Source organism: Vibrio sp. 1874, from assembly GCF_033344395.1.
GTDB lineage: Bacteria > Pseudomonadota > Gammaproteobacteria > Enterobacterales > Vibrionaceae > Vibrio > Vibrio alginolyticus.
The window spans coordinates 53,526-107,447 of the sequence record NZ_JAWPOR010000013.1 but is presented as its reverse complement, the minus strand read 5'-3'; the positions used below and the strand labels follow the sequence as shown (position 1 = coordinate 107,447).

The window sequence follows — 53,922 nt, the reverse complement described above, 5'->3', positions numbered from 1 at the left end:
ACACTAGCTCAGTTGGTAGAGCGCAACCTTGCCAAGGTTGAGGTCACGAGTTCGAACCTCGTGTGTCGCTCCAAATTATTCAGATATGGCCATGGCGGTATCTCGATGCCAAGTGCATCAACTTAAAACCAGCGAAAGCTGGTTTTTTTGTATCTGAAGACTGATAAATTCACACCATCTCTTTTTCATTACCTGTGAGCTTAGCAACCCCATCTCTGTCACGAGTTTCTGATATTAAGTGTGACCCGATGTTTCGCACCTCAGCCAATTTCAGTTTACAATACGGGCTTCCAAAGGATTTGACGAAGACGCATGAGAAATACCGACGATTACATCATTTTTTATCACTTGATCGAGCAAGGTTCATTCAGTGCTGCCGCGAGACATATGTCACTGACCAAATCGGTCGTCAGTAAACGGATTGCCAAGCTTGAACAAGAGCTTGGTGTACAGCTTCTCTACCGAACAACGCGAACGCTAACGTTGACTGAAGCAGGACGAGCGTTTTTTACTCATGCAAAAGCGGTTTATCAAGCGGTGGCAACGGCGGAAGAATCCATTGTGGGTTTAGGTAAAAACTTATCTGGAAACATTAAAATTTCGGTGCCTACTATCTCTGGTGAATTAATTCTTCCTCAAGTGATTAATGAATTTAATCAGAAATACCCAGACATCAATATCGATATGGATCTAGATAATCGTTTCGTCGATATCGTGAATGAACGTTTTGATTTGGCAATTAGAACGGGTGTGTTGCCAGATTCTAGTCTGATTGCAAGAAAGCTGGTGGATGCAAATTGGATCATTTGCGCGTCACCCCAATACCTAGCTAAACATGGCATACCTAAACAACCTCAAGCCTTGGCTAAACACAATTGTTTAGTCTATTCCTACCAAGAAACCGGAGCGCATGAGTGGGCGTTTAAAGATGGAGACGAGGTATATCAAATCACCGTCGACGGTAACCTCTGTACTAACAATTCTTCTGTATTGAGAAATGTGGCGCTGTTAGGGCAGGGAATCATCTATGTGCCGCGTGTATTGGTTTATGAAGACTTAAAGCAAGGCAGTCTGATTCAGTTATTTAAAGACGAAACAGCCAAATGTTTGGGTATTTATGCGGTGTACCCTTACACTCGTCAGCAACCAGAAAAAATTAAGATCTTTATCGATCATCTATACACAAGCTTTCAAAGTCAAAACCATCGATTTTAAGCCAATAACTCAACACCGATCGTTATGTTGGTGTTGAGCTTATGTTTCCATCTTCATTTCTAAGAGTCCTCTTAAATTTAGGAGCTTACGCTTCTCCTCGTTTTCTTCACTAATATTGATAACAAGATACCCCGCACAACTGTTAACAAATGGTTTTGCTATTGTTTCTTTTAAGAAACGGTCTGTTTCTTACGTTAAATTTCTCAAATGTGAAAGATAAGTAACAGAAAAATAAAGAATTATTTTGTTTGTTGTTTATTGATTACGTATTGTTCGTCCGCCTGACATAGACGCAGAGAAATGGACTGCTTATAGTGGCTCAAACGCCATGCCTGCCGCTAAGCGGTGTTGTGAGCGAAGTACAATAACTAGAGATACGGATATGAAACAAAAGCAGCTGATTGAAGAATTTAAAACCATCGTGGGGGAAGAAAATGTTCTAACCGACGAGGTTAAAACGAAATATTACCGCTCGGGGTTTCGTTCGGGTAGTGGTAATGCGCTTGCTATCGTGTTTCCTAACACTCTTCTAGAACAATGGAAGATTATTAAACAGTGTGTTGAAGCAAACTGCATCATTATCATGCAGGCGGCTAAAACAGGTTTAACAGAGGGCTCAGCTCCGAGTGGTAATGATTATGATCGCGATGTGGTTGTGATCAATATTACCAAAATCAAGAAGATTCACTTATTAGATGGTGGTAAGCAGGCGGTTTGCTTGCCTGGTGCGAGCTTACACTCTTTGGAGAAAGAGTTGAAGGCAGTAAACCGAGCACCGCATTCTATCATCGGCTCTTCATCGCTAGGTGCCACTGTGGTCGGTGGTATCGCCAATAACTCAGGCGGTGCGCTAGTTAAGCGTGGTCCTGCTTATACGGAACTGGCGATCTATGCGCAGGTGGATAAGCAAGGCCAGTTACATTTGGTGAACCACCTTGGTATTGAAGGATTAGGTGAAACGCCAGAAGAAATTCTAACAAACCTGCAAGAAGGGAACTTTGACCCAGCGAAGATCATTCATGATGAGCGAATGGCGTCAGACAAAGAATACGATGAACGTGTTCGAGACGTGACTTCTGACATTCCTTCTCGCTTTAATGCCGATGAACGCCGATTATTTGAAGCCAGTGGCTGCGCTGGTAAGTTGGGAGTTTTTGCCGTTCGGGTTGACAGCTACCCAGTACCCGAAAAAGAGCAGGTTTTTTACCTTGGCACCAATGACCCTGCGAAACTAACGAAGTTGCGAAAAGACTTCTTATCTACGTTTGATGACTTGCCTGAGATGGGAGAATACTTGCATCGAGATATCTTCAACATGGCAGAGAAGTACGGCAAGGATGTGTTCTTATCAATCGATTTGTTAGGCACAGATAAGCTGCCAAAAATGTTCGCACTTAAAGCTAAGGTAGAAAACTTCTTAGAGCGCATCCCGTTTGTCAGTAAATATCTGCCAGACACCATTTTGTACTACGCGAGCAAGTTGTTCCCACAACATTTACCAGAGCGAATGCTGGATTTCCGTGACAAGTATGAGCATCACCTGGTATTGAAAATGAGTGATGGTGGTATTGCTGAAGCACAAAAATACCTCAAAGAAGTTTGGGCTGTTGAAGACGACTGTGATTTCTTCGAGTGTACGCCGGAAGAAGGTAAAAAAGCTTATTTACATCGCTTTGCAGCAGCAGGTGCAGCAATTCGTTACGAGACGATTCACCGAAAAGACGTAGAAGACATCGTTGCACTTGATATTGCATTGCGACGTAATGATGAAGAGTGGCTAGAAACTTTGCCTGAAGAGGTGAGTAAGAACCTTGTTCAAGCGCTCTATTATGGTCACTTTATGTGTTACGTCTTCCATCAAGATTACATTTTCAAAAAAGGGACTGACACGAAGTTGATGAAAAAGCTGATGCTAGAGCACCTCAATAGCCGTGGTGCCAAATACCCAGCAGAACATAACGTGGGTCACTTGTATGAAGCCGAAAACTCGTTGCAGAAGTTTTACCACGAATTAGACCCAACCAATACCTTTAACCCTGGTATTGGTAAAATGGACAAATATAAGCGCAATTGTAACTGCTGTGCGTGATGTGCTGTCTCACCATGATTAATAATCGTTGTTCATCGTTAAAATGATGAGCATAAGATAAGCCCTGATGACACTCGTGACATCAGGGCTTTGTGTTTTGGGTCTTTTATTGATGATTGGTATCGGCGTTGAAACAACGACTAAAGAGCACGTACCGCGGCGGCGGCGATGATGCCTGCTGCAATTGCGGGTAGAGGCTTTTTCACGATGAACATGACAACAGCAGTAGAAAACAGTGCTGCTCTAGCACCGTTATCACCCTCTACTGCTAGCGGAGCTAAAAGCGCAACCAATACAGAGCCCGACATCGCAGTAATGAAACGTTGAACCCGTTCGCTAATTGGAATGAATGACATAACATACACTCCGCCCCAGCGGGTTATGAGCGTGACTAACGCCATAGCGATGATGATAAGCAGTGTGCCACCTAAGGTTGTTTCGATGTTCATGCTTTCTTCTCCTTCCAACAAGCACCCAATACTCCGCCAGTAATGGCGCCAACCACTACGTGGCTATTCTCTGGCAAATACCAATACGCCAACATTGAAGAGGCTGCTGCTATGGCCCAAATCGCAAAGATTCTTAAGTCTTTCGGCCCGGCCACCACCATAGACAGCAGGAAGCATCCCATAACCATATCGAGCCCTAGGCCCACCGGATCTTTGATTGCGCTACCAAAATAAATGCCGATCCAGGTGCCCACAATCCAAAAAGACCACATCGCTAACCCGCCACCAACAAGCAAGCCAAAGCCTGGTTCTTTTCTACCAAATGCATTGAGTGCCATTGCCCAGTTAGCGTCTGATGCTACCAGCATTACACCGTAACGTTTTGTTGGTGAGAGTTGTCGTAACCATGGATAAAGTGTGGCTCCCATCAAGAGGTGACGAGCATTAATAGCAAATACAGTAATAAGAACTGGAATGAGAGGGACTTCTGCTCCCCACATTTCTAACGTGGCAAATTGTGAAGCACCGGCGAAGACCAGTGTGCTCATCAACATAGTGGGAAATACATCTAGTCCAGTCTGTACGGCAGCAACACCGAAAGCGAGGCCAAATATGACCACGAACATAGAGAGAGGTAAAAGTTGGGTGAAGCCGTTCCAGACGTCAAGCCGATTAAATTCGTGCAACTCAGTGGAGGAGCGTTGAAGATGTTGAGTATTTTCTGTCATAGAGATACCTAGCTAGCAGGCAAAGGGGCAGTGCCATACGAGTGTGTTTGTTATTCTTTTGTAAACTTCATGTTTAACATCAATTGGAGGGGCTTTCAAACACTAAGTGCTATATAAAATTGAGCCATCCAAGCGGCTTTAAGAAACAGAGTGTAGAGAGTCGCACTTGGTAGTGCTAAAGGAGAATAAAACAGCAGAAATAGTAAGCTCTGTTTAATTGATAACATCACGAGCTAGTACAAATTAGTAAATAAGAAAGAAAGCGAGCACGAGGCTCGCTTTTTCGCTCTGTTACGAATAACTGAGTAGGTTTATTTTACGTAGACACGAGGGTTCGCGCTTCCCCAAACCGTGTATAGTTCAGGGAAGATGACTTCTGCGTGTTTTTCCATCTCAGCAGCTGAAATCGTTTTGCCTTGTTGGGAGCCAAACAAAACAACTTCAGAACCAGGCTCAACATCTTTGATACCTGTAACATCTACCATTGTAGTGTTCATTGAAGCAACGCCCGCAACTTTTGCTCGTTGACCATTGATCAGAACTTCTGCCGCATTCCCCATTTTTCGTGGATAGCCATCAGAGTAACCAACAGGAATGTTCGCCATTAAGCTTTCTTTGCTTGTTGTGTAGCTGCTGTCGTAACCGACTGTGCTATTTTTTGGCAGGTGGTGAACGGATGCCACGCGTGTTTTGAAAGACACGATAGAAGAGTACTCAGGGTTAGTCGGTAGGTCTCCATATAAAACTCCACCAGGACGAACCATATCAAGCTGCGCTTCAGGAACATTAAGCGCGGTGTAAGAGTTTGCTACGTGCAGTAAAATGTTGTCGCGTTTTAGATTCGCTTCTTTAATCAGCCATGCAGAACTGTCTTTGAATGAAGCTAACTTTTGGCGCACGTCGTCTGCATTGTAGTTGGGGAAATGAGTCATGATACCAACAATATTAACGCCAGCTTGTTGAGCGATTTCTAGCGCTTCTTTCTTGCCCGCTTCTGTCGTCATATCAACACCATTACGTCCCATACCACCGTCGTTCAGAGCAAGGTGAACTTTGATTTCTTTACCAGCTTTCTCGGCTAGTTTAGACAGTGCTTTAGCTTGCTCTGCTGTGCCTATCAACTCTTCGACATTTAGGTCGATTGCGGCTTCAATCTCGCCAATATTCGCTGAGCGTACACGCATAAGTTGGCCTTTAAAGCCACTGTCGCGAACAGTTTGTGCTTCGGCGTTACTTGCAACGGCAACGCAAGGAATTTGTTGCTCGATAATAGTCGGCATCAGGCCTGCGATACCATTGCCGTATGCGTCGGCTTTCATCACGGCACAAATTTTCGTTTTGCCATCCATGTGCGATTTAAACTGCTCAATATTATCGCGGAACTGACCTAAGTTTATTTCTAGCCAAGCGTTAGCACCTTGAACTTGCTCTGCTTTTGCTGCTGTATTGCTAATTTGAAGAGGAGCAGCAGTAGCTTGCATTACAGGAACCGCGATTGCAGCAGCGATTGTCAGTGATAGTAAGGTTTTATTTAAGCGCATAAAGTCTCCGTACGCGTTTTTTGTATTGGTTATGTTATTGAGTACTTGGGGAAAGTACCTGACGAAGTAAAACGCTCCAAGTGGTGCTTTGGAGCGTTTGTTAAGATAGTGATTTAATATATACCTAAATATACCTCAGTGATGACATTCTATTTAAGCAAATCGGGATTGATTTGGTATCTACTAAGGTATCCACTGAGTTTAACTCAGTTTAAAGCGGCTCATTACATCTTTAAGAGAAATGGATAGCTGGCTTAGTTCGCGGCACGCCTGTGCGGTTTGCTCCGAACCTTGCGAGACCTCTTGAGATGCCAAATGTATGTTTTCAATGCTGCGGTTAAGCTCTTCCGCAACAGAGTCTTGCTGGTTACAAGCCGTGGCGATTTGGGTACCCATGTCTGAGATGTCCGAAATCGAATGCTCAATGTCGCTCATCAGCTGTTTTGATTGAATGCCTTGTTCTGCACATTCTGAGATACTGGTTCTAGAAAGTTCAGTGGCTGATTTTGCGTCTTTTGCAAGTGATTGTAGCTGCTCAATGATCGAAGTGATTTCACTCGTTGAATCTTGCGTACGGCCGGCAAGAGTTCGAACTTCGTCTGCAACGACGGCAAAGCCACGACCAGACTCACCAGCACGCGCCGCTTCAATGGCTGCATTAAGTGCAAGTAGGTTGGTTTGATCGGCGATGTCGCGGATAACATCCACGATCACGTTAATTTTATTCGATTGCTGTTCAAGCTCTGCTACGGTATCGCCTGCAGCGCCAATTACGTTTGAAACTTCTTGAATCGCGTCAACCATACCTTGGGTTTCACGAACACCGTGTTGTGTGCGGCGGTTTGCTTCGTTAGCTTGGTTCGCTGAGTCTTCAGTGTTACGAGCAACATCGGCTACGGCCGCTTTCATTTCTGTCATTGCTGTTGCGATGTGCGTAATTTGCAGCTGTTGATCTTTCATACCAGACGCAGAAATATCGGAGATTTGGTTCATCTCTTCGACAGCGCTGCTTAACTGAGTAACTGCAGCAATCACGTTATCGATAACTTGGCGTAAGTCATCTTGCATCTTAGTGGTCGCGTCTGCCAGTTCACCAAGCTCGTCATTGCCGATTGCTTTACGGTCAATGTCACTTGATAGATCACCTGTTGCGATGGCATTTGCTTGCTCAACAACAAGTTTAAGTGGGCCACAAATTAGGCGAGTCAGCACGTATGTCATGCCTACCATGATCAGTAGAATAATCACGTTACTTGCAATTGAAGAATTACTCAATCCATTTACAGAGGACAGGATATGAGTTTTGTTGCTGTCCATAGCTTCTTTAAGGAGACGGATTAGTTCGCCTAACTCTGAGTCAACCGCTTCGAAAGCAGACAAAGAGTTCGCCAAAATAGGGTGGGCCTTGCTTTTGTCGTTAGCTAGCATCGCTTCATTGTACTGGTCCATAGTATCCAAATACTTTTTCCACTGACGCATAAGACGCTGGTAAGTTTGCTGCTCTTCGCCAGGCCAGATAGTTTCACCGTAAGCGTTGAGCTCTCTAGTGATCTTTTCGCGTTCTCTAATATTGTTAGAAATTTTAGTTTTGACTTGGTCTGCGTCTTCATAAGTGTACGCAGCAAATTGAGCTCGGCGCCAGCGAGACAAGTGATCTCGAATCGAATCGACCCTTTCCATTGCAGGAAGCGTATCGTCGGTATAGTTTAAAAGCTCAGATTTGATGCTTTTGAGCTCTGTAGATAAAAACACGCCAAATGCAATGTTGACGATGGCAATGAGTAAAAACGATAGCGATATCTTTTTCGCTATAGAAAGATTCTTGATAGACATTAGTGATATACCTTGTTTTTCTTATGTTGTGTCGCCAAAGTAAACCACATCCTTATATGTGATATATGTCCATTAAATTACTGCAACTCGTGTAACGTACCATTATTTATTGATATTTTCGATAATGAATTGAGCTTTGTTTGAAAATAAAAAAAGTCAATGATTTTATAAAGGTACGACCACATTCGATATAAAGTTATCGGTAACAAAATATGATGTTCTGTACGCAGTCGTGCCAAGAGCAGGGAATCAAATTGTTACAGATGTTACAGCGGTGAAAAGATCAGCGTTCATAACGTGATAGTCGCGTGTTTACCTCGAAGCAGTTACGGGCACTAGTATGCGTATGACTTAATAGCCAATGAAAGGGAACGGGTGCTTATTGGTCTAATTGAATGCCAAATGTACTAGGCAGATCGCTTTTTAAGCACTTAAATCAAAAAGATAAAATTTATTGTTGACCAGATAAATTAATCCGTTAAAGTACGCCTCGTTCTCACGGCAAAGGTCGCTGAGACAGATGGTGTCTAACCCATCGCATGATTGCGTTGCCCTGGTGGTGGAATTGGTAGACACAAGGGATTTAAAATCCCTCGGCGTTCGCGCTGTGCCGGTTCAAGTCCGGCCCGGGGCACCATCAAAATCTTTGGTGACAGAGATATAAAATCAGAAAGGCGCCTTGGCAGAGTGGCTATGCAGCGGATTGCAAATCCGTGGACCTCGGTTCGACTCCGGGAGGCGCCTCCACTATTTCGAAAGCCAGTCTTAAATGACTGGCTTTTTTCGTTTTTAGTCCGCCTTTTCGTAACCCTCGCGCTTTCCTAAAGCCTCCCATGTTTTGATCACCATTCAATATTTTTAATGCGCTAATCATTGACTTTATAAATGTTAGACAACTCAATAATTGTATAGTGTGATTGGTGATAGTTTCTCTTCGATTGTAATCCGAACTTTTTGTATTACAGGCAGCAACCTAGCTAGCGTCATAGTTAGTATCGCTTGGTGCGTATATGCAGAAAGGAGGATTCTAGTCCTTAACGTGAGAGAAAAATAATGAAAACATTCAACCTTAAACCTACACTTTTACCCTTAACTTTGCTGCTCAGTTCGCCTGTAATGGCGGCACAAAATGGCACCATGATGCAGTATTTCCATTGGTATGTGCCAAATGACGGTGCGCTCTGGACACAAGTTGAAAACAACGCTTCGGCACTATCTGGCAACGGCTTTACTGCGTTATGGTTACCGCCCGCCTATAAAGGTGCTGGTGGTAGCAACGACGTCGGTTATGGCGTTTATGATATGTATGATTTGGGAGAGTTTGATCAAAAAGGTTCGGTGCGCACCAAGTATGGCACCAAAGATCAGTACCTAAGCGCCATCAATACTGCCCATAAAAACAATATCCAGATTTATGGCGATGTGGTGTTCAACCATCGCGGCGGTGCGGATGGTAAATCCTGGGTCGACACCAAGCGAGTCGATTGGAACAACCGAAATATTGAACTTGGTGATAAATGGATTGAAGCGTGGGTAGAGTTTGATTTCCCTGGGCGCAACGATAAGTACTCAAACTTTCATTGGACGTGGTACCACTTTGATGGCGTGGACTGGGACGATGCTGGCGAAGAAAAAGCTATCTTCAAATTCAAAGGTGAGGGTAAGGCATGGGATTGGGAAGTGAGCTCGGAAAAAGGCAACTACGATTACCTTATGTACGCTGATCTAGACATGGATCACCCTGAAGTTAAGAAAGAACTTAAAGACTGGGGTGAGTGGTATATCAACATGACTGGTGTTGATGGGTTTAGAATGGACGCGGTGAAGCACATCAAATATCAATACCTGCAAGAATGGATTGATCACCTACGTTGGAAAACAGGGAAAGAACTATTCACGGTCGGAGAGTACTGGAACTACGATGTGAATCAGCTGCATAACTTTATCACCAAAACCTCTGGCAGCATGTCTTTGTTTGATGCACCGTTACATATGAACTTTTATAATGCGTCTAAATCGGGTGGTAGCTACGATATGCGTCAAATCATGGATGGTACGCTGATGAAGGACAATCCAGTCAAAGCGGTTACCTTAGTAGAAAACCATGACACTCAGCCTTTGCAGGCGTTGGAATCAACCGTTGATTGGTGGTTCAAGCCGCTCGCTTACGCGTTTATCTTATTGCGTGAAGAAGGTTATCCATCCGTGTTTTATGCAGATTACTACGGCGCGCAGTACAGTGATAAAGGGCATGACATCAATATGGTCAAAGTGCCTTACATTAAAGAGCTAGTAACACTGCGTAAAGATTATGCCTATGGCAAACAACATTCTTATCTCGACCACTGGGACGTAATTGGTTGGACTCGAGAAGGTGATGCAAATCATCCACATTCAATGGCCGTGATCATGAGTGATGGACCTGGTGGCTCGAAGTGGATGTATACGGGTAAACCAAGTGCTCGCTACGTAGACAAGTTGGGTATCCGAACTGAAGAAGTTTGGACTGATGCGAATGGTTGGGCTGAGTTCCCAGTAAACGGCGGATCTGTCTCGGTTTGGGTTGGCGTTGAATAATCCATTCCTGTGATTTTGATACAGAGTAGGCAATTCTTGATAAAACTTTTCAATGAATCAATGTGTTATTTGATATTCATTCAACAAATGAGTAACTTATATTTGAGCATAATCTAGAGGAAGATAAAGAATGGAATCTATTGCTGATGTATTGGTTGTGGCTATTGTGTTCGGTGCCATATTTGGGGGCGGGATAATAAAGTTAATCTTGAACCATCGTAAAGAAGTAAGAGCGTTGGAGATATCTGAACGTAATACGATGAGCCGAGAAGAACAAGATAACCTTAACAAGCAAATTGGTGACTTGAAGCGACGTGTTGAAGTGTTAGAGCGAATTGTCACAGATAACAAATATCAACTTGAAAAAGAAATTGCCTCTCTGTAGATCACCACTTAATCGTAAAGCCGGCGAAGTCCGGCTTTTTCGTGTCTGTACGTCATACCTTTCGGATGTTTAACTCAGCGTTCATCAAAAAAGTCTTTGTCGCGAATGTATTTACTCATAAAGTGATAAGAGAACGGTCGCATTAGCCAACTAAATAAGGAGCGCCCAAGCCGTATGAGCGTTGGGGTGTTCTCGTATATTCTCCCGTTATATAACCATAGCATTTTGCCTACATGCCAATACAAAAAAGGTACGGGCGGCATAAAGGTCACGATGTCGATGTCGCAACAAATCCTGTATGTTTTGTGCCCCAAACGGTAGCGTTTCTTAAACGTCCAATCCCCGACAGCGGGCTGTCCGAAAGTGACCACGCGTTTAATGCTTTTTGGGTATTTTTTCTCAATATAGTCAGCAAAAACACTGCCAATCGCGCCACCTGAAGAGTGGCCAGTAATAGTGATTCTTTTCCCCCTGAGAATAAGTGGTACAACGATACCTTCGAGGCGTTCGATCACGGTCAACCCTAACCGATCTTCATTTCGGCTCGGTAAACTTTCTTGGAACAACAGATGATAGAAACCCGCGTGAATGCGATAGTTTAGTCCCAACCTTCGACAGCTTCTCGTCCACATCGCGAAGTTCAACAACCAATCACTGATACTGTGTGAGCCTTTAATCACTACGACCACTTCACTCTGTTTTTTACTCCAGAGCACGCGAATCATAATCTTACCGTGTTCATTTCTAATGACTCGTTGCCCATTAGGATCGAATCCATATTGAGTTTGTCTGAAGACGCGAGGGTAGGCGAGATTACAAAGCACCGCATAGCGCTCGTATTGGTATCGTTTTAATGGTTTCACGTTATCTTTCTTAATGGAGCCCAACGATTGACTGTAATTAATGAATATTAAGAATACGTGAACCTTGATTTAGGGTCGGTAGAGATTTTGTGTATTGGAATCGCGAATGAAAGACTCAAACTGGCTTAAATGCGTCAAGATGGTTTGGCGAGAGAGTTCATGATGTTCGCTAAGCACGTTAATTAGCTTTTTCAAAGCCTTACGATCTTGTTTATTGAGATTTGATGTTTCTTTGAGTTGTGCGAAAAATTCAATTTGACTTGAAGTGTCGTTAAAGTCACCGAGCTTGTCTTGCAATAGTTTTAGTTGTTTCACGTTGTTTTTGTGCTGTTGGGAAGGATAGAGCGTGGAAAATCCTTCTAACAAATAACGAAGCGCTTTGCACTTTATCCGCATCGAATGAATCACGCTGTCACGACTTTTGTCCGAGATCTTGCGCCGTGCTTTATCAACTTTTTTAAATTGAACGGAGATTTTTTGGCTTGCGAAAAGTAACGCAGGTACGTTGCTATCCACTGGTTCGTGTTGCGTACTTCGCAACATACTATTCCTGATCAAAGTGCAGTGCGTTGTGTTGTGTATTCTTGTGTATCTAGCCAACGCGTAACTTTTGCTTGTTCGTAAGCACGTTCAGATTCTATAAAGCAAAAAAGTTGCTCAAGAGACGATTTGTGATTTGGGAGCATTTCAATGTATTGGTTTTTGTCCAAGATAAATACGTCCAAATCACGCAGCTTATTTGTTTTCTTCATCATTATTCTTAAATGAGGTTTCAAAATACGCTGCTCAAAAGGAGGGATCAGTTCGCGAAGTAGTGAGCATAGTGAGCGTATGCGCCTCAGTGTGACGCGATATTGGTGTGTATATTCAGGATCCAAGTCGTCGATGACTCCCTGCTCCAGAGAGCGTGCATAATCAAATTCAGTAAGGAAGAAGTGGGGCACTACGAAGTCGAGTTCGGAGTCGGCATGTAAGGGTAAGTGAAATGATGGTTTTCGAAACATGATGAGCGCTATTTTGTTCTCTGAAATACACGTTAAGTTTATACCCATACTGTTAACTTGCGCGATTTGTTGGCTCTTCATTGATATAAAATGAGAAGGTTAAAAGGCACGAAAGCAAAGTGTATTGATGATCAAATAAGCAAAATGATCGCCCTTTGTTCGTTAGAGTCGTCTTTTTAACCATTTGAATAAAAAAGACTAATTTTTTGTTGACCAGATAAATTAATCCGTTAAAGTACGCCTCGTTCTCACGGCAAAGGTCGCGAGATAGATGGTGTCTAACCCATCGCATGATTGCGTTGCCCTGGTGGTGGAATTGGTAGACACAAGGGATTTAAAATCCCTCGGCGTTCGCGCTGTGCCGGTTCAAGTCCGGCCCGGGGCACCATCAAAATCTTTGGTGACAGAGATATAAAATCAGAAAGGCGCCTTGGCAGAGTGGCTATGCAGCGGATTGCAAATCCGTGGACCTCGGTTCGACTCCGGGAGGCGCCTCCATTCTTTTACTTGTCCATGAGTTCCGATAGTAACCTGTAGGATCTCAACTTCTCAGATTGTTCAAACACCATCGTGTTTACCATAATTTCATCTGCCCCAGTGCGTTCCAAAAGTTTCTCAATTTTCTGTCTTACATATGTTTGATCACCATGGATAGATTCACGTAATTGAGTTTCAACGTGAAGCTTTTCCTGTGCTGACCATAGTGGTGCCATACTTTTCACTGGTGCGCGAAGTTTTTCGCGATTGCCGCGAATCATTTTTAAGAATTTTTGCTTCTCTGTTGTCGCGAGAAAATCTGCATGTGACTGAGTATCCGCTACGATAACGTTGGCACAAATCATCACATAGGGTTGAGCTAAATGCTCGGATGGGACAAACTCATCTCGATAAAAGTTTAGAGCACGAGACATTGCATCTGGAGCAAAGTGTGCAGCAAATGCGAAAGGTAAGCCTCTCTTAGCTGCTAAACGTGCGCTGTATGTACTCGACCCCAGAAGCCAAATCGGCAGAGATGTGTTGTTACCTGGATAAGCCGCGACTGGTTGATTTCGAGATACGGGACCAAGAAAGAAATTAAGTTCCTCCAACAGCTCTTCAAAGTCAGGATCCATATGCTCTGGTTCCCGCCTTAATGCATGCATTGTTTGGTAGTCGGTGCCTGGTGCGCGTCCTAATCCGAGGTCAATACGACCAGGGTATAATGCCTCTAACGTTCCGAATTGCTCTGCAATAACTAGTGGTGCATGGTTAGGTAACATGATTCCACCTGATCCTAAACGGATCGAGTTCGTGTGCGCTCCAATATGACTGAGTAATACACTGGTTGCGGCACTGGCGATGTCGGGCATGTTATGGTGTTCAGCCATCCAAAACCGATGATAGCCCCAGGACTCGATTGATTGAGCTAATTCAACGGAGCGTTCGAACGTTTCGGTGAAGTTTGTTCCGTCGGACACGGGTGCCAAATCCAGAACAGATAAACGAGGAAAAGACATAGGATAGTTATAGCCTGTTAATGAATCTTAACTATCATATGGTGGTGAAAGTTGACGTTTAAAAGGGGAGGATTAACCATTCACAATGGATTATTTTTCTTCAATGCCTGGAGAGCGTTTAGCTTACGAGTTTAGCTTTTGCTATGTGATAAAAGCGGCTTTATTACTGTAAGTGGCCACAGTGGTCGATGTCGTTGAATATTCGCATGTAGAACGTTTCCACAGCTACTTTAGATTAAAACATAGGCCTCTTTAACAGCGAACTGCTGTTGTCGACAATAGTGAACGAGCTAGCTTTAGAACGTTTTGACTGATACATAGACTTGTCTGCCGCTGTTAATAATTCATGTACATTCGACCCATGCTCAGGATAGAGTGCAATACCAATGCTAGCTCCGACGCATAACTCTTTACCTTTAAAATGAATTACTTTTTCTATTTCTTGGATATAGCGTAGTGCACATGCAGACAGAGACGTACCTGTTGTGTGTGAACGATGAATAATAATAAATTCATCTCCACCAAAGCGGCCTACCATGTCTGATTCGTCGATAATACTTGATAATCTACTAGCTACAGATTTTAACACTGCATCACCTGCCTCATGGCCATGGCTATCGTTAATATCCTTAAATAAATTTAAATCTATAAAAAACAAACTAAAACTATTCTCACTGCCTCTGAAATTACGCGTAAGCTGGATCAAATGTTTTTCTATTGCTCGACGATTGTAGATATTAGTTAAGGAGTCGTGCTCAGACAAAAATACCAAACTTTCTTTTTGACGATTTAGAACTGAAGTTTGATTCTCTACTTCTTCTTTAAGTTTTGATTTTGATATTGTTGTGTGGTTTAACAATGCCGCCATTTTATTGAAGTAACAAGACAGATTTTCAAATTCCGTGAATTGATTTTCTGAAGGGATTTTATAGTCAAAATTTGACCTGCTTAATTGTTTTATTCCATTTATAAACCTTTGAAAGCTTCTCTTGAACTTTATTTTTATATAAAAGCATAATAGCATAACAACCAGAGAGATAAAAATAATACCTGCTTGAGTGTAATAATTTAAATTTTGTAGTTTTGTAGACTTATTATTAAGTATTTTTTTATAAATATATATTATTTCATTATTCATATCCTGGGATACAATGTTTATTCTGGATTGTATGACAGGATTTGATTTATTATAATTTACGACTGAATCATAATGGCGATCTTTGTCTAGTAAATGATTATTTTCGTATTGAACTAAAAAATACAGTTCGAGATTCATTTTTTTTAGGTCTTTAGTAAGGTATAAAACATCTTCATTTTGAGATAATAATTCGTTTAATTTGTTATGAGAAATCATGAATTGTGTGAAATTGTTTTTTCCCCTATTTTGAGTGTAAGCCCAAAGATAACTACTTAATGACTCTAATGATATTTGTATGTCCATTATTTGGTTTAATTGTTTCTTGGCTTTATAATCTTCTATTTTTATGAAGCTTATGTATACTATAACGCTGATACATAGTATTACGCTTAGACTGAATAGTGATGCTAAATAGTGGTTTAACGAACGATGCATTTTAATCTAGACCATCAAAATATGAATTGATATAGTTTTCTTTAAATATTTTTCTGTAATTTGGAATCTGTCCTTCTACATAGTTTTGTTTTAATGCCCAATTAGCTTCTGATTGTAATGTAAATAATAAAGAATTCGTTAAATTTAATCGAAAGTTATAATCATCCCAACTCCAAGATATTTCTTCAACTGTTGTGTTAAGTTTTTGTGATAGTATTTTCATTGTTAAATGAGGGTTTTTATCCATCCAGTTAATTGAGTGATGAAGTGACTTTATTATTTTCATTACTTCTTGATCTGATTTTTCAATGTGTATTTCTTTTGATACAAGCAAAAAGTAAAGTTTATACACGCCAATAATTCCTATGTTCTTTACTTCTTCATTTATTCTATTCTTGGCCATAAATCCGTATGGCTCCCAAGTAGATATTGCATCGACGTTTCCTTGCATTAAATGATTTATAATAACCTGCGTTGTTGATGATATTTTTTCTACTTTTTCTAAATCAATGTCATTTACCTGTAGCAACAAGTCTAAGTAATATTCGCTAGCGCTCTTTTTTATTACACCAACCTTTTTTCCTGGTAATTTATCTATACTTTCTATGCCAGACCGCTTTTTAGTTAGCAGCTTAATATCATTCGTAGAAGATGCAAAAGAAGTGATTAATGCTAAATCTTTGTATTCAAAGCTTTTAAACATCAGTACGCTTTCAGAAAAAGTGGCGTAATTAACATGGTTTTCTAGAAGTAGGTTTGAACATTCGACCCCTCCAAAGCACATGATAAGTTCGACGTTTAAATCGTTTTCTTCAAACGCACCTATGTGCTCTGCAATGATAAAAGGGGCTGACAGAGGCGTCTTAGATATACCGATTGTTGTAGGTTTGTGGATAGCATTTGATACCGTTGTTAACTTTAAATAAGCAACTACTAATGCAGAAAGAGCTAAAATTATGATAACTGTAGAAATCTGTTTTGTATCCATCAAAAACAACTCCCTTCATAATAGTAGTAATTAATCTATCAGTTAAATGAGTTTAGTTGCTTATTGGGTTGATGCTAGGAGAGGAGGGGATTTATTTGTATCGTGCCAAATTTATGAGTACCTAGGGGTAATTTCGGTAACTGGCTTAGATATAAAGAATTTATCTTTAGTTAGTTCAAGTTGTAGCAAATGACTGATTTCATAACATGATGATTTATGGAGAGATATCAACTTTTTAAGTTGAAAAATTGTACTCCATTTTTGCCATTTTTCTTTATCTCATACATTGCGTGATCGGCTTTTTGATACACTTCATTAAACGGTTGCTTTCCTTTGTTAAAGAGACAAACACCGATACTCATTCCTATCGTTACTTTATGTAAGTCTTGATTTATCGCTGGAATGATTGAATCTAAGAGTTGATTGCAAAGTTGGGATATTTCCTCTCGACTTGAATGCCAGTTTAAGATAACAAATTCATCGCCTCCTATGCGTCCAACTTGAGACTTGCTTGACGCAAGCTCTGTTAAGCTATTGGCGATATTGATGAGGAGGGTGTCGCCAGTATGATGGCCTAGCTGGTCGTTAACTGCTTTAAAATTATCTATATCAACAAACACTAAAGCAGACTGCTGAGACGGTTCGGTTTGAGGTTGATGATTAAAGTTTTCCTCAATTGCTTTTCTATTTAACAATCCAGTCAATGGATCACTCGAAGCCAACTTGGCCAGTTGCTGCTCATAACGCTTTTCTTTTGTAATATCGATATGAGTACCCATCATCCGTAGTGGTTCGCCATCAGAACCATACTCGACGATGCGCCCTCGATCGTAGACCCAGCTATCACTGCCGTCTTTATGAATCATGCGATGCACTACCTCATAAAGGTCGGTCTTGCCTGCTAGGTGATCTTCAAATGCACCCACCGCAAGATCATAATCTTCAGGGTGGAGATTGTTTTTCCACGTTTCAACCGTCGCGGTTAACTCATGGGGCTGATAACCTAGCATTTTTCCCCACTGCATATTGAATATCGTCAAAGTACCTGAAGGAATATGCTGCTCCCACAAACACAGTCCATTACTGTCGAGTGCAGCATTCAACTTTTCTTGTAGTCGCGCATTCTTCCGCTTCAGCTCTTCATTTTCTTTTTCTAAGCAGGCAATTCGAGTTAGATATTCTTCCATTTTGCGCATAATTTACGTCGTTTTCGGAGCGACAATATACGAAAAATACTTTGCAATTTCTATGATTGAGCTTGGAGATATAAATATTGAATATGCGGTAAATAATAAAGAATCGGTGATGTTACTTAAGAGCAGTAAAGTAAATGCTTGGAAAACAAAGAAGGAAATAGGGGGTAAGCGAGGGGCTCTCCTGGTGCAAAGTCTTAAATGGAGGCCTTTGCACCGGGACTACTGAGGGTTAGCGGTTTAGTGCACCACAACGCTCAGGTTGGTATGTGATATCGACAATTTCAATTGTCTTCACTTGATTATTTGGCATTGGCCAGTCAAGTTTTTGGCCGACAGACAAACCGATCAGTGCGCTGCCTACGGGTGCAAAAATAGAGATATCATCACTGCTTTTCAGTTCAGAAGGGTAAACCAGTGTCTTTGTCATGGTTCTATCTTCACCTGAAAATTTAAACTCTACAGTCGAGTTCATCGTGACCACGTTATCTGGCATTTGTTCTGGCTCAAGAACTGTTGCTCGGTCGAGCTCTGCTTCTAATTCCACAAGCTCCGCTGCGATGTTTGGCATTTTATCCAACAAAGCCGTGATTCGGTTCATATCTAAGCTTGAGATGTAGATAGAATTGTTTTCTGACATTTTATGACTCCCAAATAAAAGGCCGCCTCACAAAAATGGGACGGCACTCTATATGTCAATTACGGTATCAATCATATGGACGCTATTCCATATGAACTAAACCTGATTTTAGTCTTTATAGTGCGACTTAGCTAGTAAAAAATTTTTGTTGTGAAGCTTGATTTTTCTAAATCTTTCAACCACTTCAGATATTGTTTTCTGATCACCTTGAAACGGTGAAGTCAAGTGAGTGCGTCGTTTAGAAGCAAAGCAGGATTTATCGTAGGTGTGCTCGGTTTCGATGGTCAGCCTAACTTCATAAAAGCAAAACGGTATAGTCCGTTGCTAGCATGGCTTCGGTTATCTCAGTTTGTTAAAACTACCAATATCCGTTAATAAATTACTTTTTATTTCGCAATAGTCAGATAAATACGTTCATCTACCCCTTTAGGGTAGTTTGAAATTGTAATTGATTTACATCATGTATTAATTTTCTTTCACAATTAACAATGAGCTCAGTGATAAGAACCTAACCCTTAGGAATTATAATGAGCAAGTTGAAGCTAGTAGTCATCGGTAACGGTATGGTAGGGCACCGTTATATTGAAGACTTAGTCGAGAAAGCTGATATGTCTAATATAGACATTACGGTTTTCTGTGAAGAACCTCGTGTCGCATACGACCGTGTGCACCTTTCCTCTTACTTTTCTCACCATACTGCAGATGAACTTTCTTTAGTAAAAGAAGGCTTCTACGAGAAACACGGTATTAACATGCTGATCGGCGAACGCGCGATTAACATCAACCGTGAAAACCGCATTGTTTACTCAAGCACTGGCCGTGAAGTTCAATACGACAAGCTGATTCTTGCTACTGGCTCATTCCCATTTGTTCCACCTATCAAAGGTCACGAAAGCAAAGACTGTTTTGTTTACCGTACTATCGAAGATCTTAAAGCGATCGAAGCGTGTGCGAAGAAGAGCAAATCAGGCGTTGTTGTCGGTGGTGGTCTGCTAGGCCTTGAAGCAGCAGGCGCACTGAAAGCACTGGGTGTAGAAACGCACGTTGTTGAGTTCGCGCCAAAACTAATGGCTGAGCAACTTGACCTGGCTGGTGGTAACCAGCTTCGTCAAAAGATCGAGCGTATGGGCGTGAACGTTCACACCAGCAAAAATACGCTTGAGATTGCGCCAGAAGGCACAAACGCACGCAACGTTATGCGTTTTGCTGACGGTTCAGAACTAGAAACAGACTTCATCGTATTCTCTGCAGGTATTCGTCCACAAGACAAACTAGCACGCCAAATGGAGCTAGAAGTGGCACCTCGTGGCGGTGTTGCTATCAACGATCATTGTCAGACTTCTGATGAGAACATCTACGCGATTGGTGAGTGTGCGTCTTGGAACGAAATGTTCTACGGCCTTGTTGCTCCTGGCTACAAGATGGCGACAGTTGCCGTTGATCACCTACTAGGTAACACAGAAAGCAAATTCGAAGGCGCTGACATGTCTGCGAAGCTGAAACTTCTAGGTGTAAAAGTAGGTTCAATCGGTGACGCGAACGGTCGTACTGAAGGTTGTAAGAGTTACGTTTACCAGAACGAAGAACAAGAAGTCTACAAACGTCTTATCGTTTCTAAAGACAACAAGAAACTGCTTGGCGCGGTTATGGTTGGCGATACGTCTGACTACGGCGACCTGCTTCAACTTATGTTGAACGAAATCGACCTACCAGAACACCCAGATGCGTTGATCCTTCCTGCACACGCAGGCGCTGAGAAACCAGCACTAGGTGCAGATGCTCTACCAGAAAGTGCAGTGATCTGCTCTTGTTTCGACGTAACCAAAGGCAAGATCACACAAGCGGTTGCTGATGGTCACCACACATTGGGCGACATCAAAGCCGTGACGGGCGCGGGTACAGGCTGTGGTGGTTGTATTCCTCTAGTGACGTCTGTTCTAAATGCTGAGCTTGCTAAATCTGGTATCGAAGTGAAGAACGACGTGTGTGAGCACTTTGCATACTCACGCCAAGAGCTGTTCCACCTAATCCGTATTGAAGAGATCAAAACGTTTGATGAGCTTCTAGAGAAATACGGTAAAGGTTACGGCTGTGAAGTTTGTAAACCACTGGCTGGTTCTATCTTGGCTTCTTGCTGGGGTGAGCACATCCTTAAGCCACAACTGGTTAAGCTGCACGACACGAACGATAACTTCCTAGGTAACATCCAAAAAGACGGTACTTACTCTGTTATCCCACGTATGGCGGGTGGTGAAGTAACACCTCAAGCACTGAGTGCACTAGCGAACGTTGCAGCAGAATACAACCTATACACCAAAGTAACCGGTGCTCAACGTATTGGTCTGTTTGGTGCTCAAAAAGACGATCTTCCAGAGATCTGGCGCAAGCTTATCGACGCTGGTTTCGAAACAGGTCAAGCGTACGCAAAAGCACTTCGTATGGCGAAGACCTGTGTGGGCTCTACTTGGTGTCGTTACGGTGTTCAAGACTCTGTTGGTCTAGGTTCTTACATCGAGAACCGTTACAAAGGCATTCGTACACCTCATAAGATGAAGTTCGGTGTTTCTGGCTGTACTCGTGAGTGTGCGGAAGCACAAGGTAAAGACCTTGGCATTATCGCGACTGATGCAGGTTGGAACATGTACGTATGTGGTAACGGTGGTATGAAGCCTCGTCACGCAGACCTACTTGCAAGTGACCTAGATAAAGAAACGCTGATTAAGTACATCGACCGCTTCATGATGTTCTACATCCGTACTGCTGCGCCACTACAACGCACATCAGTTTGGATGGAAAACATGGAAGGTGGCGTTGACTACCTACGCGAAGTGATTGTTGAAGACAAACTTGGCATCAACGCTCAACTAGAAGCAGACGTAGCGAAGCTTGTAGACGAGTATGAGTGTGAGTGGACTGCGACCATCAACGACGAATCACAACTGACTCGTTTCGCGCACTTCATCAACTCTGACAAGCGCGATGAAAACGTCGTGTTTGTACAAGAGCGCGAACAGCACCGCCCAGCAACCTTCACGGAAAAGCACCCTGAAGCGAAAGGCGACATCCTACACGTAGCGATCACTGAAGCATAAGGGAAGGTTGATTATGTCATTTGAAAAGATTTGCCAAATCAGCGATATCGTACCGGGCACGGGTGTTTGTGCTTTGGTTGATGGTCAGCAAGTTGCGGTATTCCGCCCAACAAAAGCAGAAGAAGTGCTGGCGATCAGCAACACAGACCCGTTCTTCCAATCAAACGTGCTTTCTCGCGGTTTGATCTGTGAGCACCAAGGCGAGCTTTGGGTGGCTAGCCCACTTAAGAAGCAACGCTTTAACCTGACAACAGGTGCGTGCATGGAAGACGAGCGTTTTAGCGTGAAAGCGTACAAAACCCGCGTAACAAGCGGCGAAGTAGAAATCTCTGCGTAAGCTTGGTTTTCATTCCCTCCTCTTAGGGGAGGGAATGAACTGAAACCTAGATTTAATAGACAAAGGCTTTCCAAGCATCAACTCAGGGGAACAGGGAAGCGAGGTGTTGTAGACAGCGTTCAGGTGTCAACGGGAAGCCTTTCTCTATTCAATCTTTAACTTTTTAACTTTCAATTTTGGATAAGGACACATTCATGTCTACTGATTTTAAGCCTGCAGAATTCGTGCAAACCATGATCAATGTTGGTGAAGCGAAAACCAATACAAGCACGCGAGATCTTCTGCTTCGCGGTACGATGGCTGGCGTTATTCTTTCGCTTGCGGTGGTGGTTGCTATTACCGCGATTGTACAAACGGGTATCGGCCTTGTAGGAGCACTTGTTTTCCCCGTTGGTTTCGTAATTCTAAGTGTGATGGGTTATGACCTAGTAACCGGTGTTTTTGGTCTAGCGCCTCTGGCTAAGTTTGCGAACCGTCCGGGCATCACTTGGGGTCGTATCTTCCGTTGTTGGGGTCTTGTGGGCTTGGGTAACCTTATCGGTTCTCTGATCGTTGCTTACCTAGTGGCTATCTCTCTAACAGGTAACTTCTCTCTAGAACTGAACGCAGTAGCGAAGAAATTTGTCGCTGTTTCTACCGCGCGTAGCCTTGGTTTTGAAAACATGGGTATGGACGGATGGATCACATGTTTCGTACGCGGCATCTTCTGTAACCTAATGGTGTGTCTAGGCGTTATCGGCAACATGACGGCACGTTCGGTGTCTGGTCGCGTAGCAATGATGTGGTTCCCAATCTTCATCTTCTTTGCGCTAGTATTTGAACACACTGTAGTAAACATGTTCCTATTCCCACTAGGTATGATACTAGGTGCGGATTTTGGTATCGCGACTTGGTTGAACTTCAACCTTATTCCAACCATTCTAGGTAATATTGTTGGTGGTCTCGTAATGACTTGTATTCCACTGTACCTAACTCACGCGAAAACAGCGCCTTCTATCAACGTAGTTGAAGAAGAAGTAAAAGCAGAGCCTGCAATCGCAAAATAAACCGCTTTTATCTGGCCCTACCTATGGTAGGTAGGGCTGTTCAACTCATTTAACTTTCGATAAGTATTGTATTGATTTAGCTATAAAAAGTAATAACTCCTTGGGGTGATTTTAACCTTGAGTTAATGACTTGAGTGTTACTTTTTATGTCCAAATTTTCGATAGGCGTTGATATGACAACTGTTAACTCATCTTTAAACAGCGGCTTTGTTTCTCTTGTTGGTGCAGGTCCTGGTGATCCTGATTTACTCACAGTAAAAGGCTTAAAAGCCATTCAAGCGGCTGAAGTTCTGGTGTACGACCGATTGGTGTCGAAAGATATTCTTGAATTGGCTCATGCATCAGCAGAGATGATTTACGTTGGCAAAAAATTGGACTTTCACTGCGTGCCTCAAGATCAAATCAATCAAATCTTGGTGCAGAAAGCGCAAGAAGGTAAGCGTGTTGTACGTCTGAAGGGCGGTGACTCATTTATATTTGGCCGTGGTGGTGAAGAGCTAGAAGAGCTAGCCGAATTTGGCATCAAATACGAAGTGGTTCCGGGTATTACGGCGGCGGCGGGCGCGACGGCTTATGCTGGTATTCCATTAACACACCGCGACCATGCACAAAGCGTTCAATTTATCACTGGTCATGTACAAAAAGATGGTCGTGAGATTGAATGGCATTCACTAGCGCAATCCAACAACACACTTGTGTTCTATATGGGTTTGAAGCAAAGCGGCCATATTATGGATAAGCTGGTCACTCACGGGTTAGATCCTGAGATATCATGCGCCATTATTGAAAACGGTACGCGCCCAGAGCAGCGCGTGTTCCAAGGAAAGTTGAACGAGCTATCGATCATGGCAGAGCAAGCCGTGAGCCCAGCATTGATTGTGGTTGGCAGCGTGACTCAACTTCACAACAAGTTGGATTGGTTCGCAAAGTAATACTGCTCAGAAGTGACTATATTTTACAGGGGCTTTGTTGCCTCTGCATTTCTTGCTTACGCATAGGCATTTGATCAATGAGGTTGTTGATAAACGGCCAGTCTGTTTCTGCGCCCCAACGGTGCTTTTCTAGACCATCTTTACCAAGCAAAATAGCGGTATGAGAACCTTTTTCGACCTCATAAAGACGAGCTAGCATTTTTAGGTCGAACTCTTCTTTAAGCCAAGCAGGAAAAGTATAACCTTGTTCTGTAATGACCAGCGTGACGACATCTCTGTCTTCCAACTCACACTCATTCATAAGTGTTTCTAGCAAGAATTGTTTGACGTATTCATCATTTTCTGGCGCAAAGTAGAGCACACTTCTATGTGGCCAGTATTTGGAGTGCGCTGGATAACCAAATGCTGTCGATGACAAGATACAAGAAAGCAGTATCACTAGTAACTTTCCGCCCATGACAGTTCCCCTAGAAACCCAAATAACTTTTTATACGTTAAGTTTAGTGGAATTGGCTCATTGTGCTTTTTCCAAAACTGGCATAGGGTAGGCAGCAAATAAATTGAGCGTAGAAATAGATGAGTTCGGAAAGCAAACAAAAAATCGCCATTTTGGTTGATGTACAGAATGTGTATTACACCTGTCGCGAAGCGTATCGAAGCAATTTTGATTACAACCAGTTTTGGTATGTTGCCACACAAGGGAAAGAGGTGGTAAGTGCTCGTGCTTATGCTATTGCGAGCAATGATCCCAAGCAACGTCAGTTCCACCATATTCTTCGGGGTGTTGGCTTTGAGGTGATGCTTAAACCCTACATCCAGCGTCGTGATGGTAGCTCGAAAGGCGATTGGGATGTGGGTATTACTCTCGATGCAATTGAAATTGCTCCCGAAGTTGAGGAAGTGATTCTAGTTTCGGGAGATGGAGACTTTAGTCTGCTAGTAGAGAGAATTCAGCAGCGCTTCAATAACACGGTGACCGTTTATGGTGTACCTAAGCTAACATCCCAAACTCTGATTGATTGTGCCGACAATTTTGTCGCGATTGATGACGATTTCTTGCTGTAGTAATAGTGCAATAAAGAAAGGCGAGTCACTCAGGCTGTACGAAACGTACAATGACTCGCCTCTAATTTATCGTTGATTTGGCTAGTTACGAAGGAATGATCATTTGCCCTAGCAAGTAACCCAAGCAACACGCACCAATCACGCCGATTAAGCCCACAGACATGAATGAGTGGTTGAAGTACCACTTACCAATCTTAGTTGTGCCCGAGGTATCGAAGTTCACAGTCGCGATATCTGAAGGGTAGTTTGGAATAAAGAAGTAGCCGTATACCGCTGGCATCAAGCCGATAAGCAGCGCAGGTTCCAAACCTAAGCCGAGACCAACAGGCAGCATCATGCGAGCCGTTGCAGCTTGAGAGTTCACCACAACCGACACAATGAATAACGCAAGCGCGAATGTCCAAGGATAGTTGGTTACCATCTCAACGATGCCAGATTTAAATTGAGGCATAGCGTACTGGAAGTAGGTATCTGACATCCATGCAATACCGAAGATAGCAATCGCCGCCACCATACCAGATTTAAATACCACCCCATTTGGTACGTCACGCGGGTCAGTTTTGGTCGCAAGCAAAATGATACCGCCGAAGCAGAGCATCATCATTTGAATCACAACTGCCATGCTGATTGGCTTCGAGCCATCTACGATGGTACGAATGTCTGGCCACATCGCGATAACGACGATAACCAAGATAGAAGCAATGAACAGCAATACAGAGTTACGAGCACTTGTTGGTAGTACTTCATCAAGAGACGTTGCAGTTGTGTTGAGGATTTTTTCTCTCCACACAGGATCTTTCAAACGCTCTTGGTATTCTTCATCGTCGTCTAGCTCTTTACCACGCTTTAGGCTGTAAAGTGACATCAACAACGTACCGAATAGCGTTGCAGGTACAGTAACGAGCAGAATTGAGAGCAGAGTGATCTCGTGTTGAATATCAGAGAGTTGCGCCAAGTAGTAAACTACGGCCGCTGAAATTGGTGATGCCGTGATTGCGATTTGAGAGGCGACAGAAGCGGCAGCCATAGGACGCTCAGGACGAATGCCGTTTTTAAGTGCAACGTCGCCAATGATTGGCATGATAGAGTAAACCGCGTGACCTGTACCAAGTAGGAAGGTCATAAAGTAAGTCACGAACGGAGCAATAAGGGTGACGCGTTTTGGGTTCTTACGAAGCACACGCTCGGCAACTTGCAGCATGTATTTCAAACCGCCAGCGGCTTCAAGAATGGAAGCACATGTTACCACCGCTAAAATGATCAACATGACGGTGACAGGAGGAGAGGTTGGCGGCATCTTAAAGATGAAGACTTCAATCACCAAGCCAATTCCGGATACGACCCCAAGGCCTATACCACCATAACGTGAGCCGATATACAGCATCACGAGCAAAAATAGAAACTCAAGATACAACATGTGGATTTCCTTATTCAAAACAGAGGGCTACATAGCCAAATTACCTCTTTGTATTGTCTCGATATTCAGAAAGAAAATACTTCATGTTGTTCACAATCCGCTGGATAAGAAACAGCAATATTCAATTATTGGCAATAACTCACGCTACACAGGGGAACTGTTAACACAGTTTTATCAGGGTGTTTTTATGCTGTGTATTTTTGCGATCATGTGAGCGTTAAATGCGAAGAGGTTTAAGAGTTTGTTGCTATTCATCGCATACGTAACCAGACCTTACAGTTTCACAGAACGCGGAAATACAGTCATAACTAACCCTAAAGGTGCTTCTTTGTTATGAAAACGCAAAGGATAATAGTTTGCATTGCGATTGGTGCTTGGGTATAAAGGTGTCAGAATGACTACACCAACAATAAGCCATCATGTCTGAGCAATTTTTCCCGCAACTGTTTCAAACTTCGAGTGAGATTACACCTTATCTACACGGTGATATCGGCGAGATAGGGCAAGAAGCTATCCATATCGAGAATGATATCAACCCGATCATCCAAGGCCTTTACCAGCAAATCTCGGAGGCTCATCCGGAAGCGGGAAAAGCATATTGGTTGACAAGAACGTGGGATTTACTTTGTTGGCAGCCAGTTTATGTCGCATTCATCTCTATTTACGGTTACCACACGTTGCCAAACATTCGCGAGATAGCGCAGCACCTCAAACCTTGTTTTGTTTCTGGGTACCGATTCGCCGACGAAGCGCATATACATGGCGAGCCAGAAGCGTTGATAAAAGAGGCGGGGCGTCAAATCCGAGAACTGTTCGACTTCTATCAACAAGAGATGAGTCAATGGACACGCATTCGTCCTGGCTTCACCCATCAATTGATGTCGGACGGAATCATGGCTTGTTTAATTCGTCTCCAACAGCGCTTTCCGCAAATGACTAACTCGACACTTCAGGAGCATGCGGTCTTGTGGCTAAGCGCAATGGGTTTGGATGTTGATAATAGCCGCTCACTTCATGAGACGGAATCTGATCAGCCGCTAAAGTTAGTAAGAAAAAGTTGTTGTTTAGTCTATAAGTGTGAAGGCAGAAAGCTTTGTGCAGATTGTCCTCGTTTAGAGGAAAATCGACAGCTTATGAGCAAGAAGGTTCTTAATTAACATTTATTTAACTTGTGTAACAGTGCTCGATTTGAGAGTGAGAATAAGTATCATTGCATGCTCTTGTTGACAACAAAAAGATAAATACAATGATGAAAAGGACGTTTTCTTTCAATCTCATCGTACTTGCGATGAGCAGTGGATACGCAGTTAGCTCAATAGCAGCAGAAGATCTTCAACAAACATCGACTCCGAGCGATGAGCAATTGGTTGTTGTAGGCAGTGTGATGCCGAAATCGATCTCCGATATTCCAGGAACGGTTTGGTTTGTTGGCCAAGAAGAGATTGCTCAGCAATATCGTGCGGGCAAGACACTGGGTGATATTCTTTCTGCAACCATCCCTTCTTTAGACGTCGGCACCGGTGGTCGAACTAACTATGGTCAGAACCTTCGCGGTAGAGCAATGTTGGTAATGATTGATGGTGTCTCGTTACAGTCTTCTCGCCCGATTAGTCGTCAGTTAGATGCAATAGACCCATTCAACATCGAGCGAATTGAAGTACTATCTGGTGCAACCTCCATTTATGGTGCAGGCGCTACTGGTGGTGTTATTAACATTATCACCAAGAAAGCGTACTCGGATGACTTGTCGTTTGAATCCTACGTGAGTGGCACTACAGGCTTTAATAGCAGCGATGACTTTGATTACAAACTCGCTCAGTCTATCTCGGGTGGTAATGAGCGAATTACCGCTAGAGGTTCGGTTGTGTACACCGAGACACAAGGTGCATTTGACGCAAATGGCGACATTGTCACCCCAGACATTTCACAGGGCTCTTTGCAGTATAATTCAACGCTCGATGTTATGGGATCGACCGAGATTCAAATCTCCGATGCCAGCAAGTTAAACCTTGTCGCACAATACTATGACAGCCAGCAAGATTCGCCATACGGTTTGTACATTGTTAACAATAAATTTGTTGATGTACGAGAGGGGTTCGATTCCGACCGTGAACATGGTACAGAGCGAGTTCTCTTAAGTGCGAACTACGCTCACGACAGCGTATTCGGTCATCAACTGATAGGCGAGTTATCTTACCGTAGTGAAGACCAAACCTTTACTCCTTATTACCAAAGTGCCTCTCAACAAAAAACAGAAGTTTTTGCTGGGCGCTTAGCGTTAGCTAAAAGCTGGGAGTCATTCAAACTTGTTTATGGTGTCGATGCGTACTTAGACCGTTTTGAAAGTAACCAGGCTCTGTTCGATCCAACCATTGCGAACAGCTCTGGGAACTTAATTAATCGAACCTATGCCGAAGTGGGGCGTTACCCAGATGTTGATGTGGCGTCTTACGCAATGTTTGTCCAAGGGGATTACCAAATCAATCAAGATTGGTCAGTACAAGCAGGCTACCGCTACCAATACATGGACAATAAGATTGATGATTTTGTTGCCTATAGTATACAAAAGAAGATCGCATCGGGTAATGGTGTATCAGCGGATGCGGTACCAGGTGGCAGCACTGACTACTCTGTGAGCTTATTTAATTTGGGCACCATTTATCAGCTTAACGATGAATCTCAGCTTTGGGCGAACTTCTCTCAAGGTTTCGAACTCGCTGATCCTGCAAAGTACTACGGCCAAGGTAGCTACGATGCCGCGGATGCAAATGGTCACTACGCGTTGAACAATAGCATTAACGTATCTGACTCAAAAATGTCGGGCATCAAAACGGACAGCTATGAAATTGGTTACCGATTAGATACGGATACTGTCGCACTGCAAGCGGCGGGTTACTACTCGGTGTCGGATAACTCAATCAAGTATGACAAGAAGACGCTCCTAATCACCAATGTTGATGACGAGCAACGTGTATACGGTGCCGAAGCAAACATTAACTACTGGGTAAACCGTGATATTTTGTTAGGTGCATCAGGTCACTATGTGGTTTCTGAGCTGAAAACCAACGGTAAGTGGGAAGATCTAAGTGCGGGTAAAGCAAGTACATCAAAAGCGAACGCGTGGGCGGCTTACTATCAGGATGGCTATTCACTACGTCTACAAAGCCAGACGATGTTTGATTACGAAGATGACGCAAACAACAAACTAGATGGATACACTACGTTTGATCTTCTTGGTAACGTAACACTACCTATCGGGCAGTTAGGTTTTGGTATTCAAAACCTATTTGACGAAGACTACACAACCGCTTGGGGACAACGTGCGCAGATTCTTTATGCAGCACACTACGATGCAGCAGCGTACGACTACAAAGGAAGAGGTCGCACATTCACACTGAACTACAGTGTTGAATACTAAAGCTAACTCGCTCCAAATATCAAAAAAGCCGCTTGAAGCGGCTTTTCTTTTAGGCTTGATCTGTCTGCGCTGTGTCTACAACGTTTTCCGTGTGTTCTGAAGCTTGGTTTTGTTCTTCAGCTTCCATTTTCGCGCGTTCAGCTTTGGAGATATAACGCGGCTTATTGCTCTTATGTAGCTTAGCGTTATGCTTCTTCTGCTTCGCTTTCAAGATCTGATTGATTTTCTTCTTGCGGTTCATGGTGGTGGTCCTTTAATTTAGCGAGGCAGGATAGTTACTTTTTTATCAAGTTACAACTAAATAAGCGCCGGTATCGGTCGCAAAATTCAAGTACGTTCCTATGTCCAATCATCTATCGCGTTTTAATGGAGCCCAAATGAAAACACTGTACACCGAACGTTTGATACTGCGTCTTGTGAGTGTAGATGATGCACCATTTATACTAGAACTTTATAACCACCCAGACTTCTACCGTTTTGTCGGAGACAAACAAATTCGTACCGAATATGAAGCGGCGCGTTACATAAAAGAAAACATGCTACGCATGCAACAAATTAAAGGCGTGAGTTTACTCGTTGTAGAGAAGAAAGAAGATGGGCAACCCATCGGGATTTGTGGGTTGGTTAAACGTGACACATTACAACACTATGATCTCGGATATGGATTTTTACCTTCCGCTTATGGCTTCGGCTACGGAACGGAGTCTGCAACCGCAGTGCTGGAATACGCTAGAGAGGAAATGAAACTCGATAATTTGGTTGCCATCACCAATAATGACAATATTCGTAGTATAAGTTTGCTCAAAAAACTGGGCTTTGAGTTTGAACGAGTTGAGCAGCAATATGATAATGGCCGCACGTTAGAACTTTACACAATGATGTTGTGATTTTTGGATAGCGCATGAGCGATATTTTACTTGGCAAACTCGCCACTGAATTTAAGACAGTAAAAGCCATGGTAGAGGTTTACTGTCATGACCATCATGGAACAAAACGTGACTTATGCTCAGAATGTCGTGAGCTGCTTGAATACGCAGAAGTGCGCCTCGACCGCTGTCCTTATGGAGAGAATAAACCGACGTGTAACAAATGTCCGATTCACTGCTACAAACCAGAGCCGAAAGAACAAATGCGTTTGGTCATGCGTTACTCTGGCCCCAGAATGTTACTGAAACATCCCATCTTGGCGGTTCGTCATTTGCTTCATGAAAAGCGCATGGTACCGGAAAACCCTGCAGCGAACGCGTCAAACCGTCACAAGCGTTTATCTAAACAAAAATGCGAAGAATAAAAAAACGAGGGCGACATGCCCTCGTTTTCGTTGAGTAGAAGCGGCGTGGTTAGAGGCCAGCGGCCATACGCTGCTTGGTTTTGCTCGCAGCAAGTAGCATGTATACGCCAGTCGCAACCAAAGCGGCAAACAAGTAGCCTAGCAAGCCGTGTTCTTGGCCCATGAATTTATCAGCGACAACAGGACCAGCAACAGAGCCGATGCTGTAGCTAAACAGCATGACTTGTGTCGCAGAGACAATAAAGCGTTCATCAAGACCTTCGCAACCTAAGTTGATTGCAATCGGGTACAAAGCAAAAGTAGCTGCACCTAAAAAGAATAATGCAGCAGCCAATACCACGGCTGACGAGGAAATAAAGGTCATACCGATCGAAAAAATACCCAAAATACAGAAAAACGCCATTAGCACTGTGCGGCTCATGTATTTGTTTAACGCGGTCACCATTGGTTGAACTAGCATGCCACCTAGAATCACTAGCGCCATCAATGTACCAATGTCTTGATGGCTAATTTTACGGTTAGTTAACTCAACTGGCATTAATCCGTAGATCGCGCCTAAGGTCAAACCTGAAACAACACAACCAATAATTGCTGCATGGTTTAGTTTGGCAATTTGCTTAAATGATAAAGCGGTTGATTCATGGCTGTTTGGCTGCTCACACTCAATGAACATTAGCACCAGCATCGCCATTAGGATCAACGTCGTGATCGCAATAAACGGAACGCCGCCACTTACGCCAAGCACGCCAATACCAAACTGGCCTAATGCTGAACCACCATAAAGCGATAGCATGTACAAGCTCAAACGTTTCGCACGCGATGCTTCGTCTCCAGACATTAGCCAAGACTCAACAATGACAAAAACACCAGCAACCGCGATACCCGCAATAAAGCGAGCGGCAAGCCACATCAATCCGTTAGCAAACACGGGCAGTGTGACGATAGTTAGCGAAAATACGGCCAAGCAACCAATAAACGCGTTACGGTGACCAACTTGACGTACGATACGTTCAATAAAAATAGCACCGGTTAATAAGCCGCCATAAAACACACTCGCCAACCAACTCGCGTAATCTGCTGAGATGTTGTATTCACCGAGCATGAGAGGGATCAAGCTCATTAAATAGCCCGAAGCCACCGCATAAAGAGACAGTGCGACGACTGGAACTGTAACTCGTGGTGATGCTGCAGGAACGACTGTGTTTTCCACTGTTTTGCGCCTATAAGTTAAATGAAATCTAAGGGTTATTCGGCGCGAATATGAGGCTAATAGTTAGGCAAGTAAAATGATAAATTTAAGTCGTTTCGATAAATAATATTTGTTAACTAGATAGGTTGATAAGTTGCATAAAAACGCCAACCTACAAACAAGGTTGGCGTGGAAGATTATTTAGTAAGTGCTTGATTTAACCATTGATCGAATTGAGTTTTAGGTAACGCACCATTGATCATATCAACGCGTTGACCATTCTTGAAAACCATAATGGTAGGAATACTGCGAATACCAAATTGCGTCGCAAGTTGTTGTTGAGCTTCGGTATCAATCTTAACAAAACGAGCCGTTCCGGCTTGCTCATGAGCAACATCAGAGAAAACAGGAGCAAAACCAACGCACGGGTTGCACCATGGGGCCCAAAAATCTACTACAACAGGCATATCACTTTGTAATAGAGCAGAAAAGTTATCTTGTGTACCTTCGATAGGCGAGCCGTCTAAAAGTGCACTTTTACATTTACCGCAAGTTGCAGATTCGGCAACGCGCTCATTAGGGACACGATTTAGACCGCCGCACGAAGGGCAGCGAGTTTTAAACGATGACATGACTTCTTCCTTTATTACGTATTGATGAAAACATGACTTACCAGTCAGCCTCATTATTTGTATACTTATTTTTTAACCTGCCGAAATAACGCAGCGCAGGTTTGTATTTGAGCCTAAGGTTCTAAGAAATTTTATTAAAATACAACAATAAATAGGTCTGCGATGACAAATTACTACGCTGAAATTACAGGTTGGGGGAAATGTGTTCCGCCAGCCGTGCTCTCTAACGATGATCTTAGCACTTTCCTCGATACTTCCGATGAGTGGATTCGTACCCGCACTGGTATCGAAAACCGCCGTATTAGTCATGTAAACACGTCAGACATGGCGACCGTTGCTGCTAAACATGCATTAGCTCGAGCAGGTGTCGATGCAGCAGACGTGGATTTAATCATTGTGGCGACTTGTTCACCAGATTCATTGATTCCAAATATCGCGTCTAAGGTACAGCAGAACCTAGGTATTCGTGCAGCCGCTGCCTTTGACTTAAATGCCGCATGTACGGGATTTGTCTATGGCCTAGAAACGGGCACACGTTTGATTCAATCAGGTAACTATCGTAACGCGATCATTATTGGTGCGGAAAGATTGTCTTTCTACATCGATTGGGCAATGCGAGATACCGCTGTTCTATTTGGTGATGGTGCGGGCGCCGTTGTGTTATCAAGAACGGAAAAAGAAACGGGTTTACTACAGTCTCAAATCGGTTGTGACGCAAAAGGCCGCGATATTCTGTCCGTACCAAAGTTTGGTACTTGTATGGATCGCTTTGCGGAAGACAACGGTTACTGGGATTTCAACTTTGTAGGACAAGAAATTTTCAAACGTGCAGTAAAAGGCATGGGGCTAGCTGCGAAAACCGTACTGAAAGCATCACAGTTAACGACGGAACAAATCGATGTTGTGATTCCGCATCAAGCGAATATTCGTATTATTCAAACCTTGTGTGACCTGTCTGGAATTCCACACGACAAAGCGTTTGTTAACATTCAAAACTATGGCAATACTTCAGCTGCGACGGTGCCAATTGCATTGTGTGAAGCGGTAGAGCAAGGTCGAGTTAACCCAGGTGATAACATGCTTCTCGCTGCGTTTGGTGCTGGTTTGACATGGGGTGCGGCAGTATTGAAATGGGGTGACCGCGTAACGCCAATTGGTGAAAGTGATGCGGTTCTGCCTGAATGTGAGCAATCCGCGCTAGAATTACTTGAGCGTGCCATTAAGCTGTGTAACGAACGCCGTCGCGACGAGGTGTAATGGACACTTTGCAAACATAAGATGAGTAAGGGAGCGCGAGGCTCCCTTATTTAATGATGCGTTCTACAGCTAACCTGTAAAATATCTTACGACATAAAACCCAGGTTTGAATGAGTAAAATTACGGATGTTCGGGAACACGTATTCCAGTGCAGCGTTATCACTCACGCCCATCCACTGTGCTAGTGTTGAACCAACTTGATCAGCGGCAATTTTGGGTATGAGTCGGCCTTGAGAGTAATCATCGTTTCCGCCCAGTATTAGTTCCGGCCATGTACCGATAGGTTGTTTCCCATTTACCGCGCCTCCAATTAATAGTTGATGGCCACCCCAGCCATGATCGGTACCATTTCCGTTGCTCATCATCCGTCGACCGAAGTCAGACATAGTGAAAGAGGTGACTTGCTTGTTTAGCCCTAACCGTTCGACCGCACGATACATTGCTAAAAGGTTTGTCGCGAGATCCTCAAGTAACACTGGATGACGTGCCAATTGCGAATCGTGCAGGTCATACCCAGAGTGTTTAACGAAAAAGACTTGTCGTTGCTGCTTCAGGACATCTTGGCTTGCTATCAATTTGTACACGGTTTGCATCTGCTTGCCGAGCGTCGATGACGTAAACAGCGGCTCGTCAGCAATGTGGTTGAGTTGCTCGCTCAGTACACTACTCATTACCATCGACTCATCAACCATCAAATTAAAATGACCATTAAATGGATTGTCAGTTTGATGAGAGAGAAGGCGATCATAGATCCCCTTGTATAGCGGGTTATCAATCGCGGTAAGCTGAACTGCGCGATCTTTTTTCAGGACGGTTTGGCGGTGTTCCATTGCCCGTAACCAAAGCGAGTTGCCATGCACACTGTATAGCGGTGTTATTTCTGATTCAGAGTTTAATACATCCAACATTCTGCCAGCCCAACCAAGATTTTTAGACTCGCTCATTCCACCAAGTAACCAAGCGTCTGTTTGAGAATTATGAGAAAACAGTTGCTCGGGAAGTGATGCTTCACCTTGCTCAATAGCTTGTTTGGTGACGGGATGGTTGAGAATGCCACTATTGAGCACGATGCTGGCATCGCCTTGTTCGAAAACGGAAGTTAACGCATTTAACTTTGGGTGTAAGCCGAGCTTCACTGGGTGATTTGAGCTATCGACAGCACTTAAATTGATAGGGAGTATGTCTTCTTTGGCGACAGAGAGTGGCCCTCTGACTTTGGAATATTGACGATAGTGCGCCTCCGATAATGGCAGTATGGTGTTGAATGCATCGTTTCCGCCTGCTAAATACACACATATTAATGCTCGAAAGTCATTGGATGGCGCTGCGAGAGAGTAACCTGGCAGACTAAGAGAGGCTAGTGCGCCCATCGATAGCGTGCTTTGTATAAAATGTCGTCGTGAAATATCCATAATTCACTCCTAATCCTGAATATAAAATTCGTCGCCAGAAATGGCGGTAAATATCACTAGAGCGAGTTTTGTTGTTGGCACATAGTCCTCACGATAATCATTCAGCGCGGTGAGCATGAGCTCTTTCAATTCAGCAGAAGCCGTTCCAGCAAAGAAACGCTCGTTAACCAATTCGACTAAGGCATGGTGATCGTCTAGAAGAAGATAAAGCTCGTTAAGATCGAAGTGGTAGGAATCACCACCTCCTCTACGAGTGCTGGTTAACATATAGTTGACCAAATCGGTATAAACAGACCAATTGAGAAGTTCATACTCTGGAGAGTTAATACCAGACTCCGTAAACTCGTTAGACGGCTGATAGTCTGGAGAGTAAAAATTAAACACGGAAGGAGAACGAAGCGGCCCTTGATTAGCGATGTTCATCATCGTTGTTGCGTCTTCGTAACGTGATCCTTTAACCGTAAAACCTGATGCTCGATGAAAATTAGTCAGGACCAGTATCGGTTCTTTCACTTTTATAGGCGGGGTATCCGTCATCCCTAATGCTTCAGGGTCGAGCAATATGGCTCGAACAACGGCGGTTAGATCGCCTTTTTCTCCTTCCCCATTGTTGTTAAATATCGTAGCAACACGCGCGACGTACTCTGGGCTTGGATTTGAACTGACCAAACGTTGGATAAGTAACTTTGAAACAAATGGAGCAACATTTGGGTGAGACATCAACATATCAATCACTTTTGAAAGCTCTTCTTGTGCGGTTAGACCCGATGGGATCACGTTCCCTAGAAATCGCTTCTCGCCGGTGTCGTGTCTTTGACTGATAACTCGCATCGGTTTCACGAATGCGATGTCGGAATTTTTCCATCCAGTTAATGCTCGCGCGAGCTCTTGAATATCAGTTTGATTGTACGTGGGGATAGGTTTGCCTGTTGCGTGGTTTAGCTTTTTACTGCCATCTAAATTGAGTTCATACAAACCGATAGTGAATAACTGCATTAACTCTCGAGCAAAGTTCTCATCGGGAAGCGTTCCTGTCGCACTATTTTCTTTTGCACTACCGAGCATAGACAAATAGCTCCCCATGACTGGATGGATGGAAACGTCATACAACAGGTCTCGGTAGTTGCCAAACGCATGCTCAACCAACAGATCGTAGTAATTCACTAACCCTGTAGGTTTGCTGGAAAGAACGCCGCCATAACGAGAAACGACTACGATCTGACTCAATGCATAAGCCGTTCGCTGTCTGAGCTGATCTTCAGCAGTAACAACAATCTGATACCAAGCATTTTCTCGGTTTGACTGTAGGCCTTTAGAAAAAGGCGTTTGATAAAGTGGTTGATGGTAGGTTGCTGGCAGGTTGATTTGTTTCTGTATCCAGTCCCCTAACCCATTTTCCCTAACCTCATTAATTAACGCAGGAGTTGGTCCAAAAGAGGTTTGATAGAGAAAACGCGCAACGGTTTGATCGGATGGGGATTGCTGTATTTGTGCTGATACATTAGGCACATGGCTCAGCAATAAGATAGCCAATCCTAGTACCCAAGCAGAGATTTTATTTAGCTTCTGACGTCTCATAGTTAACTCGCTTACCCGAAGTAACGATTTAAGTCCATTTAACGGGAGTTATTAAGCTCTTTTGAGCTGTTTAGTAAATTTATGAAAATCAAGCAGCTGCATAGGCGAGTATAGTAGCTATAAGTGGTGAACAAAAAACTCAAACGATGAATTTGGTACTATAGTGCTAGAAGTTTTTGATGCTATTTTTTCTAAGATACTGATATTAAATATGGCCAATGAAGAGTAACAAGCAGAGATATCGCAATGGATATAGAAGGGGGACAGCTAAAGTACTGTTAACAAGAGATTGGTATGTTTGTTAAGGCTTAAGTTAGTTTCAAGAAATTATTGAGCCAATAAATAAAGTCCATTGGTTTGCACAAGAGAAAACCACACGGATGTTCTCTTGTACAAAGCAACAAAGGTTATTTTCGGGCAAGCTTATGGTGAGCACGAGAAAAGTGATCGGCACAAAATGCGCCCACGATCGAGAGTTCGCCAGCCAGACAAAGCGCAGCTGCGACTTCGGCTAACGCTTTCGCATTGCCGTTGCCGTGCAAACCCAAAATATCCAAACATGCTTTTTGCGTTGGAAGGCCAGTACCACCACCAACCGTCCCCACCATGATGTTTGGCAAGGTCACGCACGCGTACAAGTTGCCTTGAGCGTCCACATCCATACGAGTGATTCCAATGGCAGACTCTGCAACGCAAGCGGCATCTTGACCACAAGCAATGTACAGCGCGGCAAGCGCGTTTGCGTAATGCGCGTTGACGCCAATTGTCCCGCTGAGTAAACCGCCCACTGTGGTCATTTTGCCAAATTGAACCATAGACTCCGGCGTCGTATGCAGATATTTTTCCACCAACTCAGCAGGAATGGTCACTTCGGCGGATACTTTCTTACCGCGTACCGAGCGCAGTGTGTGCGCGTTTGGTTTTTTGTCGCCTGATAAGTTGCCATCCAAGAATGCTTGAGTTGGTTTGATTGGGCTGGTCGCCAAAATATGATGGAACACTTCGTTTGTTGCGATGGTCACCATGTTTTGTCCGGAAGCGTCACCAGTCACGTATTCAAAGACCAAATAAACGTGGTTTCCTTCGATATTTACATTGATGTCTTTGAGTTTGCCATGTGAGGTGGTGGATTCCGCAATTTGACGAAATACGTCAAACTGGGTCACAACCCAACTGACGAACTGGCCGGCGTCAGCAAGGTGATTAAAGGCGAATACTGGTGTTCGGCTCACCCCTTCACTTAGTAACAATGCGCTCGCGCCACCAGCGGCGGTGATAAGATTTGCGCCACGGTTGTAGGAAGCGACTAACGCGGCTTCTGTCGTTGCGAGCGGAACCAAAAAGTCATCGTTCGCATACAAACCGTTGACGCGCAAAGGGCCTGCGATGCCGACCGGCACATTGACAGTACCAATGAAGTGCTCGATGTTGTTGGAGTAAGCGTCGCAATGTGACTGTGTGAAAGGATCAAGAAGATGATCTTTATTGGTCACTTGTTCCAATACTTGCCAACGGCGCGCCAAATGCTTATCCGATAGGCCAGGGCTTAAGCAGAGACGTTTCTCTGGCTTGTGAAACTTCGGTTCTAATGCCGATTGAATCTTACTGCTGGTTTCGATATCGGAAAGGGCGGAGCTTTGAACAGGGTTATCTTGGTTTAACTTCGGCATACAAACGTTAACTGAAAAATCGAACCAGAGATTGTAGTGATTGAGGCTTTGATTACAACGTTGATTATACGTTTTGCAACAAATACCACTGTGCAAGCGCCTTTATTATCCAAGTGATTTGATATTGGAGCGGCGAATTTACTGGAAATAAATGGGTTTTGACAATGAATGTTGCAGTGAATAGAGGAATCTATGGTTCTTAGAGAACTTAGATGGTTTAGACCGCAGCGGCTTTGAGTCGATAAGGTGTAAGAATGAGTGTCTTAAAACCGGACAGGCTCAATCTATGAGAGGAATAAGCTGTCTAACCCAGTCCCTTGGGTCAGACGCTAGCTTGAATCCGTTATCCAGAAGTTAGTTAAAGGCGCGAGCCACACGTCCCGCACTTTGAATACGGTAATGGCCAACGTAAGCAGGAACAAATACCGATTGTCCTTTCGCGGCGGTTAACGTCTCACCGTTATCACTGATGAGTGTCAGGTCGGCATCAATCGCCATCAAAATCTCTGCGCTGTTAGCCTCAATCACTTCATTGTTCGGTTCGTTAAGAATGCTGAAACTAAAGTCTGCCACTGGAACGGGGTAAAGGCTTTGGCAACCATTGGCATTGGGTTCTAGAACAAGGCCGTTAAACGGCTTAGGCACAAAGTCTGTGCATTTAACCAGTTCTTCAACATCCATATGTTTCGGCGTGAGTCCTGCACGCAAAACGTTATCTGAGTTCGCCATGATCTCTAATCCCGTTCCTTTAATGTAAGCGTGTGGCGTTCTTGCGCTCAGGAACATCGCTTCGCCAGGTTGCAGCGTGATGACATTCAACAGTAATGGCGCAAACAAGCCGACATCGCCGGGGTATTGAGTGGATAGATCCAAGATGAGCTGGAAAACGTCGCTGTCAGTGCCTTGCTCCGATTGACGTGAAGCGTGGGCAAGAAGCTGTTTCAGTGCTCGCTCTTTTGTTTCTCCTTCCATGGTAAGAATGTGCACAAAGAAATCGCGTAAACCTTGTGAGTTGATTTCGCGTTTGAATGTGTCAAGAGGCGCGCGTAGCTCATCGATATCGCAAAGGCTAAATGCCTCAATAATCTCGGCATACGAGCGAAAACCGTTCATGGCTTGGTAACTTGTCAGCGCGTACACCAACTCAGGTTTGTGGTTTGGATCCTTGTAGTTACGATGGCTTGCGTTTAGTGGGATCCCGGCACTTTGCTCTTTTTCGAAGCCTATTTCGGCATCTTGCTTGCTTGGGTGAACTTGAATCGACAGTGCGTGTTCGGCCGCTAAGATTTTAAACAGAAAGGGTAGGTCGCCAAATTTTGCTGCGGTTTCTGCTGATAAGTAAGCGGGTTGGTTTTGTTTGATCAGTTCAGACAAAGGCAGCGTGTTTTGCTCAACCTGAACTTCAGAGCAGCCGTTTGGGTGAGTACCCATCCATACTTCTGCTTGAGGCTCATTCGTTTCGTTAGAAAAGCCAAACAAATCGTGAATAGAAGAGGTGCTTCCCCAAGCGTAGTTTTGGATTTTGTTGTTCATTTGAAAGAAGCTATGCGATGAAATAGTGTTCAAATTCATGAATTTTTCCCATAGTTAACCCTCCGAACTGAATCGGAAGAAAAATTGAGCAGAGATACGTTAAATAAGGAGGGCGAGCGCGGTTAGGTCACTCGCCAATTTGCCCGAGGGCGATAAGTCGATTTACAACCGAGGTTTTGGTTCGAGTGGTTTTCGTGATGGTTGCGCTTGCAAAAATGGCAGCAACAAAAGGCCAATGACGGCTGCACAAACTGAAATGGTGATGAAGAAACCCGTCCAATGATATTCTTCAAGAATTAATGCCAGTGGATAGCCAGACAATGCTGCGCCCATGTAGGCGAACAAGCCCACGAATCCTGTTGCCGCGCCGGCAGAATCTTTGTGAGAGCACTCAGCCGCCGCCATACCGATCAGCATTTGTGGCCCAAAGACAAAGAAGCCGATGGAGAACAATCCCGCCGCTTGGAATGCAAAGTTGGTCAGAGGCATCAGCCAAAGCGCGGAGACAGATAAGAAAATCCCAATAGCGAACAGCAAGTTCATTGGCCCACGGTTACCGCCAAAGAGTTTGTCTGAGCCCCAACCCGCAACCAATGAACCAACAAAACCGCCGATTTCAAACATCGACAGAGCAGCGTTGGCATTAATCAGGCTATAGTGATGCTGCTCGGTCAAGTACAGGTTTCCCCAGTCATTGATTGCGGTTCGGACGATGTAAACCAACACATAACTGAACGCGAGCAGCCAGATGTATTTGTTGTTAAATACGTACGATTTCAGAATTTCGCGGTAGGTGAGGCCACGTCCGTAATTTTCTTGCGCAAGTTCTAATGCGTCGTTGCGCCATTGGCCGACACTTGGTAAACCCATTGTTGTGGGTTTGTCGCGCAATCGCCAACAAACGAATAGTCCGAGCAATACCCCGATGATGCCGGGTAGAATAAAACCTTCACGCCAGCTGTAGTGCAACGTTATATAGCCCACCAAAATAGGGATCAGCGCGCCACCAACGTTGTGTGCGGTGTTCCAAATCGCCCATAAGAAGCCACGCTCGGAGCGTGAATACCAAGTGGTTAACAGCTTGGAGCATGAAGGCCAGCCCCAGCCTTGGAACCAGGCGTTTAAGATCCACAGAGTAATGAAAGCCGCGAGTGAGCTAGAAAAACCGAACGCGATATTGACCAGACCTGTCGCAATCAATCCTAATCCCATGAAATAACGAGGGTTAGAGCGATCCGAAATCGTGCCAGAAATAAACTTCGAGCAGCCGTAGGTGATGTAGAAAAATGTACCGATAAGACCCAAATCGCCTTTATCTAAGCCAAGGTCGGTGATCATCGCTGGTGCTGCGTAGTTAAAGGTCTTACGGGTAAAATAGAAACCTGCGTAGCCGATGTACATCCCCAACATAATGTGCAAACGCCAATGGCGGTAACGCTGGTCGATTTGCTCGTTGCTCAGACTCGGTTGAGTAAATTTAGGTGAACGTAAAAATCCAAACATCTTGAGTTACACCTTAGGTAAAGTAATGCTGATTTGTGTGCCGATCACTTGATCGCTGGTGGAGTAGATAACCATTTTTCCACCTAACGCGTGCACACGTTCTTGCATGCCGCGAACGCCCATGCCTTTCATGCTGTCCTGAACTTTGAAACCGATACCATCATCGTGAATCATCAGTGACACCGCAGCTTCTCCAATTGTCAGTTCAATATTGATCAACTGCGCTTCTGCGTACTTGGCTGCGTTATTTAATGACTCTTGGCATAAACGGAATAGGGTTACTTTGAGTGTGTCACTCAGGCTGGTGTAATCGCCTTGCCAGTTCAGTTGAACAGTTGTTCCGTGATTGGCGAATTCCATCTCTCGCGTCAGTTGCTCGACGGATTCTTTTAAGTCCAAATCATCCAGCATTTTGGGTCTTAGTTTGCTCAACAGTCGCTTAGTGGTGTCGTACACGTTGAGCGAAAGCCCTTCGATCATGTCCGCGCAACCAACGCGTGTTTCTGCGTTGTTCACTCGTTTAATGATGTTGGCTTGTGTGCGGATTGCCGTGATGTTCTGTCCAATTTCGTCATGTAGCTCGCGCGCAATATCGCGTCTTACGGACTCTTCAGCTTTGATAAGCTGGCGAGACAAATTCTGATTGCGCGCAAGTTCACCGCGCAGTTTGTGATTGAGGTCTTTTTGTTTCTGAACCCCTAAACCGAGCATAATGCCAGTAATGGTTTGCGCCGAGAGAGATAATAACAAATCGGTGATTTCTAGATTCGATACGCCGCTACGAGCCGCAATCAGCGCTATGCTGTTGAGCATGGTGGCGAGCAGAGCACCTTGCCAACCGTAACGCAGAGCAAGCACGATGATTGGAATCGCCATACAAAACGGCGCAAATCGTTTTAGCTCTTCAGGCAAACTGGTTTGCACCAAAATACTGCCGATCAAAAGCAGCGCATAAAGCACGATATGACGCACCTGAAATACAACGGCATTACTAAGTAGGAGAGAGCTAAGCGGAGACCAACGACTTTGGAACAAGTAGCTCCACAACAGGTAGCACATAGGCACCACGAGCAAGCCTCCAGAAATGCTAGCCAGCCATACCATGTAAACAGAAGGCACGTGAAATCCGACCGCCATTACGTTGATGAAGGCGGTAATGATGATCACAATGCCCATGACGGCTAAGTGGCGGTTTTGGTCACCGTAGTAGTATTTTTTCGCAATCAGTGTGACCGGGATACTGGCAATGCTCGCAATCAGCACGGTAAGCCACTGCGGTTGACCCAGTAACATCGCAAGTGCGATGGAAAGTCCCCACTCCGAAAGGTAAATCGTCGGCCAATAAGCGGTGCGAGTGTGAAGGGCGACACCTAATCGTAAAGCGAAAGGAAACAATAAGATCGCCAGCTCGGGATCATTGACAAAGTAATAGGCAATCACCCATAAGCAGAACCAGGCGCAAGCCATAACAAAAAGTCCGCAAATGGTGGTAACAGCATAAGCTCGCATTAAAAGGACTCTTGAGAAAATAGTTTGGCGAGCTCAACGTTGTTTTTCACGCCGAGTTTGTCGATGGCATTCGCACGATGAACATGCACGGTCTTGTGGCTCAAGCCAAGCTCTGCCGCGACAGACTTCACATCCAACCCATTGGCAAGTAGCTGACATACCTCGTTTTCACGTTTTGTCAGTTGGCATAGAGAGGTGGTGTTGTCGCTAGGCGTTGCAAGTTTAAGTGCAATATCTGATGTGAGGTAACAGCCGCCAGAAGCACTGGTTCTTACGGCTTGAATAAGTTCGTCTGGGCTACAGCGTTTACTAAGATAGCCTTTTGCACCTAGCTTTAGTGATTTTTCCACCATCGCAGGGGAGTCATGCACGCTAAGCATCACGCAGGCAATGCCAGTTGGTATTTCGCTGAGAAAGTTTAAGCCGCTTTCATCTGGCATGGAGATATCTAGGATGACGACATGTGGGTGTACCGCAGGCAACCCTTTTCGCGCTTCGGCGACAGAGCCGAATTCACCAACAACGGTAATATCACTTTCTAAATTTAATAATTGTGCGAAACCCGAACGCACGATGACGTGATCATCAACTAGAGCAACATGAATCATTATTACAACCAAATAGAGCAGACGACTAACAACAATAAGCTCCAACAGGAGCCAATAGAAAAATCTTTAATGATACTGAATTGAGCCATGCTTTTTAATGATCTTGCGCGCTTTACCGAAGTAAAGCGCGCAGAGAAGTTAGGCTTGGTTTTGTGCAAGTTGAAGCTTCTTCGCGTGTCGAATCTTCTTCTCTTCCGCGATAGCGACGAAAGCAAGCAAAACAATACAAATCATGGCGGAGGTATCTAGGGCTGCGAAGGTACCTTTCCAACCTGTTAAGCCGAAGATAGGTGTACCGTCTGCAATCATACCGAGACCAAGTTTCGCGAAGCTGTCACCGATTAGGTAAGCGAATGTACCTTTTACTCCGTCAGCTACACTGATTGCTTTTTTAGGGACAAAACCAACCGCGGCAACACCGATAAGAAGTTGCGGACCAAACACCAAGAAGCCCAATACAAATAGAGAGGCTAAGTACATGAACTCGCTAGTGGCGTGTTGGTAGAACTCAAGCGATACGATGATCAAACCAAGAGACACACAAGCAACCAATGCGCGGCGACCGTTTGCTAAGTCAGATAAGTAACCCCACATCAAAGTACCCACAAGCGCACCGACTTCGAATAGAGTAAAGCCAGAGATTGCCGTTTCTTTTGACAGACCAAGTTCTTGGTACGCGTATACCGTTGACCATTGGTCGATACCAATACGCACGATGTAAAGGAAGATGTTGGCAAAGCAAAGTAGCCAGATAACTTTGTTTTTAAGAACGTATTCAACAAAGATTTCTTTTTTGGTCATCTGGTTTTCTTCAGCGGCGGTGTCTTCTTCACTCACTGCTTCATCGAAAAGTTCTTCTACTTTACCTAGACCGTAAGCTTCTGGTGAGTCGCTACCAAAGCGCATACCGATAAAGCCAACGATGATCGCGATGATAGAAGGGAACACGAACATGCCGATTACGTGGCCGTCGAATAGGTAGTTGGCACCGAAAAGAGCAACACCCGCTGCGCCCGCACCACCAACGTTGTGTGACATGTTCCACAAGCCTAGGTAAGAGCCGCGCTTGTTACGAGGTGTCCATTTTGTAATGGTTGAGTAACTAGAAGGGCCACCAGTACTTTGGAAGAAACCACTTAGAGCGTAGAAAGCCACCATCAAGAACAGGCTTGCACTACCGCCGCCCATGCTGAAGCTGAAACCAAGCATTGCAAGACCAGAAAGGATCAGCATAAAAGGGAGGAATTGCTTGGTGTTCTTACCGTCAGCGTAGTAAGACACAACGGTTTTACCGATGCCGTATGTGATGGAGAAGCCAAGGCCAATAAGACCTAGGTCTGTCATGCTCAAACCGTAAGTTGAGATCATGTCGTTTTGCGCGACATTGAAGTTCTTACGAATCAAGTACATGGTTAGGTAGCCGATGAATACGACCAAGTAAGATTGGATGAACGGTTTAAACCACATCTTTCTTCTAACTTCGACAGGAAGATCGAGGGTCGGCTTCCGCACCTGTTCGAGGAATTTTAACATGATGAACTCTCTTGTAATTGTTTTAGAAACACAACGGCGGCCGTTATGCGCTCTTGTTACCTTTGACTGAGCGGAATTCTAGAGAGTGGTTTTGTAAGGCACATGAGATGGTTGCCTAGATCGGCTAGGAAAAATTCCTAGAAATGCCTAGGAAGGCGGAAAAGCGTGAAAAGAGTCACACAAAATCCTTACTAATTTATGGGTTTTTGACAGGGTTCTTATCGGGTTGGAAAGCGTTCAAATGCAAGCAGGTTAATATACGCAAGCTTAGTGCTGACAAGGGGTGAGCACGTTTGGTTGGAGAGAATAGTGTCTTGTCGCTAAGTATCAATTGGGAACGAGAAGCAAACAACAGAGACCCAGAGGTCTCCGTTAGAAATATTATGAATTCGATTAGGTTGACGTGTTAAGGCGCGGGGCTGTATAGACGCGGCGAGCCGTGTTTTGGCAAGTGAATTAGGTTCAAATGGTTTCTTCTTGCCCATTCGACAGTTAACGCTGTAGGCGCAGATAAGCAAACCAGAGTGGGGATACGCGCGCGAACGGCTTTGTGGATCAACTCCAAGCTGCAACGGCTTGTCATGATTGCGAAGCCACTTTGAGGCTCGATGTGATTGTTGGTCAATGCGCCAATCAACTTATCTAGCGCGTTGTGACGGCCGATGTCCTCTCGGCACAACTTGATGTTGCCTTGTAAATCTGCAAATAAAGCGGCGTGTAACGCGCCAGATTCACGTGCGGCTTCTTGATGCAGTGCGACTTTGTCTCGCAGCCCTTCGAATACATCGGAGCGCGGAGGAAGAGACGGTGTTAGCGGTGCCAAATCAGGCAAAGCTTGTTCCAGAGCCTCTACACCACAAATGCCGCATCCGGTTGTGCCGGCAAGATTTCGGCGCTGTGTTTTTAACGCCCAGAAAGCGCGGTTGCTGATTTCCACTTCCGCATAGTGAGATTCGTGATCGCCACCAATTTCAATGTCTTTAATCTCTTTGAAATCGTGGACGATGCCTGTGCTTAGGCTAAATCCTTTCACGAAGTCTTCCAGATGGCCTGGCGTCACCATCATGACCGCTTGGCTAATGCCGTTATAGCTGATAGCTAAGGCGGATTCACTCGCCAGCGACATTTGTTGCACTGGGCGGCCATCAATCAATTCTCGGTAATTGAACGCACTTGGTTGAGGTGGTGCTTGATTGAAATCGGACAGTTCTAAATAAGATTGAGTAGTACATCTCATGAAATCACCTCATAAGCCGTTATGTATGCCAAAAATTGACGTGTGGATTCTTGTTATCGATTGAATATGTTTTTTGCTTCTGCGAAGCACTGATCGGTTAGCGCGGAGAAGGGTTCTTGTTTTCGCTTTAACAAACCTAGAGGGGCGTGAACGGCGGCTTCTTCGATAGGGATAATGCGAAGCGTATCGTTCAACTCTTCCAATCCACAATTCAGCGGCATAATGGCGCAACAAAGGCCACTGGCTACTGCTTGGATCAAGTGAAAGGTGGAGTTACTTTCAATGACGGTTTGCGGAACCAGCCCTTTACTCACAAAGCTAAGATCAATGGAGTGGCGATAGTGCATGCCCTTCGAAAGCAGCCCTAGCGGAATGTTATTGAGTGACTCCCACAACACTTCAGATTCGGCAAAATCAAAATGACGCTCATCGAATAAAACGCCAAGTTTGGTTGAATCTAGTTCGATAACATCGAAGTAAGCGGTGTTGACTTGATCGACATAACACATCCCCAAATCAAGTTGATTGCGATTGAGTTGGTCTATGATCTGTTCGGTCGTCATGGAGAGTATTTGAAAGCGTAACTCAGGGAACTGTTGAGCTAATGGTTTGAGCAATTGCATAGGGTTTTGGCTGGCGAGTGGCACCATTCCAAGCCGAAGAGAGCCTACCAACTGACCACGGCAGTTGGCGGCTTCGGCTTGCAATCCATCATGAGCTGCTAAGACGGTTTTTGCCCAAGCTAAAATGCGTTCTCCGGCTTCAGTAAATCCTTCAAATCTTTGACTTCTTTGGATTAATTCGAGATCGAGCTCTTCCTCTAAGCTTCGGATTCTCATGGACAAAGTAGGCTGCGTAATGTGGCACAATGCGGCGGCTTGACCAAAGTGTTTGGTCTGTTCAAGTGCGATGAGATATTTAAGTTGTTTGATATCCATAATGGCTTGTTAACCTTGCGTTGTGAGTCACATGTACGGGGGAACTCCCTAAAAAGGGCACAGCACTACCGTACTTTTTAAGCGCTGGAGCGTTTTAACTGGGGAATGAAAAACCAAAACCAAGTCAAGAATAAAACCACACTCAAAATTGATCTGAATCAAGGCTATTCCTGATATTAATTAGGGTCAAATTTAAAGTATCTATAGTGTGATAGATATTATCTATTATCAAGAGTACCGATTTTATTGAGCTCGTTAAGCGAACTAGGTGGAATCGAATGGGAAAACGATTAACCTCATAAATTGTATTGATTAAAAATGTGATGACCGTCAGTGGAAAAATTCGTCATAGATTTTGTTTATCACTCGGTCAGGATTATCAATTGGACGCATATTGAATAACGACTTAATCTTTGATTTAGATCAAGACGCAACAATGCGAATTGAATCTACCAGTCATAGAAACAGTAGGCGGGTATCCGATATCAAGAATCTAGATAAGTAAACGCTCGGACAGTTGAGAGCATGTTGAGTGGTTACTTATTTGGATTAAAAAATACATGGATTAGAAACTAAGCCCTTCAATACTTCCGCATTATCTCAATAAATAACGCGCTTGTTTTCACGGGCACCCTGCTTGCTGGTATATCTGCGAGGAGTAAAGTCGTGAGCCAAAAAGAACAAATAAAAGCATACAAAGGTCCAGCTGGTGGTTGGGGTGCACTGAAAGCCGTAACCAGAAGTTGGTGGGGCAGTGAAAATGCAGTTAAAAACATTCGCACTATGCTCAAAACCAACCAAAATGGCGGTTTCGACTGCCCGGGATGTGCATGGGGTGAGTCGCCAGATAGTGGTAAAGTCAATTTCTGTGAGAATGGCGCGAAAGCGGTAAACTGGGAGGCGACCAATCGTCTGGTTGATCCTGAGTTTTTTGCCAATCACAGCGCTTCTTCTCTCTCAACTCAAACCGATTACTGGTTGGAATACCAAGGCCGTATCACGCACCCAATGCGATACGATGCTGAATCCGATCACTACGTGCCAGTCTCTTGGGATGAGGCTTTTGCACTTGTCGCGAAACATCTCAATCAATTGGATTCACCACACCAAGCTGAGTTTTATACCTCTGGCCGTGCAAGCAACGAAGCGGCGTTTTTATATCAGCTATTTGTGCGCGCATTCGGTACCAACAACTTCCCAGATTGTTCCAACATGTGTCACGAAGCCAGTGCAATCGGGATGAAAGACACCATTGGCGTTGGTAAAGGCACAGTGATCTTTGATGATTTTGAAGAAGCCGACGCGATTTTTGTGATTGGTCAAAACCCGGGCACGAATCACCCACGAATGCTTGAACCTCTGCGCGAAGCGGTAAAACGTGGTGCTCAGGTTATCTGTCTAAACCCGCTGAAAGAGCGCGGATTAGAGCGTTTCCAAAACCCACAAATGCCGATTGAGATGTTGAGTAACGGCTCAGAGCCTACAAACACGGCGTACCTGCGTCCTGCTTTGGGCGGAGACATGGCAGTATTTCGTGGCATCGCGAAATTCTTGTTGCAATGGGAACGCGAGGCATTGCAAAACGGTGGCAAAGCGGTATTTGACCGTGAATTCATCAAGCAGCACACGATAGGTATAGATGACTATTTGGCTGAAGTGGACGCAACCGCTTGGGAACACATCACGGAACAATCGGGTCTTGATTTAAGTGAAATCGAGATGGTGGCGAGCATGTATCGACGTGCAGAACGTGTGATCATGTGTTGGGCGATGGGGTTGACTCAGCATCGTCACTCTGTACCAACCATTAAAGAAGTCGCAAACGTGCAAATGTTACGAGGTAACGTTGGTAAGCCGGGCGCGGGTCTTTCACCAGTACGTGGTCACAGTAACGTTCAGGGCGACCGTACGATGGGCATTGATGAAAAACCTTCAGATCTGTTGTTGGATCGCATTGAAAGTCGATTTAACTTTGCCGTCCCGCGCGGTGAAGGCCACAACACTGTGCAAGCCATTAAAGCGATGGAAGAAGGGCAAGCGAAAGTATTTATCGGTTTGGGCGGTAACTTTGCACAAGCAACGCCAGACACAGAACGTACGCACAACGCGATGCGAAACTGTAATTTAACCGTACACATTTCGACGAAGTTAAATCGTTCTCACCTTGTCACAGGTAAAGATGCGCTTATTCTTCCATGCTTAGGCCGTACTGAGATTGATCAGCAAGCGACTGGCCCACAAGGCGTGACGGTTGAAGATACCTTCAGCATGGTACATATTTCATTTGGTCAGCTAAAACCGCGTTCGGAGCATTTGCGTTCAGAACCAGCGATTATTGCAGGTATTGCCAATGCTACACTCGGGGCAAAACCAATTGATTGGTTGTGGGTGATTGAAGATTACGACCGTATTCGCGATTTGATTGCCGACACGATTCCGGGCTTTACCGACTTTAACCATAAGCTCAAACACCCGGGTGGATTCCACTTGGTAAACCCAGCTGCTGAGCGTCGATGGAATACACCAAGCGGCAAAGCACAGTTCAGCTCTAGTGAGTTGCCGAAACAGTTGATCAGCGAAGCGATACTCGAAAAAGGCCAAAAGCCAGATTTGATCTTGCAAACCATGCGCTCACACGACCAATACAATACGACACTTTACGGCTTGAATGACCGTTATCGTGGAGTATTTGGTATGCGCGAAGTGCTGTTTATCAATGAAGCGGATATTCGTAAACTCGGTTTTGAACCGGGCGACAAAGTGGACATGGTGTCATTGTGGGAAGATGGCGTTGAGCGCCGTGTGAGCGGATTTACGCTTGTTGCCTATGATGTACCAGCAGGTCAGGCGGCGGCTTACTATCCAGAAACAAACCCATTAGTTCCTTTGGACAGTTATGGGGATAGAACGTTTACGCCAACCTCTAAGTTTATTGCGATAAAATTGGAAAAATCGACATCCGATAAGATCGCTTTGGTGGAAGCGGAATAGTGACCAAACCGGCACAACGACATTTCCGATAAGCAAACGGCTGATATTAATTATCAGCCGTTTTTAATTGCGCTCAGTCTGCATTTAGTGCGCATAGCTTGTGTATAATGTTAATGACATTATGCTGCTCGATAATAGACAGATAAGGCCGATTTGAATCTAATTTCAAGTAGTAAAACTAATAAGAAGATGCTTATGACCTTGAAAAATATAATTAAATTAACAATCAGTCACTTAGTGGCAGTTTCTATTGGCATTGCGATAGGTATCTATACTTTACCGATCCTTATTGCACCACCTGCGCCGACCGATGAACAAGTTGCTAAGAGCAAGCAAGGTGCAGAATACAGCGCAGTGTTTAAGAGGGAACTCAAAGGTAGCGATGCTTTTCATTGGGGAGAGGGAGAGATTCATTTGAGTTCTGAAGTCATTACGTTGGTAGGAAAACTCGCTCCCGGACCAGACTATAAACTCTATCTATCTCCTAAGTTTGTCGAAACGGAACAAGAGTTTAATGACCTTAAATCTGAAATGAGCTTAATTGGTGATGTAAAAACGTTCGATAACTTCGTTGTTGAGGTTCCTCAAAGCACTTCAATTTCTGAATACAATACGGTTGTTGTATGGTGCGAGACATTCGGTGAGTTCATTACTTCGGCAAAGTATCAATAAACCTTAGCAGTAGAGTAAAAGGCTTTTCTTTTCACTTTACGCTAAGATGTTGTTTCGCATAATTAAGAGGCAAAGACTCTTAAACATTCTAAATTTAAGAGCCTTTGTTTAGAGTTATTGACAGAACCATTCGACTTGTTTCGACTTGTAAGTCGTTTGCACCTTTCAGGCTACTTTCTGGAAAAACAAGATTTCGAACTATTTAGAGTTATTCTCTGTTTGGCTTGTTTCGTTCGATGACGCTAATCGCAATGGCTAAAAATAGAATATCTTTTACTAAAAAGAAGTTTGTCACCAAAACCCCATCAGACACTTTCCATGTATTCGGTGTCGTAATTAGAAAGCTGAGTGTCGCAAGAAAAATAATTGCGGCGGCTATGCCAGAAAAATAAGCGACTCGTGTGTTTTTAAGGCCAACGATTAATCCAATAGCGACAATGATTTCTGTTGCGCCAATGATGTTTGATACGGCTTGAACTGACATCACATCATACAACCAACTCATCAGAAAATGATTTTCAACGAGCGGTTGTATAAGCTTGGCCTCTGTAGGTGTGAATTTATAAATACCAATCCATATTAGAACTAAAGAAACGCCGAAAACTCCGATAAGATATCCAATTGAGTCACATTGATGATGGCTTTTTACGTTTTGCATAATTAACTACATTCTCCTGTTTGTTAGCGCTTCCAACAAGACCTATAAGGTTGGTAGAAAATTTCATAGGTTTTTTTCGCTCAAACAACAGATATTAAAAATCACGTGATACAGAATTACGTGTTTGATAGAACTTAAGGATATTTCGTGGAAGTTAAAATTTTTCAGGTTGACTCGTTTACATCAGAGGTTTTCAAAGGTAATCCCGCGGGTGTTTGTATCACAGAGTCAAGCCTTGATGAGGAAACGATGTTGGCCATCGCGGCCGAGATGTCGTTATCTGAAACGGCATTTCTGTCACTCAATACAATGCAACTTCGTTGGTTTACACCGAGGACGGAAGTTGCTTTGTGTGGACACGGCACACTTGCAACGGCGCACGTTCTGAAAGAGCAGGGGTTATATAATACTGGAGATACGATTGAGTTCGTTACGCTATCTGGGGTTTTAACTGCACAACTCGATCATGAAGAAATTCATTTGGTGTTTCCTGCGCCAACTTTAGATATGAGAGCGAGTATTAACAAAGACTTACTTCATGGCTTGGGGCTAGATGCCGCCAATGTAGTCGCCTACGGTCAGTTTGATAATAAGCAGTTGATCGTCATTAATGATGAATTTGTGCTTGAACAGCTCGACCCTGATTTTGGTGCGCTGCTTAAACAATAGGGCCGTGGCGTCGTCATCACTGCTCAATCAAGTACTGACGCCGATTTTGTCTCTCGATACTTCGCGCCTTGGGTAGGTGTTAATGAGGATCCAGTTACAGGCTCTGCACATTGCGCTTTATGTGTTTACTGGGCTAAAGAGCTCAACAAAAAGCAACTGAAAGGCTTCCAAGCCTCCGAGAGAAGTGGGGTCGTCCATACAGAGTTGTTAAGCACTGAGCACGTTAAGCTTTCTGGAAATGCAGTAACGATATTGCGAGGATATATGAGAATCGCGTAGCGGTCCTTGTGGGAATGATTTTATTTTCGTGTTACCCAATGCTCAATAGTGAAGACGCTTGAATGCTGCTTATTTAAGTGGCTGATTTTTTTTGTAAAAACACCCCTGGCACGGTGGTGTATAACGATTGGAGAGTTATATGAAAACTATCGGTCTTCTAGGTGGTATGAGCTGGGAGTCGACGCTTAGTTATTACAAATTGATCAACGAAGGAGTCAAAGAGACGTTAGGCGGCTTAAATTCCGCAAAAATTTGTATGTATAGCGTGAATTTTTCGGAGATAGAGAAACTTCAACATCAAGGTAAATGGGAAGAAACGGCAAGCATTCTATCTGATGCTGCATCTTCAATAGAAAAAGGGGGCGCTGACTTCATTCTTATTTGTACTAACACAATGCACAAAGTTGCGCCTCAAATTGAAGCCAGTATTAATATCCCCATACTACATATCGCAGACGCGACTGCTGAGTTACTTCGTGAGAAAGGGGTTCAAAAGGTCGGACTCCTTGGTACTCAATTCACAATGGAGCAAGACTTTTATAAAGGAAGGCTTTCCGACCGTTATGGGCTTGATGTCGTCATTCCCGATCAAGACGACCGCTCTAAAGTACATAACATTATTTATAAAGAGTTATGCCAAGGTGAAATCAAAGAGGAGTCAAGTACGATATACTTGCAAATTATTGAAAAACTAAAAGAGCACGGAGCTGAAGCTGTGATTCTCGGGTGCACTGAAATTGCCTTACTTGTAAACCAAAGTCACACCGATGTTACACTACTCGATACCACTTCTATCCATGCTCAAGCAGCAGTCCGTTTGGCAATTGAAGGTGAATGATCTACGCTTTCTTTCCTGCAAAAAAAGAGAAAACCAAGCACAAG

45 protein-coding genes, 4 tRNA genes and 1 pseudogene are annotated in these 53,922 nt (G+C 44.1%); 22 read left to right on the top strand and 28 right to left on the bottom strand.

Annotated features, from left to right (window positions below; all coding sequences use genetic code 11):
- Window positions 1–312: 312 nt before the first annotated feature.
- Window positions 313–1,215 carry a LysR family transcriptional regulator gene (locus R8N46_RS19515; protein ID WP_017633645.1) on the top strand — a complete coding sequence of 301 codons (903 nt, stop codon included), beginning with the start codon at window positions 313–315 and terminating at the stop codon, window positions 1,213–1,215.
- A gap of 382 nt (window positions 1,216–1,597) precedes the next feature.
- Window positions 1,598–3,304 (top strand): D-lactate dehydrogenase, encoded by a 1,707-nt coding sequence (gene dld / locus R8N46_RS19510; protein WP_064369232.1) that lies wholly within the window; start codon window positions 1,598–1,600, stop codon window positions 3,302–3,304.
- A gap of 140 nt (window positions 3,305–3,444) precedes the next feature.
- Here the strand turns inward: dld and R8N46_RS19505 are convergent, their stop codons facing one another.
- From R8N46_RS19505 to R8N46_RS19490, 4 genes are all read right to left on the bottom strand, one after another.
- Window positions 3,445–3,753 carry an AzlD family protein gene (locus tag R8N46_RS19505; protein WP_017820198.1) on the bottom strand — a complete coding sequence of 103 codons (309 nt, stop codon included), beginning with the start codon at window positions 3,751–3,753 and terminating at the stop codon, window positions 3,445–3,447.
- The gene (locus tag R8N46_RS19500) at window positions 3,750–4,481 is read right to left on the bottom strand and encodes an AzlC family ABC transporter permease (protein WP_115386662.1); all 732 of its coding nucleotides are present in this window, start codon (window positions 4,479–4,481) and stop codon (window positions 3,750–3,752) included. Before R8N46_RS19500 ends, R8N46_RS19505 begins: the two co-directional genes overlap by 4 nt.
- Window positions 4,482–4,792: 311 nt before the next feature.
- Complete coding sequence (gene alr / locus R8N46_RS19495) at window positions 4,793–6,022, bottom strand: alanine racemase (protein WP_213972168.1); 1,230 nt, start codon at window positions 6,020–6,022, stop codon at window positions 4,793–4,795.
- A gap of 201 nt (window positions 6,023–6,223) precedes the next feature.
- Entirely contained in the window at window positions 6,224–7,855 is a 1,632-nt protein-coding gene (locus tag R8N46_RS19490) for a methyl-accepting chemotaxis protein (RefSeq protein ID WP_053303666.1), read from the bottom strand.
- Between the two features lie 550 nt (window positions 7,856–8,405).
- Between R8N46_RS19490 and R8N46_RS19485 the strand changes: the two genes are divergently transcribed.
- The 4 genes from R8N46_RS19485 (at window position 8,406) to R8N46_RS19470 (ending at window position 10,817) form a co-directional block, all read left to right on the top strand.
- Window positions 8,406–8,492: transfer RNA gene (locus tag R8N46_RS19485), tRNA-Leu, on the top strand.
- 36 nt (window positions 8,493–8,528) lie between these two features.
- Window positions 8,529–8,602 (top strand) — tRNA-Cys (locus tag R8N46_RS19480).
- Between the two features lie 306 nt (window positions 8,603–8,908).
- A complete protein-coding gene (gene amyS / locus R8N46_RS19475) occupies window positions 8,909–10,432 on the top strand; it encodes an alpha-amylase (protein WP_115386660.1) in 1,524 nt (507 codons plus the stop codon).
- A 130-nt stretch (window positions 10,433–10,562) separates the two neighbouring features.
- Window positions 10,563–10,817 carry a hypothetical protein gene (locus R8N46_RS19470; protein ID WP_005375990.1) on the top strand — a complete coding sequence of 85 codons (255 nt, stop codon included), beginning with the start codon at window positions 10,563–10,565 and terminating at the stop codon, window positions 10,815–10,817.
- A gap of 74 nt (window positions 10,818–10,891) precedes the next feature.
- Here the strand turns inward: R8N46_RS19470 and R8N46_RS19465 are convergent, their stop codons facing one another.
- The 3 genes from R8N46_RS19465 to R8N46_RS19455 all read right to left on the bottom strand — a co-directional run bounded on the left by R8N46_RS19465 (window position 10,892) and on the right by R8N46_RS19455 (window position 12,684).
- A complete protein-coding gene (locus R8N46_RS19465; RefSeq protein WP_005375991.1) occupies window positions 10,892–11,680 on the bottom strand; it encodes a lipase family protein in 789 nt (262 codons plus the stop codon).
- Between the two features lie 69 nt (window positions 11,681–11,749).
- A complete protein-coding gene (locus tag R8N46_RS19460) occupies window positions 11,750–12,223 on the bottom strand; it encodes a CHAD domain-containing protein (RefSeq protein ID WP_284143898.1) in 474 nt (157 codons plus the stop codon).
- 11 nt (window positions 12,224–12,234) lie between these two features.
- Entirely contained in the window at window positions 12,235–12,684 is a 450-nt protein-coding gene (locus R8N46_RS19455; RefSeq protein ID WP_284143899.1) for a CHAD domain-containing protein, read from the bottom strand.
- A gap of 301 nt (window positions 12,685–12,985) precedes the next feature.
- Between R8N46_RS19455 and R8N46_RS19450 the strand changes: the two genes are divergently transcribed.
- Together R8N46_RS19450 and R8N46_RS19445 are read left to right on the top strand one after the other, a co-directional pair.
- Window positions 12,986–13,072, top strand: a tRNA-Leu gene (locus R8N46_RS19450).
- A 36-nt stretch (window positions 13,073–13,108) separates the two neighbouring features.
- Window positions 13,109–13,182 (top strand) — tRNA-Cys (locus R8N46_RS19445).
- 5 nt (window positions 13,183–13,187) lie between these two features.
- Here the strand turns inward: R8N46_RS19445 and R8N46_RS19440 are convergent.
- The 5 genes from R8N46_RS19440 to rnk form a co-directional block, all read right to left on the bottom strand.
- Window positions 13,188–14,180, bottom strand: coding sequence for an LLM class flavin-dependent oxidoreductase (locus tag R8N46_RS19440; protein ID WP_005376038.1), 993 nt, complete (start codon window positions 14,178–14,180; stop codon window positions 13,188–13,190).
- Between the two features lie 235 nt (window positions 14,181–14,415).
- Window positions 14,416–15,621: a GGDEF domain-containing protein gene (locus R8N46_RS19435; RefSeq protein ID WP_226977227.1), complete on the bottom strand. Its 1,206-nt coding sequence runs from the start codon at window positions 15,619–15,621 to the stop codon at window positions 14,416–14,418.
- 133 nt (window positions 15,622–15,754) lie between these two features.
- Window positions 15,755–16,741 carry an ABC transporter substrate-binding protein gene (locus R8N46_RS19430; protein ID WP_064376959.1) on the bottom strand — a complete coding sequence of 329 codons (987 nt, stop codon included), beginning with the start codon at window positions 16,739–16,741 and terminating at the stop codon, window positions 15,755–15,757.
- Between the two features lie 227 nt (window positions 16,742–16,968).
- A complete protein-coding gene (locus tag R8N46_RS19425) occupies window positions 16,969–17,928 on the bottom strand; it encodes a GGDEF domain-containing protein (protein WP_025767735.1) in 960 nt (319 codons plus the stop codon).
- 238 nt (window positions 17,929–18,166) lie between these two features.
- Complete coding sequence (gene rnk, locus R8N46_RS19420) at window positions 18,167–18,574, bottom strand: nucleoside diphosphate kinase regulator (RefSeq protein ID WP_005390213.1); 408 nt, start codon at window positions 18,572–18,574, stop codon at window positions 18,167–18,169.
- A gap of 527 nt (window positions 18,575–19,101) precedes the next feature.
- On the opposite strand from rnk, the gene nirB reads away from it, so the two are divergent.
- The 4 genes from nirB (at window position 19,102) to cobA (ending at window position 23,981) form a co-directional block, all read left to right on the top strand.
- On the top strand, window positions 19,102–21,666 hold the full coding sequence (nirB, locus tag R8N46_RS19415; protein WP_115386659.1) for a nitrite reductase large subunit NirB: 2,565 nt from the start codon (window positions 19,102–19,104) through the stop codon (window positions 21,664–21,666).
- A gap of 13 nt (window positions 21,667–21,679) precedes the next feature.
- Entirely contained in the window at window positions 21,680–22,003 is a 324-nt protein-coding gene (nirD, locus tag R8N46_RS19410) for a nitrite reductase small subunit NirD (RefSeq protein WP_025767738.1), read from the top strand.
- Between the two features lie 194 nt (window positions 22,004–22,197).
- Window positions 22,198–23,049, top strand: coding sequence for a formate/nitrite transporter family protein (locus R8N46_RS19405; protein WP_025767739.1), 852 nt, complete (start codon window positions 22,198–22,200; stop codon window positions 23,047–23,049).
- Between the two features lie 173 nt (window positions 23,050–23,222).
- The gene (cobA, locus tag R8N46_RS19400) at window positions 23,223–23,981 is read left to right on the top strand and encodes a uroporphyrinogen-III C-methyltransferase (RefSeq protein WP_115386658.1); all 759 of its coding nucleotides are present in this window, start codon (window positions 23,223–23,225) and stop codon (window positions 23,979–23,981) included.
- Between the two features lie 16 nt (window positions 23,982–23,997).
- Here cobA and R8N46_RS19395 read toward each other — a convergent pair whose 3' ends face one another.
- Window positions 23,998–24,438: a DUF4174 domain-containing protein gene (locus R8N46_RS19395; RefSeq protein ID WP_005376058.1), complete on the bottom strand. Its 441-nt coding sequence runs from the start codon at window positions 24,436–24,438 to the stop codon at window positions 23,998–24,000.
- 119 nt (window positions 24,439–24,557) lie between these two features.
- On the opposite strand from R8N46_RS19395, the gene R8N46_RS19390 reads away from it, so the two are divergent.
- Window positions 24,558–25,046, top strand: a complete 489-nt coding sequence (locus tag R8N46_RS19390; protein ID WP_005376059.1) for an NYN domain-containing protein — start codon at window positions 24,558–24,560, stop codon at window positions 25,044–25,046.
- Window positions 25,047–25,131: 85 nt separating this feature from the next.
- Here the strand turns inward: R8N46_RS19390 and R8N46_RS19385 are convergent, their stop codons facing one another.
- A complete protein-coding gene (locus R8N46_RS19385; RefSeq protein ID WP_005376060.1) occupies window positions 25,132–26,463 on the bottom strand; it encodes an anaerobic C4-dicarboxylate transporter in 1,332 nt (443 codons plus the stop codon).
- Window positions 26,464–26,882: 419 nt separating this feature from the next.
- Between R8N46_RS19385 and R8N46_RS19380 the strand changes: the two genes are divergently transcribed.
- Window positions 26,883–27,620 (top strand): siderophore ferric iron reductase, encoded by a 738-nt coding sequence (locus tag R8N46_RS19380; RefSeq protein WP_042520969.1) that lies wholly within the window; start codon window positions 26,883–26,885, stop codon window positions 27,618–27,620.
- An 89-nt stretch (window positions 27,621–27,709) separates the two neighbouring features.
- Window positions 27,710–29,881, top strand: a complete 2,172-nt coding sequence (locus tag R8N46_RS19375) for a TonB-dependent receptor (protein WP_017634648.1) — start codon at window positions 27,710–27,712, stop codon at window positions 29,879–29,881.
- A 49-nt stretch (window positions 29,882–29,930) separates the two neighbouring features.
- Here the strand turns inward: R8N46_RS19375 and R8N46_RS19370 are convergent, their stop codons facing one another.
- Window positions 29,931–30,122, bottom strand: coding sequence for a DUF2986 domain-containing protein (locus tag R8N46_RS19370; RefSeq protein WP_005376066.1), 192 nt, complete (start codon window positions 30,120–30,122; stop codon window positions 29,931–29,933).
- 136 nt (window positions 30,123–30,258) lie between these two features.
- Here R8N46_RS19370 and R8N46_RS19365 point away from each other — a divergent pair, with 136 nt between their 5' ends.
- Together R8N46_RS19365 and R8N46_RS19360 are read left to right on the top strand one after the other, a co-directional pair.
- Entirely contained in the window at window positions 30,259–30,768 is a 510-nt protein-coding gene (locus R8N46_RS19365; RefSeq protein ID WP_054865303.1) for a GNAT family N-acetyltransferase, read from the top strand.
- 14 nt (window positions 30,769–30,782) lie between these two features.
- The gene (locus tag R8N46_RS19360; protein ID WP_104980715.1) at window positions 30,783–31,172 is read left to right on the top strand and encodes a nitrous oxide-stimulated promoter family protein; all 390 of its coding nucleotides are present in this window, start codon (window positions 30,783–30,785) and stop codon (window positions 31,170–31,172) included.
- A 49-nt stretch (window positions 31,173–31,221) separates the two neighbouring features.
- On the opposite strand, the gene R8N46_RS19355 is transcribed toward R8N46_RS19360, so the two are convergent.
- Both R8N46_RS19355 and trxC read right to left on the bottom strand, forming a co-directional pair.
- Window positions 31,222–32,382, bottom strand: coding sequence for an MFS transporter (locus R8N46_RS19355; protein WP_033907039.1), 1,161 nt, complete (start codon window positions 32,380–32,382; stop codon window positions 31,222–31,224).
- Window positions 32,383–32,558: 176 nt separating this feature from the next.
- A complete protein-coding gene (trxC, locus tag R8N46_RS19350) occupies window positions 32,559–32,993 on the bottom strand; it encodes a thioredoxin TrxC (protein WP_005387991.1) in 435 nt (144 codons plus the stop codon).
- 162 nt (window positions 32,994–33,155) lie between these two features.
- Here trxC and R8N46_RS19345 point away from each other — a divergent pair, with 162 nt between their 5' ends.
- On the top strand, window positions 33,156–34,250 hold the full coding sequence (locus R8N46_RS19345; protein ID WP_104980711.1) for a ketoacyl-ACP synthase III: 1,095 nt from the start codon (window positions 33,156–33,158) through the stop codon (window positions 34,248–34,250).
- 86 nt (window positions 34,251–34,336) lie between these two features.
- On the opposite strand, the gene R8N46_RS19340 is transcribed toward R8N46_RS19345, so the two are convergent.
- From R8N46_RS19340 to R8N46_RS19295, 10 genes are all read right to left on the bottom strand, one after another.
- Window positions 34,337–35,662 carry a DUF1501 domain-containing protein gene (locus tag R8N46_RS19340; protein WP_054730250.1) on the bottom strand — a complete coding sequence of 442 codons (1,326 nt, stop codon included), beginning with the start codon at window positions 35,660–35,662 and terminating at the stop codon, window positions 34,337–34,339.
- A 9-nt stretch (window positions 35,663–35,671) separates the two neighbouring features.
- Window positions 35,672–37,240, bottom strand: coding sequence for a DUF1800 domain-containing protein (locus tag R8N46_RS19335; RefSeq protein WP_042520959.1), 1,569 nt, complete (start codon window positions 37,238–37,240; stop codon window positions 35,672–35,674).
- Window positions 37,241–37,647: 407 nt separating this feature from the next.
- Complete coding sequence (locus tag R8N46_RS19330; protein WP_115386657.1) at window positions 37,648–38,910, bottom strand: hydroxymethylglutaryl-CoA reductase; 1,263 nt, start codon at window positions 38,908–38,910, stop codon at window positions 37,648–37,650.
- Between the two features lie 354 nt (window positions 38,911–39,264).
- Window positions 39,265–40,482 carry a mannose-6-phosphate isomerase, class I gene (gene manA, locus R8N46_RS19325; protein ID WP_115386656.1) on the bottom strand — a complete coding sequence of 406 codons (1,218 nt, stop codon included), beginning with the start codon at window positions 40,480–40,482 and terminating at the stop codon, window positions 39,265–39,267.
- Between the two features lie 123 nt (window positions 40,483–40,605).
- Window positions 40,606–41,946 carry an MFS transporter gene (locus tag R8N46_RS19320; protein ID WP_115386655.1) on the bottom strand — a complete coding sequence of 447 codons (1,341 nt, stop codon included), beginning with the start codon at window positions 41,944–41,946 and terminating at the stop codon, window positions 40,606–40,608.
- A 6-nt stretch (window positions 41,947–41,952) separates the two neighbouring features.
- Entirely contained in the window at window positions 41,953–43,455 is a 1,503-nt protein-coding gene (uhpB, locus tag R8N46_RS19315; RefSeq protein WP_053349913.1) for a signal transduction histidine-protein kinase/phosphatase UhpB, read from the bottom strand.
- Window positions 43,455–44,063: a transcriptional regulator UhpA gene (uhpA, locus tag R8N46_RS19310; RefSeq protein WP_005388005.1), complete on the bottom strand. Its 609-nt coding sequence runs from the start codon at window positions 44,061–44,063 to the stop codon at window positions 43,455–43,457. The genes uhpB and uhpA overlap by 1 nt, the downstream gene beginning before the upstream one ends.
- A 138-nt stretch (window positions 44,064–44,201) precedes the next feature.
- The gene (gene uhpT, locus R8N46_RS19305; protein ID WP_021707729.1) at window positions 44,202–45,596 is read right to left on the bottom strand and encodes a hexose-6-phosphate:phosphate antiporter; all 1,395 of its coding nucleotides are present in this window, start codon (window positions 45,594–45,596) and stop codon (window positions 44,202–44,204) included.
- 406 nt (window positions 45,597–46,002) lie between these two features.
- A complete protein-coding gene (gene fdhD, locus R8N46_RS19300; protein ID WP_053349912.1) occupies window positions 46,003–46,833 on the bottom strand; it encodes a formate dehydrogenase accessory sulfurtransferase FdhD in 831 nt (276 codons plus the stop codon).
- Between the two features lie 53 nt (window positions 46,834–46,886).
- Window positions 46,887–47,771, bottom strand: a complete 885-nt coding sequence (locus R8N46_RS19295) for a LysR family transcriptional regulator (RefSeq protein ID WP_017820178.1) — start codon at window positions 47,769–47,771, stop codon at window positions 46,887–46,889.
- Between the two features lie 666 nt (window positions 47,772–48,437).
- Between R8N46_RS19295 and R8N46_RS19290 the strand changes: the two genes are divergently transcribed.
- A complete protein-coding gene (locus R8N46_RS19290) occupies window positions 48,438–50,762 on the top strand; it encodes an FdhF/YdeP family oxidoreductase (protein ID WP_115386654.1) in 2,325 nt (774 codons plus the stop codon).
- Window positions 50,763–50,957: 195 nt separating this feature from the next.
- Window positions 50,958–51,434 (top strand): DM13 domain-containing protein, encoded by a 477-nt coding sequence (locus R8N46_RS19285; protein WP_005376099.1) that lies wholly within the window; start codon window positions 50,958–50,960, stop codon window positions 51,432–51,434.
- Window positions 51,435–51,642: 208 nt separating this feature from the next.
- Here R8N46_RS19285 and R8N46_RS19280 read toward each other — a convergent pair whose 3' ends face one another.
- Window positions 51,643–52,092: a YkgB family protein gene (locus R8N46_RS19280; protein ID WP_005376100.1), complete on the bottom strand. Its 450-nt coding sequence runs from the start codon at window positions 52,090–52,092 to the stop codon at window positions 51,643–51,645.
- A gap of 147 nt (window positions 52,093–52,239) precedes the next feature.
- Here R8N46_RS19280 and R8N46_RS19275 point away from each other — a divergent pair.
- Both R8N46_RS19275 and R8N46_RS19270 read left to right on the top strand, forming a co-directional pair.
- Window positions 52,240–53,040: pseudogene (locus R8N46_RS19275) on the top strand (PhzF family phenazine biosynthesis protein).
- A gap of 139 nt (window positions 53,041–53,179) precedes the next feature.
- Window positions 53,180–53,878 carry an aspartate/glutamate racemase family protein gene (locus R8N46_RS19270; protein WP_115386653.1) on the top strand — a complete coding sequence of 233 codons (699 nt, stop codon included), beginning with the start codon at window positions 53,180–53,182 and terminating at the stop codon, window positions 53,876–53,878.
- Window positions 53,879–53,922: the final 44 nt, after the last annotated feature.

Bases quoted from the DNA above. Each gene is read 5' to 3' on its own strand.
- R8N46_RS19515 (WP_017633645.1), top strand. From the start codon at position 313: ATGAGAAATACCGACGATTACATCATTTTTTATCACTTGATCGAGCAA.
- dld (WP_064369232.1), top strand. From the start codon at position 1,598: ATGAAACAAAAGCAGCTGATTGAAGAATTTAAAACCATCGTGGGGGAA.
- R8N46_RS19505 (WP_017820198.1), bottom strand. From the start codon at position 3,753: ATGAACATCGAAACAACCTTAGGTGGCACACTGCTTATCATCATCGCT.
- R8N46_RS19500 (WP_115386662.1), bottom strand. From the start codon at position 4,481: ATGACAGAAAATACTCAACATCTTCAACGCTCCTCCACTGAGTTGCAC.
- alr (WP_213972168.1), bottom strand. From the start codon at position 6,022: ATGCGCTTAAATAAAACCTTACTATCACTGACAATCGCTGCTGCAATC.
- R8N46_RS19490 (WP_053303666.1), bottom strand. From the start codon at position 7,855: ATGTCTATCAAGAATCTTTCTATAGCGAAAAAGATATCGCTATCGTTT.
- amyS (WP_115386660.1), top strand. From the start codon at position 8,909: ATGAAAACATTCAACCTTAAACCTACACTTTTACCCTTAACTTTGCTG.
- R8N46_RS19470 (WP_005375990.1), top strand. From the start codon at position 10,563: ATGGAATCTATTGCTGATGTATTGGTTGTGGCTATTGTGTTCGGTGCC.
- R8N46_RS19460 (WP_284143898.1), bottom strand. From the start codon at position 12,223: ATGTTGCGAAGTACGCAACACGAACCAGTGGATAGCAACGTACCTGCG.
- R8N46_RS19455 (WP_284143899.1), bottom strand. From the start codon at position 12,684: ATGTTTCGAAAACCATCATTTCACTTACCCTTACATGCCGACTCCGAA.
- R8N46_RS19440 (WP_005376038.1), bottom strand. From the start codon at position 14,180: ATGTCTTTTCCTCGTTTATCTGTTCTGGATTTGGCACCCGTGTCCGAC.
- R8N46_RS19435 (WP_226977227.1), bottom strand. From the start codon at position 15,621: ATGGACATACAAATATCATTAGAGTCATTAAGTAGTTATCTTTGGGCT.
- R8N46_RS19430 (WP_064376959.1), bottom strand. From the start codon at position 16,741: ATGGATACAAAACAGATTTCTACAGTTATCATAATTTTAGCTCTTTCT.
- R8N46_RS19425 (WP_025767735.1), bottom strand. From the start codon at position 17,928: ATGGAAGAATATCTAACTCGAATTGCCTGCTTAGAAAAAGAAAATGAA.
- rnk (WP_005390213.1), bottom strand. From the start codon at position 18,574: ATGTCAGAAAACAATTCTATCTACATCTCAAGCTTAGATATGAACCGA.
- nirB (WP_115386659.1), top strand. From the start codon at position 19,102: ATGAGCAAGTTGAAGCTAGTAGTCATCGGTAACGGTATGGTAGGGCAC.
- nirD (WP_025767738.1), top strand. From the start codon at position 21,680: ATGTCATTTGAAAAGATTTGCCAAATCAGCGATATCGTACCGGGCACG.
- R8N46_RS19405 (WP_025767739.1), top strand. From the start codon at position 22,198: ATGTCTACTGATTTTAAGCCTGCAGAATTCGTGCAAACCATGATCAAT.
- cobA (WP_115386658.1), top strand. From the start codon at position 23,223: ATGACAACTGTTAACTCATCTTTAAACAGCGGCTTTGTTTCTCTTGTT.
- R8N46_RS19395 (WP_005376058.1), bottom strand. From the start codon at position 24,438: ATGGGCGGAAAGTTACTAGTGATACTGCTTTCTTGTATCTTGTCATCG.
- R8N46_RS19390 (WP_005376059.1), top strand. From the start codon at position 24,558: ATGAGTTCGGAAAGCAAACAAAAAATCGCCATTTTGGTTGATGTACAG.
- R8N46_RS19385 (WP_005376060.1), bottom strand. From the start codon at position 26,463: ATGTTGTATCTTGAGTTTCTATTTTTGCTCGTGATGCTGTATATCGGC.
- R8N46_RS19380 (WP_042520969.1), top strand. From the start codon at position 26,883: ATGTCTGAGCAATTTTTCCCGCAACTGTTTCAAACTTCGAGTGAGATT.
- R8N46_RS19375 (WP_017634648.1), top strand. From the start codon at position 27,710: ATGATGAAAAGGACGTTTTCTTTCAATCTCATCGTACTTGCGATGAGC.
- R8N46_RS19370 (WP_005376066.1), bottom strand. From the start codon at position 30,122: ATGAACCGCAAGAAGAAAATCAATCAGATCTTGAAAGCGAAGCAGAAG.
- R8N46_RS19365 (WP_054865303.1), top strand. From the start codon at position 30,259: ATGAAAACACTGTACACCGAACGTTTGATACTGCGTCTTGTGAGTGTA.
- R8N46_RS19360 (WP_104980715.1), top strand. From the start codon at position 30,783: ATGAGCGATATTTTACTTGGCAAACTCGCCACTGAATTTAAGACAGTA.
- trxC (WP_005387991.1), bottom strand. From the start codon at position 32,993: ATGTCATCGTTTAAAACTCGCTGCCCTTCGTGCGGCGGTCTAAATCGT.
- R8N46_RS19345 (WP_104980711.1), top strand. From the start codon at position 33,156: ATGACAAATTACTACGCTGAAATTACAGGTTGGGGGAAATGTGTTCCG.
- R8N46_RS19340 (WP_054730250.1), bottom strand. From the start codon at position 35,662: ATGGATATTTCACGACGACATTTTATACAAAGCACGCTATCGATGGGC.
- R8N46_RS19335 (WP_042520959.1), bottom strand. From the start codon at position 37,240: ATGAGACGTCAGAAGCTAAATAAAATCTCTGCTTGGGTACTAGGATTG.
- R8N46_RS19330 (WP_115386657.1), bottom strand. From the start codon at position 38,910: ATGCCGAAGTTAAACCAAGATAACCCTGTTCAAAGCTCCGCCCTTTCC.
- manA (WP_115386656.1), bottom strand. From the start codon at position 40,482: ATGAATTTGAACACTATTTCATCGCATAGCTTCTTTCAAATGAACAAC.
- R8N46_RS19320 (WP_115386655.1), bottom strand. From the start codon at position 41,946: ATGTTTGGATTTTTACGTTCACCTAAATTTACTCAACCGAGTCTGAGC.
- uhpB (WP_053349913.1), bottom strand. From the start codon at position 43,455: ATGCGAGCTTATGCTGTTACCACCATTTGCGGACTTTTTGTTATGGCT.
- uhpA (WP_005388005.1), bottom strand. From the start codon at position 44,063: ATGATTCATGTTGCTCTAGTTGATGATCACGTCATCGTGCGTTCGGGT.
- uhpT (WP_021707729.1), bottom strand. From the start codon at position 45,596: ATGTTAAAATTCCTCGAACAGGTGCGGAAGCCGACCCTCGATCTTCCT.
- fdhD (WP_053349912.1), bottom strand. From the start codon at position 46,833: ATGAGATGTACTACTCAATCTTATTTAGAACTGTCCGATTTCAATCAA.
- R8N46_RS19295 (WP_017820178.1), bottom strand. From the start codon at position 47,771: ATGGATATCAAACAACTTAAATATCTCATCGCACTTGAACAGACCAAA.
- R8N46_RS19285 (WP_005376099.1), top strand. From the start codon at position 50,958: ATGACCTTGAAAAATATAATTAAATTAACAATCAGTCACTTAGTGGCA.
- R8N46_RS19280 (WP_005376100.1), bottom strand. From the start codon at position 52,092: ATGCAAAACGTAAAAAGCCATCATCAATGTGACTCAATTGGATATCTT.
- R8N46_RS19270 (WP_115386653.1), top strand. From the start codon at position 53,180: ATGAAAACTATCGGTCTTCTAGGTGGTATGAGCTGGGAGTCGACGCTT.